The following is a 57,671-nucleotide window of genomic DNA, read 5'->3' on the forward strand; positions in this document are numbered from 1 at the left end:
AGAAAGGACATGGAAACACGTGTTGCCGCTATCAAGACAAAGTTCGGCAGCAGGCTTTTTATCCCAGGTCATCATTATCAAAAAGACGAAGTCATACAATTTGCTGACCAAACAGGCGATTCCCTGCAGCTGGCCCAAATTGCCGAAGAAAATAAAAAAGCGGATTATATTGTTTTTTGCGGCGTACACTTTATGGCTGAGACCGCTGATATGCTGACATGTAAGGAACAAATGGTCATTCTGCCTGATATGAGAGCAGGGTGTTCTATGGCGGACATGGCAGACATGCAGCAGACCAATAGGGCGTGGGAGAAGCTTCAGCATATATTCGGAGATACAATCATACCTTTAACGTATGTGAACTCCACTGCGGAGATCAAGGCTTTCGTCGGTAAGCATGGCGGAGTGACTGTAACTTCTTCAAATGCGAAAAAAGTGCTTGAATGGGCATTTACACAGAAAAAACGAATTTTATTTTTGCCTGATCAGCATTTAGGGAGAAATACGGCTTATGATTTGGGCATTGCGCTTAAGGATATGGCTGTGTGGGATCCGATAAAAGATGAATTGGCGGCTGCATCTGAGCATAAGAATGTGAAAGTGATTTTGTGGAAAGGACATTGCTCCGTCCACGAAAAATTCACCGCGGATAATATCCATGATGTGAGAGAGCGTGATCCTGACATTCGAGTCATTGTGCATCCGGAGTGTTCACATGAAGTTGTGACGCTTAGTGACAACAGCGGATCAACGACATATATTATTGATACAATTAACCACGCCCCGGCGGGAAGCAAGTGGGCAATCGGAACAGAAATGAATCTTGTTCAGCGGATCATTCACGACCATCCTGATAAACAAATCGAATCACTCAACCCTGACATGTGTCCGTGTCTGACAATGAATCGCATTGATTTGCCGCATTTGCTGTGGTCTTTGGAACAAATAGAAAAAGGTAAACCTTCAGGCGTGATCAAGGTGCCAAAAGCCATTCAGCAAGATGCCCTCCTTGCTTTGAATCGAATGCTTTCGATTACGTAAATCAGAAATATTTCCCTTCCTGTATTCATAACTTCTTTATTTCAGACATATGTTGTGAAGAAACACAATATAATGACAGCTGAACTGTTCACGTTTTGCATAGGAGGGGAAAACGTTGAAAATCCACATCGTTCAAAAAGGCGATTCGCTCTTGAAAATAGCTGAAAAGTACGGAGTTGATCTGGAGGAAGTGAAGAAGCTTAATACACAGCTCAGCAATCCAGACTTAATCATGCCTGGAATGAAAATAAAAGTGCCGTCTGAAGGTGTACCGGTCAGAAAAGAGCCGAAAGCGGGAAAAAGTCCGGCGGCAGGGAATGTGAAGCAAGATCATCCATATGCGAAAGAGAAGCCTAAATCCGTTGTCGACGTAGAAGACACAAAGCCGAAAGCAAAGAAGTCTGTGCCGTATGTCCCGCCAATGCCTAATTTGCAGGAAAATGTGTATCCTGAAGCTGATGTGAACGATTATTATGATATGAACCAGCTTTTCCAGCCTTGGTCGCCTCCTAAACCGGAGGAGCCGAAAAAACATCATGACGGAAATATGGATCATGTGTATCACATGCAAAACCAAGACCAATTTCCACAACAGGAGGCTATGAGTAATATGGAAAATGCAAATTATCCGAATATGCCTAATATGCCAAAGGCGCCAGAGGTAGGCGGCATGGAAGAAGAAAACGTTCTTCCCGCAGTTCCGAATATGCCGGCTGTTCTGCCATATTATCACTATCCGGCTCACTTCATGCCGTGTCCCTTGCCATGTCCGGTTCCTGTCTCACCGGTTCTTCCAGGGTCAGGATTATGTTATCCATACTATCCGGCACAGGCTTATCCAATGTACCAGCCTTATGGATATCAGCCAAGTTTTGTATCGCCTCAGTATGATCCGGGTGAATATGAAAACCAGCATCACGGACATTACGGCTCTTACGGAGCGCCTCAATACGCGTCCCCGGCTTATGGCTCTCCGTATGGACATATGCCGCATGGCTCTCATTATGGCTCGCCTCAAGTGATGGGAGCATACCAGCCGGCGGCTCCAGGATACATGCCGTATAAAGACCATGACGATTGCGGTTGTGACGATGATCATCACCACCATCACCATCAGCCACATTACGCCGCACCTGGCTATGCCGGACTCGGAGCTTATGGTACCCCTAATATGCCTTACGGCGGAGTGAATCCGAATCCATATGCTGCCGGAGTTTCTATGCCAATGGCGAATCAGCCCTCTGCAAACCAAATGTTTGGCCGGCCTGAAGAAGAAAATGAGTAATTGTTCGGAACGATGTAAATCGTTCCTTTTTTATTTCGGAGCAGTTAACTGCCAAATGGACAGAACTGACACGCTTAACATACCCCGCACGCGTGCATGATAAAAACGAGCAAACATGCTCAATTCGTCTACGGGGGGTTTTTCCATTGGGTAAAAAAATGACGATCGCAAGCTTGATTCTAATGACAGCGGGCTTAACTGCATGCACAGCAAACGACAATGCTATGAATGATACGCGCAATAACGGCAATACCCGACCAATTGGGTATTATACAAATGAAAATGACGCTGACAGACGGGGAGACGGAGTAGACCACGATGGTCCGGTTTCTGAATTAATGGAGGATCAAAACGGCAATAACCGAAATACCACGAATGTGAATAATCGTGATCGTGTTACTGCGGACGATCGCGTTCCTCTGGCAACTGACGGAACATATAACAACACGAATAACAGTAACATGAACCAAAATGCGGGGAACAACGGGTATGACAACCTAGAAAACCGCAGACTGGCTGCAAAAATTGCCAACCGTGTGAAACAAGTGAAAAACGTCAATGACACACAAGTTATGGTAACGGATGATCGAGTAGTCATCGCAGTAAGAAGTCACTCAGATTTTACAAAGTCTGACAGAGAGAATGTTACAAAAGCGGCACGCAACTATGCGAATGGCCGCGACGTCCAAGTATCTACAGATAAAGTGCTGTTCGAAAGACTTCATAAAATGAACGCCCGCTAGAACGAAAAGGCTGCCGGAAGTGTGATTTCGGCAGCCTTTTTCATTGCATCAGCGAACAATTCCCATTAAAGTGTACATAGAAAATGTAAAAGAAGGTGAAAACATGGCAGGACATTCGAAGTGGAAAAATATCCAAAAAAGAAAAAATGCCCAGGATGCAAAACGCGGGAAAATATTTATGAAGCTTGCGAAAGAAATCTATGTGGCGGCGAAAGAAGGCGGAGCTGATCCTGAAGCAAATTCTGCTTTGCGTTTGGTTATCGAAAAAGCAAAAGGCGCCAATATGCCGAATGAAAATATAGATCGAGCCATTAAAAAAGCGGCGGGAAGCCTAGATGGAAACAGCTATGAAGAAATCACCTATGAAGGCTATGGCCCATCTGGTGTTGCTGTCATGGTTGAATGTGTTACAGATAACAAAAATCGAACGGCATCAAACGTGCGGACAGCATTTAATAAAAATGGCGGAAGTCTTGGAGAAAACGGATGTGTAGCCTTTTTATTTGAACGGAAGGGATTTATTGCAATCGAACGTACAGAACAGAAAATAGATGAAGATGAGCTTATGCTTGATGTACTGGAGGCAGGCGGAGAAGAACTGCAGACGGTAGAAGACCAATATGAGATATTAACAGAGCCTGAGCGCTTTGAAGACGTCAAAGCAGCTATTGAATCGAAGTATCCCATTTCTTCGGCAGAGGTGACCATGATTCCAGCAACCTATACAGATGCCGATGATCAGGCTGCTGAGAAGCTGGAAAAATTAATCGACAGTCTAGAGGATGACGATGATGTCCAAGAAGTGTATACCAATTATCGCCCATAAAAAAACCGGCACGATGTCATATCGGGCCGGTTTTCTGTATATTTAAGAGACACGCTCATTTTCCTGGATATATTCCTTCTCCCAGAAATCAGCGTTTTTGATGCCCAGCGCTTTCGGATCAAATACAGGGTCTAAGCCCTGTTTCTTTTGGCGCTCGTAATCTTTTAAAGCGAGAAGCGCCGGTTTGGCCAGCAGCACAATCGCGATGACGTTCAGCCATACCATAATGCCAAGTCCAGCATCGCCTAATGCCCAAGCAAGTGTAGCAGTTTTCACAGTTCCATAGAACGTCGCGGCTAAAATAACCAGCTTTAAGCCAAGTGTTGCCCATTTGCTTTCTCTGCCTCGGGCTAAATAGACGATATTGGTTTCTGCGATGTAGTAATACGCCATAATCGTTGTAAATGCGAAAAAGAATAAAGCGATAGCCACAAAGCCCGCACCGAATCCGGGGAGAACATTGTCAATGGCCGCTTGAGTGAAACCGGGCCCGGCTTCGACGCCTTTCAGCTGATGAACGATAAAGGAACCATCTGCAGCCTGGGTGTTGTACATGCCCGTAAACAAGATCATAAAAGCTGTAGCGGAACACACAAATAATGTGTCAATATAAACAGAAAATGCCTGAACCAACCCCTGTTTAACCGGATGGGAAACCTCTGCGGCGGCCGCTGGATGGGGGCCTGTTCCCTGGCCGGCTTCGTTTGAGTAGATGCCTCGTTTGACTCCCCAAGAAATCGCCATGCCGATCAGGCCGCCAAAAGCGGAATCCAGAGCAAAAGCGCTTTTGAAAATCAATAAAATGACAGCAGGCAATTCAGAAATATTCATGCTAATAATGATCACAGACAGCAGAATATATCCAATCGCCATAAACGGAACAATCATTTGTGCAGCACTGGCTATTCGTTTGACACCGCCGAAGATGATAAAGCCTAATAATAAAATGAGAATGCAGCCTGTAATGGCAGGAGAGATGCCGAATGCATTTTTGACGCTGGCCGCAATGGAATTAGACTGTACGCCCGGCATCAAAAGGGCCATGGCAATAAGAGCGGCAGCGGCAAATAAGACGGCAAACCACTTAATCCCTAAGCCTTTTTCAATATAATAAGCCGGACCGCCTCGATATTGTCCGCCTTGTTTTACTTTGTAAATTTGAGCAAGCGTTGACTCGACAAAGGCGCTCGCCGCACCGATAAAGGCAATTACCCACATCCATAACACCGCACCGGGTCCGCCGAATGCAATTGCTGTCGCCGCACCTGCAATATTTCCTGTTCCCACTCGCCCGGACAGCGCAATTGATAGTGCTTGAAAAGAAGAAACGCCGGCTTCAGAGCTCTTTCCTTTGAACATCAGAACAATCATTTCTTTCAAATGTCTGACTTGTAAAAAACGGGTCATGATAGAAAAGAGGAACCCAATTCCCAATAAAATATAAATGACGGGGGTGCTCCATAAGACCGCGTTCAAATGGGCAACAAAATCTTCCATCAAACTTCCTCCTCACTTCCACTTCAAAATACACGTATAAAAGAATTTTGGGTTAATCGAACTATTTCTACAACTGATTTGTCACATTATATGACCCGGTAATTAACAATAAGGAGAGGAAGGGAAAAAGAAAAAACGCTGCGAGTGATTACGCTGCGTTTTTCGTATTTCACGACATATCAAGTTCATACTATCTTTACACTTCTTTAAAATTCCCTCAATAAAGCGGTGGTATGATGGAAACAAATAAAGGGTGAGGAGAGACAGAAATGGAGAAAATATATTGTCATTCCAGTGATAAGGGCTCAGAAGCGCTCTACTTAACTGTGAGAGGCTATCGAATTAAGCTGTCGCCTGAACAAATGAAACTGATTTCTGCTCACAGAAAGTAAAATATATGGAAGAAGGCAGCCGCTTTAAGCGGCTGCCTTTTCGATTTAAGAATATTTTCTTTTCCAGTGAGCGACACGCTTTTGAAACCAATCTTTTTTATATAACAATGCGATAATCTCCAGCCAAAAACCCGGAATCTTTTTTGGGAATATCGGTTTTTTGTAGAGTGCATGATACGCTGATTTTAAATCTTCCCACTGGGTGCACGTTTTTGTCTGTTCAAATCTGGCAACATCAATTACCCGCACCGCCCCAGTTTCTGTCAGAATCAGATTGCGCAAATGAATGTCGGACGGATTCAGACCGGCAGCCCGGGCGGTAGAAAGTGCTTCTTCAACCTGCTGAATCTTGTCATCACTGATCGCAATACCTTTCTTCAGGCAGTTATAAAAGGTTTCGCCTTTGATATATTCCATAAGAATAAATGAATCACCAGTTTCGTAAATGTCAGGATAGAAAGCCGATCCGGCCAACTTTTTATAGATCGCGGCTTCTTTGACTGCGGTCGCTTGATGTTCAGGAAAAAATACTTTCAGCGCCATTTTTCGATCGGCTTCTGTGAAGGCAAACACATAGGCGCTTCTTCCCTTGCCGATTAATGTTAGTTCCTCGGATTTTCCTTTCACTTTATCAAATCTGCTGTTCTTGCGGAATATGACTGAATGGGCCAGTGCCTCTGCTTTTGTCACCATTTCATTCACCTTCTTTGCTCTATTTTATGCAGCTGTTTATGGGAAAATCATAAACTGTTCAGGAAAAAGAGCCTAATTCTAGTGTGTCTGGTCTTCGAGAAGAAGAAGGCTGCCTCAATAAGCATGAATCATGATAAAAGAGATATAGAGTGATGATTTCCATTCTTGAAAAGCGCTTACAAATGGGATAGTATTAATTTTAAATAAAGCGCTTTCGTAAATATTTAAGGGGGAACATGCCATGACAAAACAGATTGTGACTGGGATTATCGGTGCGGGGCGCATCGGCAAACTTCATGTTCAAAATATATGCCGGATTCCTCATATAAAAATAAAAGCTGTCTCTGATCTTCAGGCCAGCCATATCAAAAGCTGGGCAGACAGACATCAGATTGAATACATAACGTCTGATTATCGGGATATATTGCATGACCCGGACATTGACGCTGTTTTGATTTGCTCGCCGACAACCCTACATGCTCAAATGATAAGGGAAGCAGCGGAGGCGAAAAAGCATATTTTTTGTGAAAAGCCTGTCAGTTTCTCTTTAGACGAAACAAAGGAAGCGCTTGCATCCGTCCGCAGACACGGGGTTGCACTCCAAGTCGGATTCAATCGTCGTTTTGATCCTCATTTTAAGAAGGTCAAAGCAATTGTTGAAAATGGTGAAATCGGTACGCCTCATTTATTAAAAATCACGTCGCGTGATCCTGAACCCCCGAATATGGATTATGTCCGTACATCAGGCGGCTTGTTTATGGATATGTCAATCCATGATTTTGATATGGCCAGGTATATTATGGGAGACGAAGTGACGGAAGTGTATGCAAAAGGAGCGGCCTTAGTGAATCCTTCTTTTTCAGAGCTGGGCGATATTGATACGGCTGTTATTACACTGACTTTTGAAAACGGTGCTATGGCTGTGATTGACAACAGCCGCCAAGCTGTGTACGGATATGACCAGCGGGTCGAGGTTTTCGGGACAAAAGGTTCCGCAGCGGCGGACAACAGCCGGCCGACGACGGTCGAAGTGTCGACTGCTGATTTTGTGATGAAGGATAAACCGCATTTCTTTTTCCTTGAACGCTATGAAGATGCGTATGAGGAAGAGATTCTTCGATTTGCAGAAGCGATTGGAACAAACCGGGAAACTGTCTGCACTGGCAATGACGGTTTTCAGGCGGAACGGATCGCCAGAGCGGCACAGCAATCGCTTGCTTTTGGCATGCCTGTCAGTATTGAGCATACTGAAAAAGTCGCTTTTTAAAAAAATAGGATTACAATTCACAAAGCTTGGGTATAAAAATTCCATTGATACTTTAGAAAAAAGTAGGCGGTGGAGAAAATGAATCATGCACATGGTAAAGGGAATGTTTTGAACAAAATCGGAATTCCTTCTCACATGGTTTGGGGTTACATTGGCGTTGTCATCTTTATGATTGGGGATGGGCTCGAACAAGGCTGGCTTTCTCCTTTTCTCGTTGATCATGGTCTCAGCATGCAGCAATCCGCATCGTTATTTACCATGTACGGTATTGCTGTCACCATCTCGGCTTGGCTTTCAGGCACATTTGTTCAAACTTGGGGGCCAAGAAAAACGATGACGATCGGTTTGATTGCATTTATCCTTGGTTCAGTCGCTTTTATCGGCTGGGCGATTCCTCATATGCATTACCCGGCTCTCTTAGGCAGCTACGCACTTAGAGGTTTGGGTTATCCGCTGTTTGCATACTCGTTTCTCGTATGGGTATCATACAGCACCTCTCATCAAATTCTCGGAAAAGCCGTTGGCTGGTTTTGGTTTATGTTTACGTGCGGTCTTAACGTACTCGGTCCGTTCTATTCCAGCTATGCAGTTCCGGCCTTTGGAGAAATCCATACACTTTGGAGCGCTTTGCTGTTTGTCTCTGCAGGCGGATTCCTCGCTCTATTTTTAAATAAAGATAAATTTACTCCAGTACAAAAACAAGATCAGCCGAAATGGAAAGAGCTGTCCAAGGCATTTACCATTATGTTCGAAAACCCTAAAGTCGGCATCGGCGGAGTGGTCAAGACGATCAATGCCATAGGACAATTTGGATTTGCGATCTTTCTTCCTACATACTTAGCGCGTTACGGATATTCTGTTTCAGAATGGCTGCAAATATGGGGGACGCTGTTTTTTGTGAATATTGTGTTTAATATTATTTTTGGTGCAGTCGGAGATAAACTCGGCTGGCGCAATACCGTGATGTGGTTTGGCGGTGTCGGATGCGGTATTTTCACGCTGGCGCTTTATTACACGCCTCAGCTCATCGGGCACCAGTATTGGGTGCTGATGATTATCGCCTGCTGCTACGGCGCGTCATTGGCCGGTTACGTGCCATTAAGCGCCCTTTTGCCGACGCTCGCACCTGATAACAAAGGCGCTGCCATGTCAGTGTTGAACCTGGGATCTGGTTTATGTGCATTTATCGCGCCGGGCATCGTAAGTCTTTTCATTGGTCCGCTCGGTGCAGGAGGTGTGATTTGGATATTTGCGGCATTGTATTTTTTCAGCGCTTTTCTGACACAATTCTTGACGATTTCTGAGAAAAGCGAGGATGTATTTACAGAAGAACGGTTTGTCAGGGAAAATATGCAAACAAATTTTGAGAAAACGGTTAAGCAGTAACCTCTTTGGTCAAACTAGTCTTAAACATGGCAAAGAGGTGTAGAGGGTGAAACGATTCAGCACGGCGTATCTTTTACTGGGCATTTTTTGCTCAGCCGCAGCATGTCTAATAGGTGCTCCTCCCCGCCTGTTTGCGGCGGAAGTGGAGCACTATGAACCGCTGCAGGTGCATGTGCAGCTTGAGAAGGTGTATTTGGACGGCGATGTCAGCATCGAGCATAAACGTGAAAAAGTACTTTCAATGGAGGATTTTTGGACGGCTTATGCCGGCTGGACGCTTGTCGAACAAAAAAAGGGATATGTGCTATTCCGAAAGCAAATGGACGATATTTCTCCGCTCAGTAAGGTGAACGGGTATATCGGTGTATCGGATAATGGAGTGATTTCTACTTTTCATGGCCGGCCTGAGTCAGCGAGAGAACCGGTTCAGTCTTTTTTTCAAATTGATTTAGAAAGACTGGAGAGCCATATGCAAAAAAATCTGCTGAAAGGCATACCATTCCGGACAAAAGCGGAGTTTGAGGATGTGATAGAACATATAAAGACATACAGTGGGTAATGTCCGCTGAACGAAGACATGTATTCATGTCTTTTTTTAGTGGAAGAATGAGAGAGAAGCGAACGTATGTTAACTTTTCTATAAGACTTTGGCTGTTTTTATGGTACAATGAAGAACAGTCAAAGAGGTGAATTTGCGTGATCGAATTTGTTAAAGGGACGATTGATTATGTATCTCCCCAATATATTGTGATTGAGAACGGCGGGATTGGCTATCAGATCTTTACGCCGAATCCATTTATATATAAGGAGAGAAACCAAGAAACGATTTTTACGTACCATCATATCAGAGAGGATGCTTTTTCGCTCTATGGGTTTTCAACAAGAGAGGAGAAGGCGCTCTTTACAAAGCTGTTAAATGTGACCGGAATCGGGCCAAAAGGCGCGCTTGCCATTTTGGGCTCAGGTGATCCGGGAGCTGTCATCCAAGCGATTGAAAATGAGGATGAAGCCTTTTTGGTCAAGTTTCCCGGTGTCGGAAAGAAAACCGCTCGCCAGATTATTCTTGACTTAAAAGGAAAGCTTGCCGATGTTGTGCCTGAAATGATTGAAAATCTGTTTAATCATGAAGAAAGACTTGAAAAGCAAACAGCAGAAACGGCTCTCGAAGAAGCGCTTGAGGCCCTTAGGGTTCTCGGATATGCTGAAAAAGAAATCAAAAAGGTGCTTCCTCACTTGAAAGAAGATATTGGGCTCTCAACAGACCAATATGTGAAAAAAGCGTTACAAAAACTATTGAAGTAAGGTGATGTTCATGGATGAACGGCTCGTCTCAAGTGAAGCAGACAACCATGAATCAGTGATAGAGCAAAGCCTAAGGCCGCAAAATTTGGCGCAATATATCGGGCAGCATAAGGTGAAAGAAAATTTGCGCGTCTTTATAGACGCAGCAAAAATGAGACAGGAGACGCTTGACCATGTTCTTCTGTACGGGCCGCCCGGACTCGGGAAAACGACGCTTGCTTCTATCGTTGCCAATGAAATGGGAGTGGAATTGAGGACGACATCAGGGCCGGCGATTGAGAGACCTGGTGATTTGGCTGCCATATTAACGGCGTTGGAGCCGGGAGATGTATTATTTATTGATGAAATACATAGGCTGCACAGATCGATTGAAGAGGTATTATATCCTGCAATGGAAGACTTTTGCCTGGATATTGTGATCGGCAAAGGTCCTTCTGCCCGTTCGGTACGGCTCGATCTTCCACCTTTTACGCTGGTGGGCGCCACTACAAGGGTAGGGCTTTTAACGGCGCCGTTAAGAGATCGTTTCGGTGTCATGTCGCGGCTTGAGTACTATACACAAGAAGAGCTGGCGGACATTGTTACAAGAACAGCTGATGTATTCGATGTTGAGATTGATAAACCGTCTGCCCTTGAAATCGCGAGGAGATCGAGAGGGACACCCCGCGTAGCGAACCGCCTGCTGAGAAGGGTGCGGGATTTCGCCCAGGTGCTGGGTGACAGCCGGATCTCGGAAGGGATTTCGCAAGATGCCTTGGAGCGGCTGCAGGTGGATCGTCTCGGATTGGATCATATTGATCATAAGCTGCTGATGGGCATGATTGAAAAATTTAACGGCGGCCCGGTGGGACTTGATACCATTTCAGCCACGATCGGCGAAGAACCGCATACGATCGAAGACGTATATGAGCCATACCTTCTGCAAATCGGGTTTATCCAAAGAACACCGCGAGGAAGGATTGTGACACCGGCTGTTTATCATCATTTCCAAATGGAGGCTCCTCGATATGACTGAATTCCCTAAGATCATTATGATTCTTGGTGCTGTTTTGCTTATGATCGGAGCAGTTTTGCATTTTGTCGGCAAGATGCCGGGAGATATTTTTGTGAAAAAAGGAAATGTCACGTTTTTCTTCCCGGTTGTCACTTGTATTATCGTAAGTGTGGTATTATCAATTTTGCTTAACCTTTTCGGCAGAATGAAATAACAAAAGACAAGAATAAAGGTGAAAACATCATGAAAGTCGATTTATTTGATTTTGAACTACCGGAACGTTTAATTGCACAAGTGCCGTTGGAGCAGCGCGATGCTTCAAGACTGATGGTGCTTGATAAACATACAGGAGAGCTGACTGACAGCTCGTTTAAACACATTATCAGCTTCTTTAACGAAGGAGACTGTCTAGTATTAAACAATACGCGTGTGCTGCCTGCGAGGTTATTCGGCACAAAAGAGGATACTGGCGGAAAAGTGGAACTTCTTTTACTGAAGCAGGAAGCTGGTGACAGGTGGGAAACCCTTGCCAAACCGGCGAAACGAGTAAAAAAAGGAACCGTTGTCACATTTGGGGACGGAAGATTGAAGGCTGTCTGCACGGAAGAGCTTGAGCATGGCGGCAGAAAAATGGAATTCCAGTATGACGGGATCTTCTACGAGGTGCTTGAATCCCTTGGAGAGATGCCGCTCCCGCCATATATTAAAGAACAGCTTGATGACAGAGAGCGCTACCAAACTGTATATTCTAAAGAAATCGGATCTGCAGCCGCGCCTACAGCAGGTCTTCATTTCACAGAAGAAATTTTGCAGCAATTGAAAGATAAAGGTGTGCAAATTGAGTTCATCACTTTGCACGTAGGTCTTGGAACGTTTCGTCCTGTGAGTGCTGATGACGTTGAAGAGCATAATATGCATGCTGAATTTTATCAAATGTCAGAAGAAACAGCTGCAGCCTTAAACAAGGTAAGGGAAAATGGCGGCCGGATTATTTCCGTCGGCACGACATCGACACGTACGCTTGAAACGATTGCCGGGGAACATGGCGGTCGATTTGAAGCGTCAAGCGGCTGGACATCTATTTTTATTTATCCGGGCTACGAATTTAAAGCCATTGACGGAATGATTACAAACTTCCATTTGCCGAAATCGTCATTGATTATGCTGGTGAGCGCGCTTGCTGGAAGAGAAAACGTTCTGCGGGCTTATCACCATGCGGTGGAAGAGGAATATCGTTTCTTCAGCTTCGGAGACGCGATGCTGATAATTTAAGAACAGGAGGCCTCAAAAGTGGCTGAACAACCAATACGCTATGAATTTATAAAAGAATGCAAACAAACAGGGGCTCGGCTAGGCAAAGTACATACCCCGCACGGCTCCTTTGAAACGCCGGTTTTTATGCCGGTCGGCACACTGGCAACAGTCAAAACGATGGCGCCTGAAGAGCTGAAAGCAATGGATGCGGGCATCATTTTAAGCAACACTTATCACCTATGGCTCCGCCCGGGTCATGATATTGTCAAAGAAGCGGGCGGACTGCATAAATTTATGAACTGGGATCGTGCGATTTTAACAGATTCAGGCGGGTTTCAGGTCTTTTCTTTAAGCAAGTTTCGTAATATAGAGGAAGAGGGCGTTCATTTCCGCAATCACTTAAATGGAGACAAGCTGTTTTTATCTCCGGAAAAAGCAATGGAGATTCAAAACGCACTCGGCTCTGATATTATGATGGCGTTTGACGAATGCCCGCCGTATCCGGCAGAGTATGATTATATGAAGCGATCAGTAGAACGGACAAGCCGCTGGGCGGAACGCTGCCTGAATGCCCACAGCCGTCAGGATGAGCAAGGGCTGTTTGGGATAGTACAAGGCGGAGAATATGAAGATCTGCGCACACAAAGCGCGAAGGACTTGGTCTCTCTTGATTTTCCGGGATATGCTATAGGCGGATTATCTGTCGGTGAACCGAAGGATGTCATGAACCGCGTACTCGAGTTTACGACACCGCTTTTGCCGAAGGATAAACCGAGATATCTGATGGGAGTGGGATCTCCGGACGCGCTGATTGACGGAGCAATCCGCGGAGTCGACATGTTTGACTGTGTGCTGCCTACAAGAATTGCGCGAAACGGCACAGTGTTTACAGCTGAAGGCCGCCTCAATATGAAAAATGCGAAATTTGAAAGAGACTTCCGTCCGATTGATGAAGAGTGTGATTGCTATACATGTAAAAACTACACTCGCGCGTACATCAGACACTTGATCCGCTGCAACGAAACATTTGGCCTGAGATTAACAACTTACCATAACCTTCATTTTCTGTTACACTTAATGGAGCAGGTCAGACAGGCTATTCGTGAGGATCGTCTGGGTGATTTCCGAGAAGAGTTCTTTGAGCGTTACGGCTACAACAAGCCAAATGCGAAAAGCTTCTAAATAAAAATAAATAACAGGTTTATAGAAAGGGGTGAAAATAATGACTGGCACTTTAGGTACATTGATTCCTATTATTTTAATGTTTGCGGTTCTTTACTTCTTGCTGATTCGTCCTCAGCAAAAGCAGCAAAAGGCAGTACGCCATATGCAGCAGGAACTGAAAAAAGGTGATACAGTAGTGACAATCGGGGGATTGCACGGCACTGTGGATTCTATTGACGATAGCAAAGTCGTAATCAAGACTGGTGAAAACACACGTCTTACGTTCGACCGCCGCGCGATCAGAGAAGCTTCTGCTGCAGAATAACAGCAGAAGCTATACATAGCTAACAAAAAAAGAGCGGATGATTCCGCTCTTTTTTATGTGGAAGACCTGTTTCCCTTCAAATTCACGCCGAAAATCCCGCCCAGCATGCATACCCCTAAAAATCCAAGATGGAAGAGCAGCTGTTCCGCTGTAAATGTTTTTCCGAAGCCTAAATACTGAAACAACAAAATAATCAGTGAGAAGCTTAAAGCAGTCAATGCCCCGATCATCCATCCTCTTTCTTTTCCTTTCCCGCCTGAAATGAATCCTCCGATGAATAAGGAAATAAACGATACGGCTGTGATCAGCCAGTTGAATGATGACTCTTCCAGCGATGTTGCCGTCAGTAAAAGTGAAACGGCTAAACTCGTCAGAAGCATAGCTGAGAATATGGCGATTAAGCCGTAAAGAATGCCTTTTCCAACTTGTTTCGTTTCCTCCATAAATGTCTCCTCTCTGCCTGTATTAAAAGGCTTTTGTTCTTTTTGAACAAAGCGCCAGACATGCTGACAGCTCGTCTTTGTAAAAATGTATTCCCTCATTCCGTGAATTAGACGTAAAAGCTTTATGAAATCCTATCGGTTCTTCCTACATAAATTGGTCGTTTTGTTGCAACCTATGATGAGTTGGAGGTGCATGATGGAAGAGCTTTTTACTATTACATTTCGCACAATCATATTGTATTTTGTGATATTGGTTATTTTTCGTTTCATGGGCAAACGGGAGATCGGGGAGCTTAGCATTTTAGATCTCGTTGTCTTTATCATGATGGCAGAAATCGCCGTTTTAGCCATAGAAAACGTAGAGGATCATCTGTTTCACACCATCCTGCCGATGCTCGTATTAATGATCATTCAGGTGACATTCGCCTACTTTTCTTTAAAAAACCGAAAAATCCGCCAGCTGCTTGACGGCAAGCCGACTATCATTATTAAATATGGGGAAATTGACGAAGGCGCCATGAGATCACAACGTTATAATTTTGATGATTTAATGGTTCAGCTCAGAGAAAACAGTATCGACAGAGTAGCTGATGTATCATTTGCCATTTTAGAGCCGTCGGGCAAATTGACCGTTATAAAGAAAGAAAACAGCGGTGAGCATCGGCAACTTGAAATGCCGCTCATTATAGATGGCTCGATTCATACAGAAAATCTGTCCAGAATTGACAAAGATGAACAATGGCTGTTTGAAACATTAAAAAAACATGGATATGCAAATCCTTCAGACATTTCGTTTTGCTCATTTACTGACGGTGAGTTATTTATTGATGAAAAGGATGGGAGCCGCACGTAACCTTTAGCGAGCGATCAGACGTCCGATAATAGGAATGCGGCGAAGCTCATCTTTTTTTATTAAACGGAAAGCGAGCAGAAGGATGATATAGATGGCGGCGCTTATTGTAATCCACCCGGCGACATTCACTGCCTCGGACGCCCCAAAGCTTACATATTGTTTGATGGCAGAGCTGATGAATCCGCAAATCACTATAACAGTGAAACTAAGCGCATACTCTTTCATTTTAATGCTGATCGGCAGTACCTTGCTTACGGTTGCCGCGTGCAAAAGCGTGACGAGCACCATACCTGTTACAATGGCCAGCGATGCGCCCATAATGCCGAGAGACGGTCTTGTGGCAAGGACAAAAATAAGACCTGTTTTGACAAGCGCTCCAATTAAACTGTTCATCATCGCAGCACCGGCCAAATTAAGCGCCTGCAGGACCGCCTGAAGAGGACCTTGAAAATAATATAGGAGAAAAAACGGAGCCATCACTTTTATGAATACAGCTGCGCCTGAAGAGCCATACATTACCCTCATCAGCTCGTCCGCAAAGACGTATAAAATGACAACTGAAATGCCTCCGCTGAGCAGGCAGAGCCGCATGGCCTGTTCCAAACGGTATTCCACCACCTGCAATTTTTTCTGCTCCATCCCTTCACTGATCGCAGGAACAAGTGCGGTCGACAAAGAATATGTAATAAAGCTGGGCAGAGTCAGTAGCGTCATGGCAAAGCCGGTCAGTTCCCCGTATTGCTTTGTGGCGGCGACCGTCGCGACACCGGCGATGGCAAGGCTTTGAGCAACGACAATCGGCTCGAAAAACCAAGAGAGATTGCCGATAAAGCGGCTCCCGGTCGTTGGAAGGGATACGCTCATTAATTGGGTAAAGGTTTGTTTTCCATTTTTAATCGACTGGAAAAAATGCTTTCTGATTTTAATGGTCTTTTTATACTTAAAGCAAACGAATAAATACAGAAGTGATGCCAGCTCTCCTGCGACCGAGGAAAGCATTGCCCCTGCTGCGGCATATTCAATTCCGTAAGGAAGAAAAATTGTCGTACAGGCAGCGACGAGTGAAATGCGGACAACCTGTTCAAGGACTTGAGACATGGCAAGCGGGTTCATATTCTGTTTTCCTTGAAAGTACCCCCTCAATACACTTGAGATAGCAATAATCGGCACAACCGGCGTAATGGCCAGAAGAGGATACAATGTTCTCTTGTCTGTCAGCATCGTTTCAGCCATAACAGGGGCAAAAAACAGAAACAGCGGTGTAAAGATCAGACTGAGCACTCCTGTGATGGTCAGAGACATGACTAAAATATTTTTTGTTTTTTTGTGGTCGCCGCGTGCGCTTGCTTCTGCGACAAGCTTACTGATCGCGACCGGCAGACCGAATTGAGTTAATGTAGTGGCTAAAAAGAAGGTCGGAGCTGCCATCATGTAAAGCCCGACTCCTTCTTCGCCGATAAACCGGGCAATAACCACCCGGTTGACAAACCCGAGCATTCTTGTCACCATCCCTGCTGCGATAAGGATAAGAGTGCCCCTTAAAAACGTCTGTTTCGCCATTTTTACCCCCTGCCTTCTCAAACTACCTGTAATCATATACAATAAGATATGCGTATATATCGTCCAAGCATGACAAGTCTTCTTGAAAAACAATAAAAAAAGGAGCGTGGAATCGTGGAGAAGCATCCCGCGGATCTATATAAGGACCACGTCAGGCCGTTTCTTTACAGCAAACTGGAAGAGTTTAAGATTCTCGGGTATGATGATGTTGAGCTCGAAAGTTTGTGGTCATTCTTAAAAGATAAGAAGTGGAAAAAGAAAACGGAGCTGCACATTTATGAAATGACGAGTGATATTTTATCAGTGAAAATTGGCGAATTTATGAACTATGCAACTGTTGAGTCATTCAAAACGTCTAGTTGGCTAGGCAGTGAAGAAGCACAGGAAGCATTGGATGAACTGCTGAGATAGCAGATTGATTCGCACAGGTTTAAGGGAGGATATACATAATGAAAAAAGGACGCTTGATTGCGTTTTTCCTTTTCGTTTTATTGATCGGCACAGGCTTGGGTTACTTTACAAAGCCTGCCGCGAACAATATTACATTAGGATTGGATTTGCAAGGCGGATTTGAGGTGCTGTATGATGTACAGCCCGTAAAAAAAGGTGACAAAATCACAAAAGATGTTCTGGTCAGCACAGTAGAGGCGCTGAACCGCAGAGCCAATGTTCTCGGTGTAAGTGAACCGAACATTCAAATTGAAGGAAATAACCGGATTCGCGTTCAGCTCGCTGGTGTGACAAACCAAAACAGAGCGCGTGAAATTTTGGCTACTGAAGCCCAGCTTTCCTTCAGAGATACGAATGATAAAGAATTGTTGAACGGCTCTGATCTCGTCGAAAATGGCGCCAAACAAACCTATGACCCTAAAACAAATGAACCGATTGTCAGTATTAAATTAAAAGACGCTGATAAATTTGGCGAAGTGACCAAACAGGTCATGAAGATGGCGCCGAACAACCAGCTTGTCATTTGGCTCGATTACGAAAAAGGAGACTCTTTTAAGAAAGAAGTTCAAAAAGAGCATCCTAAATATGTATCCGCTCCGAACGTTAGTCAGGAATTAAACACAAAAGACGTTACAATTGAAGGGCATTTTACCGTTCAAAAGGCGAAAGATTTAGCCAACATTTTAAATGCCGGCGCGCTTCCTGTGAAACTGACTGAAAAATATTCAACTTCAGTAGGTGCACAATTCGGCCAGCAGGCGCTCCATGATACGGTGTTAGCTGGTATTGTCGGTGTCGCAATTATTTTCTTATTTATGCTTTTCTATTACCGCCTGCCAGGATTTATTGCGGTGATTACGCTATCGGTTTATATCTACATTACGCTGCAGGTCTTTGACTGGATGAATGCGGTACTCACACTTCCGGGAATTGCCGCTCTCATTTTAGGTGTCGGGATGGCTGTTGACGCCAATATCATCACCTATGAACGGATTAAAGAGGAGCTTAAGTTAGGAAAGTCGGTCCGCTCCGCCTTCCGTTCAGGAAACAGACGATCATTTGCGACGATTTTTGACGCGAATATTACAACGATTATTGCAGCCGTTGTACTCTTCATTTTCGGGACAAGCTCTGTAAAAGGGTTTGCTACAATGCTGATTCTGTCGATTTTGACAAGCTTTATCACTGCCGTTTTCTTATCAAGATTTCTCCTTGCACTCCTCGTGGAAAGCAGATGGCTTGATCGGAAAAAAGGCTGGTTCGGCGTCAATAAGAAACATATTATGAATATCCAGGATACGGATGAAAATACAGAACCGCATACGCCGTTCCGAAAATGGGATTTCACGAGCAAACGCAAATATTTCTTTGTTTTCTCCAGTGCAGTCACGATTGCCGGGATTATTATCCTGCTTGTCTTTAAGCTCAATCTTGGCATTGACTTTGCAAGCGGCGCCCGGATAGAAGTGCAGAGCGACCATAAGCTGACGACAGAGCAGGTAGAGAAGGATTTTGCATCACTTGGCATGGACCCAGATACAGTTGTCCTTTCTGGGGACAAGAGCAATATCGGTGTTGCCCGTTTTGTTGGTGTCCCAGATAAAGAAACCATTGCCGACGTAAAAACGTATTTCAAAGACAAATACGGATCAGAACCAAATGTCAGCACAGTTTCACCGACGGTCGGTAAAGAGCTGGCAAGAAATGCGCTGTACGCACTTGCTATCGCTTCTATTGGCATCATCATTTACGTTTCGGTCCGATTCGAATACAAAATGGCGATAGCAGCAATCGCTTCACTGCTTTATGATGCTTTCTTTATCATCGCGTTTTTCAGCATTACAAGGCTTGAGGTAGATGTTACCTTCATCGCCGCCATCCTGACGATTGTCGGGTATTCGATTAACGATACAATCGTTACATTTGATAGGGTTCGGGAGCATATGAAAAAGCGCAAGCCGAAAACATTTGCCGACCTGAATCACATTGTAAATCTAAGCCTGCAGCAAACCTTTACACGTTCAATTAACACTGTGTTAACGGTCGTGATTGTTGTAGTGACTTTGCTCATCTTTGGAGCATCTTCGATTACAAACTTCTCAATTGCTTTATTGGTCGGGCTGTTAACAGGCGTTTATTCCTCTCTCTACATTGCCGCTCAAATTTGGCTTGTATGGAAAGGCAAAGAACTGAAAAAAGAAAAGGCGCAATAAAATTGTCGGGCTGTCCTTTGCAGGGCAGCCTGTTTTTTAAGTTTCATTGAACTTAAAATAGACATTTGTTATAATGACATACGCTTACATTTACACATATAAATGGTGTTGAGATTGTTTATGACTGGTTTTCAGATATGTAGGAGGGTTTATAAATGAGGATCCGCGAATCGGAGCTGCCGGGCATAGGGCATAAAGTTGAAATCATGACGAGAAATCGGGATAAAATGTCAATTGTCATTCATCATGACGGCCGAAGAGAGCTGTACTATTTTGACGAAAATGATCATGAAGAATGTGTTGCCTCCGTGCAGTTTGATGACGTTGAAGCAAGACAAGTCTCTGCCATTCTCGGCGGAATGGCATATAAACCGAAAGCATTAGAACGGGTCGAGTCAGCGCTGGATGATCTAATCATAGAGTGGTGTAAAGCAGAGGCGGGAGCGCCTGCCGTTCATCATACAATTGGTGATTTGGACGCGAGGCGAGAATATCATGTGACAGTCATCGCGATTATAAAGAAGAGTCAGGATAAACAACTGAACCCGGGATCTGAAACAGTCATTGATGAAGGTGATACACTTGTCATTTCCGGTGAGAGTAATGGACTGAAGAGGCTGATTCGGGAAAAATTTACTGCGAATGGGGCTTAACCTCGTGTTAAGCCATGTTTACATCCAGTCTTGATAGGGAAAGTTACCTCAATAAAAAGTTTGGGGGAAAGAGAATGAATAAACAATGGACCATTATTTTTGCACTTATATTCACTTTAATTGTCGCTATTTTTGCAGTCATTAATGTAAGATCCGTAGAAGTTGATTACCTGTTTGGCAGGTCGGAGTGGCCGCTTATCCTAGTTATTATAGGGTCAGTTTTAATGGGCGCGCTGATCGTATTTTCTGCCGGTGTTTTTCAGGTGATGAAATTAAAGCGGGAAATAAAAGCGTTGCGGAAAGAAAATAAAGCTGCTCAAGGAACGGTACATAACCAAGAGGATACGCTGCATACTGATCTGAACGACACACAGGATGCATCAGCTGAACTTGAGAAAAAAGACTAGTTTTTGAATAATATTTGAAACCCCTCAGTCTGCTCTAGTATAATAGGGTGGTTGAGGGGTGAATTTATGTTAGCGTCAAAAATGCGATGGGAAATCCAGCGACCAGATCAGGATAAGATCAAATCACTCACAGAACAATTGCATATAACACCTCTTGTTGCGTCCCTGCTTGTAAAAAGAGGCTTTGATACGGCAGAAAGCGCAAAGCTGTTTTTACATACAAAGGAAGCCGATTTTTATGATCCTTTCGAAATGAAGGGCATGAAAGAAGCGGCAGATCGAATAAAACAGGCGATTTCACAACAAGAACAGATTATGATATATGGCGATTATGATGCCGATGGAGTTACCAGTACGTCAGTGATGCTTCATACGCTGCAAAAGCTGTCGGCTCAAGTTGATTTTTATATACCTGACCGCTTTAAAGAAGGATATGGCCCTAATGAACAGGCGTTTCGTTTGATTAAAGAACGGGGCTTCTCTCTGGTTATAACGGTTGATACAGGAATTGCCGCTGTGCATGAAGCGAAGGTGGCAAGGGAACTCGGACTGGATGTTATTATTACGGATCACCATGAGCCGGGACCAGAGCTTCCGGATGCCCACGCGATCGTCCACCCGAAGCAATCTGGCTGCACATATCCGTTTAAAGAGCTTGCCGGGGTTGGGGTCGCGTTTAAGCTTGCCCATGCTTTATTAGGGGAACTGCCGGATGAATTGCTTGATTTGGCGGCAATCGGCACCATTGCCGATCTTGTCCCGCTGCACGATGAAAACAGATTAATTGCAACACTGGGACTTGAAAGGCTTCGCCGGACGAATCGGCTGGGCTTAAAAGAGCTGGTCAAGCTGTCGGGCGGAGACATCGGAGAAGCGAACGAAGAAACAGTAGGGTTCCAGATAGCGCCGAGGCTGAATGCCGTCGGAAGAATCGAGCAGGCGGATCCCGCTGTTCATTTGCTCATGTCAGAGGATTTGTTTGAAGCGGCAGAGCTTGCTGCTGGTATTGATGAGCTGAACAAAGAGCGCCAAAAAATGGTTAGCAAGATGACGGATGAAGCGATTGAAATGGTTGAACAGCAAGGTCTCGACCAAACTGCAATCGTTGTCGCTAAAGCCGGATGGAATCCAGGAGTCGTCGGGATTGTGGCTTCAAAGCTTGTTGACCGTTTCTACCGTCCGGCTGTTGTGCTTGGCATTGATGAAGAAAAAGGAATCGCCAAAGGCTCGGCCCGAAGCATCAGAGGCTTTAATTTATTCGAGAGCCTTTCTGAATGCAGAGATATTCTTCCTCATTTCGGCGGCCATCCAATGGCGGCGGGAATGACGCTAAATACTGAAGATGTGCCGGATTTACGAGATAGGCTGAATGAAATAGCGAACAACACGCTTACGGAAGAAGATTTTATTCCTGTGCAGGAAGTAGATCTCGTCTGCGGTTTGGAGGACATTACAGTTGAAAGCATCACAGAGATGAACCTGCTGTCCCCCTTTGGCATGCTGAACCCAAAACCGCACGTTCTCGTAGAAAACGCTGTGCTGGAAGATATCCGCAAAATAGGCGCTAATAAAAATCATGTGAAAATGACGATCAGAAACGAGTCATCTCAACTTGATTGCGTCGGCTTTAATAAAGGTGAGCTTGAAGAAGGCATCGTCCGCGGATCAAGAATTTCAATTGTCGGCGAGATGTCTATTAACGAATGGAATAATAGAAAAAAACCGCAGCTAATGATTAAGGATGCCGCGGTTTCTGAATGGCAGCTGTTTGACTTAAGGGGAAAACGGATGTGGGAAGACACAGTTTCCGCCCTTCCATCTGCCAAACGGACCATTGTCTCTTTCAAAGAAGACTCAACAGCACTTCTTCAGACTGAAGATCTTCGCCGCGATGTGCATGTCATCAGCTCAGAAGATCAAGCGAAGGCATTAGACCTTGATGGTGCGTTTACTGTATTGCTGGATCCGCCGCCTTCATTGGACATGCTTGCACGTTTGCTGGAAAACAAGGCACCGGAGCGGATATATTTTATTTTTCTCAATCAAGAGGACCACTTTTTATCGACATTTCCCGCAAGAGACCACTTTAAATGGTATTATGCGTTCTTGCTGAAAAGAGGCACTTTTGACGTGAAAAAACACGGCTCAGAGCTTGCAAGGCATAAAGGCTGGTCCATTGAGACAATCAATTTCATGACAAAGGTGTTTTTTGATCTAGGTTTTGTTAAAATAGAGAATGGTGTGCTGTCTGTGGTCACCGGAGTAAAGAAACGAGATTTAACAGACTCACAAACATATCAGGCGAAGCAGCAGCTGATGGAATTGGATCAAAAGCTGAATTATTCTTCTGCTGAAGAGCTGAAGGAATGGCTGAATAAGCTGATGAAACATGATTCAGAGGCTTATGAAAGTACGAGGAGGACATAAAACAGATGGATTTAAAACAATACGTAACAATTGTACCGGATTACCCGAAAGAGGGCGTGCAATTTAAAGATATTACGACACTGATGGATAAAGGCGACGTATACCGCTATGCCACAGACCAAATTGTTGAATACGCGAAAGAAAAACAAATTGATTTGGTCGTAGGCCCTGAAGCGCGCGGCTTTATTATCGGCTGTCCCGTTGCTTACGCGCTTGGCGTAGGTTTTGCTCCGGTCCGCAAAGAAGGCAAATTGCCTCGTGAAGTGATCAAAGTGGACTACGGCTTGGAATATGGAAAAGACGTATTAACGATCCACAAAGATGCGATTCAACCAGGTCAGCGTGTGCTAATTACAGATGACTTGCTTGCGACAGGCGGCACAATTGAAGCAACAATCAAACTTGTTGAAGAACTTGGCGGCGTTGTTGCTGGTATCGCTTTCTTAATCGAGCTTTCTTACCTTGACGGCAGAAAGAAGCTTGAAAATTATGATATGCTAACGTTAATGAAATACTAAAGATAATCGCATAACGAAAAAAGCACTCCATGTTAGGGTGCTTTTTTCCTATTGTTTTGCGTTTATTTTATATAATATCGGCTATTTGAGCTTCTGCTCTTTACATCTTTCGTTTTTTTCTTGATAATAAACTACAATACAGTTTACATTCTAAAAAAGGTGATTCCATGGCGAACGAACAAGTATTGACTGCCGAGCAAGTTATTGATAAAGCGCGCAGCTATCTATCTGGTGAGCATATCGCATTTGTCGAGAAAGCATATCTGTATGCTGAGGATGCTCATCGCGAGCAATACCGCAAATCGGGCGAACCATATATTATTCATCCGATTCAGGTTGCGGGAATTCTCGTTGATCTTGAGATGGACCCTTCCACAATCGCGGGCGGATTTCTGCACGATGTGGTGGAAGATACAGATGTGACGCTCGATGACCTGAAAGAAGCATTTTCCGAAGAAGTGGCAATGCTTGTTGACGGTGTAACAAAGCTCGGTAAAATTAAATATAAATCACAAGAGGAACAGCAGGCGGAAAATCATCGCAAAATGTTTGTCGCTATGGCTCAAGATATCAGGGTCATACTGATCAAGCTGGCGGATCGTCTTCACAATATGCGGACGCTAAAGCATCTCCCTCAGCAAAAACAGCGGAGAATTTCCAATGAAACGCTGGAAATTTTTGCTCCTTTGGCGCATCGTCTCGGGATATCAAAGATTAAGTGGGAACTGGAAGATACAGCGCTCCGTTATTTGAATCCTCAGCAATATTACAGAATTGTCAACCTCATGAAGAAAAAACGCGCAGAACGTGAGCTTTATGTCGATGAGGTTGTCAATGAAGTGAAGAAACGTGTCGAAGAAGTGAATATCAAGGCTGACTTTTCGGGACGTCCAAAACATATTTACAGCATCTATCGAAAAATGGTGCTGCAAAATAAGCAATTTAACGAAATTTACGATTTATTGGCTGTCCGCATTCTTGTGAATAGCATAAAGGACTGCTACGCGGTGCTCGGCATCATTCACACATGCTGGAAGCCTATGCCCGGCAGATTCAAAGATTATATCGCAATGCCGAAGCCGAATATGTATCAATCGCTTCATACAACGGTTATCGGGCCTAAAGGTGATCCGCTGGAAGTGCAGATCCGCACCTTTGAAATGCATGAAATTGCGGAATACGGGGTTGCGGCCCACTGGGCTTATAAAGAGGGGAAAGCGGCCAATGAGAGCGCAACCTTTGAGAAAAAGCTATCTTGGTTCCGTGAAATTTTAGAATTCCAAAATGAATCAACAGATGCAGAAGAATTTATGGAATCGCTCAAAATCGATTTGTTTTCTGATATGGTGTATGTCTTTACGCCGAAAGGAGATGTAATCGAGCTTCCGTCCGGCTCCGTTCCGATTGATTTTTCTTACCGAATTCACTCGGAAATCGGCAATAAAACAATTGGTGCTAAAGTAAACGGAAAAATGGTTACGCTTGATCATAAGCTTCGGACAGGTGATATCGTTGAAATTCTCACCTCTAAGCACTCCTACGGTCCGAGCCAGGATTGGGTGAAGCTTGCCCAAACCTCCCAGGCAAAGCATAAAATCCGTCAATTCTTCAAGAAACAGCGGCGCGAAGAAAACGTTGAAAAAGGCCGCGAGCTTGTAGAGAAAGAAATTAAAAACCTTGATTTTGAAGTAAAGGATGTCTTAACGCCTGAGAATATTCAAAAGGTTGCTGACAAGTTTAATTTCTCAAATGAAGAGGATATGTACGCAGCGGTCGGATATAACGGCATTACAGCCTTACAGGTGGCAAACCGCCTGACGGAAAAAGAGAGAAAGCAGCGCGACCAGGAAGAACAGGAAAAAAGCGTGCAGGAAGTCAATGCGGAGCCTAAGCCATACCCGCAGGGCCGAAAACGGGAAGCGGGCGTTCGCGTCAAGGGAATCGACAATCTTCTTGTCCGTTTGTCAAAATGCTGCAATCCTGTACCGGGTGACGACATTGTTGGATTTATTACAAAGGGAAGAGGGGTTTCGGTCCATCGTGAAGACTGTCCGAACGTCAAAACGAATGAAGCTCAAGAGCGGCTGATTCCGGTAGAGTGGGAGCATGAGTCACAGGTTCAAAAGCGTAAGGAATACAACGTTGAGATAGAGATTCTTGGGTATGACCGCCGCGGATTGCTAAACGAGGTGCTTCAGGCAGTGAATGAAACGAAAACAAATATTTCATCTGTCTCTGGCAAATCGGATCGCAATAAAGTGGCTACCATTCATATGGCCATTTTTATTCAGAACATCAATCACTTGCACAAAGTCGTCGAGCGTATTAAACAGATAAGAGATATCTATTCTGTGCGCCGCGTTATGAACTAAAGGGGTTAGAACATGAGACTAGTTGTTCAGAGAGTAACAGATGCAAGCGTTACAGTGGATGAAAAGGTCGTCGGCCAAATTGGACAAGGCATCATGGTGCTGGTTGGCATCACTCACGAGGATACAGAAGAGGATGCAGCTTATTTAGCTGATAAAGTGGTTCATCTCCGTATTTTCGATGACAGTGAAGGGAAAATGAATCTGTCTCTTTTAGATATAGGAGGGGAGATTTTATCTGTCTCTCAATTTACGCTATACGGAGATACGAAAAAAGGGCGCCGTCCAAACTACATGAACGCCGCCAAACCTGATAAAGCATTAGGCCTTTATGAAAAATGGAACGATCTGCTTCGTGAAAAAGGAATCAAAGTGGAGACCGGAACGTTTGGAGCGATGATGGATGTTCAGCTTACAAACTCTGGACCGGTCACACTCATCATGGATTCAAAATAAAAAAGCTGCCAAAAGGCAGCTTTTTTTATTGGAAGTATTTCTCTAGTCCGCTTTCGATCCCATCTGTTACTTTTTCTTGGTATGAATTGCTATGTACAATCGCTTCTTCCTGCGGATGGCTTACATATCCCAGCTCATAGAGCATAGCGGGCTGTCTGTTTTCCCGGAGCACATAATAATCTCCGAATAACACACCGCGGTCAGGAATAGAAGAACGCTTTACCACTTCAGAGTGAACGGCGGATGCCAGTTTCTGATCTTTGGCAGGACTGTAGTAATAAGCGGTGCTGCCTCTCGTGGAAGTATCCGCATAGCTGTCAAAGTGAATGCTGATAAAGGCGTCGGCGTTGCGATAGTGCGACGTAGAGACTCGTGACTGCAGGCTGACAAAGGTATCATCCTGGCGTGTCACATACACATTGGCCCCAGCGGATCTGAGTTTGCTTGCGAGCCGTTTTGCCGTTTTGATTGTCAGGTTTTTCTCGAATTTACCTGAATAACCGATCGTTCCGCTGTCTTTTCCGCCGTGCCCCGGATCAACAATAATCGTTTTATTGTTTAGAGAACCGTTTCCAGACGGGGAATCAGATGCAGGAGGTTCGCCTGCTTCTTCTGCGCTTTTAGACGTTTGAACCACCCAATTGGCTACATAACCAGCCTGCCCGTTATCGAGCTTAATTTGATACCAGCTGCCTTTAGAACCTGTAATGGTGAATGAATCGCCTTTGGCAGCACGTTCAACGATTGAAGCGGATGTTGATGCATCACTTCTTACATTCGTTCCTCCGTATACAATATAGGCTTTTTTAGCGGAGGTTGAACGGCCGGCATTTGCCGAACTTTCCGCTGGATCAGAATTAGTTAAAAGGTAATGGCTTGCAACCCAGCCTTTCAGCCCATTCGCCTCAATATGAGCCCAGCCATTTTTTTCATTGAGAACTGTCACTTTCATTCCGCGATCCAGTTTCGTTATAATCGCTGCATCATGTGAGGCGGAGGCTCTCACATTCAGTGCAGAAACACCGACTTTGCCCGCTGAAGCACCGACAGTATTGTTTTGATGACCTACATTAGATGCTGAACTGCTGTGATTTGACGTGACATATTCGGATGACACCCATCCTGTAGCATTTTGATAGGATATCTTGGTCCAGCCGGAACCTTTCTCAAGGACAGACGCCTGGCTGCCTTGCGGGAATTTGCCGATGACCTTGTAGGAAGTGCCCGGGCCTGTTCGCATCCTTAGATCGGGGTCTGTTGATGTCACAGTATCACTGCTTTTTGAAGAGTTTGTGCCGGCTTGGTCTTTCTTTGCAATAAGCCAGGAGACCACCCACCCCTTTTTTCCGGAGCCAAGCTGAATCTGCACCCAGTCTCCGTCTTCCTTTAAAATTGGGTAATGCTCGCCTTTTTTCACTTTCGCTGTAATACCGTAGCTAAGTCCAGGGCCGCTTCTGACATTCATGTCATCTGTTGCGATAACCGCTTCTCCCTGTGCGGCTGTAACGTCGGAAAAAGTCGGGAACAGGGTCCCGGCAAAAATAATACATACAATAAGAACAACGTATTTCTTGCTCATTATGCCCTCCTTTCTGATGATCAATAAAAAGCATTCTTGCTTAATATCGTAAAGTCCTTTCTGATTTTTAAATAAAAATAAAATGATTTGTTTATACTAGGCGTAAATACAATCAAAAAGGTGTGCAAATCATGAAATATCATCCAAAAATGGGACGTGCATTTCACGACGGTGAAGCAAATCTGCATTACAGCGATCACGCAGATCCCGATACGATCGGTTATCTTACTGAAACAGCATCTGAGTTCGGCCTTATGTCCAAAGAAGCAGCAATGAGGAAAAACAACCGGAATAAAGCTTGACAGAGAACCCCAATCCCATTATTATAATAGAAATTGAGTACATAGCAAGTGATGAAAAATTTGAACCAATAATGGAGAAGAGTAGGTCAGATTGCATGGCTAGAGAGGAACCGCCCTAGGCTGAAAGCGGATCCCATTGCGTCTTTCTCGAAACAACACTCCGGAGGTTTCCTGCTGAACGCGTTCATTCCGTCATTAGGCAGTGAACGTGAACCTGCGTTAAAGGATCGAGCGGGAATATGAACATATTCCAACTAGGGTGGCACCACGGGTATAACTCTCGTCCCTACTATAAATTTATAGTAGGGGCGGGAGTTTTTTTTGTTTTCATCATGAACGATAATTGTAATTGACATAAGGAGGTCTTCATATGGGATATAACATTCCAAGAGGAACACAGGATATTCTGCCTGGAGAATCAGATCGCTGGCAGTTTGTTGAACAAATTATGAGAGACACTTGCCGCACTTATCAATATAAAGAAATCCGCACACCGATTTTTGAGCATACGGAGCTGTTTGCCAGAGGCGTCGGAGAATCGACGGATATCGTACAAAAAGAAATGTATACCTTTCAAGACCGTAAAGGCAGAAGCCTGACGCTTCGTCCAGAAGGAACAGCAGCGGCGGTACGCGCTTTTAATGAAAATAAGCTGTTTGCGAATCCTGTTCAGCCGACAAAACTTTATTATGTCGGACCGATGTTCCGGTATGAACGTCCGCAAACAGGCCGCTACCGCCAGTTTTATCAGTTTGGAATTGAAGCGATTGGCTCGAAAGATCCTGCAATCGATGCCGAGGTAATGGCGCTTGCCATGAGTATTTATCAAAAAGCAGGCTTGCAAAATGTTAAGCTTGTCATCAACAGTCTCGGCGATCAAGAAAGCCGCAAAAGCTACAGAGAAGCACTCGTCAAGCATTTTGAGCCTCGCATTGAAGAGTTTTGTTCAGACTGCCAGTCACGGCTGCACACAAACCCGCTCAGAATCTTGGATTGCAAAAAAGACCGTGATCATGAGCTCATGAAATCGGCACCTTCGATTCTGACATACTTAAATGAAGAATCAGCCGCTTATTTTGAAAAAGTGAAGCAATATTTAAACGACCTTGGCATTACGTATGAAATTGATCCTAACCTTGTAAGAGGGCTGGATTATTACAACCACACTGCGTTTGAGATCATGAGCAATGCGGAGGGCTTTGGCGCCATTACGACACTTGCCGGCGGCGGACGCTACGACGGACTTGTCGAGCAAATCGGCGGACCTGAAGCGCCGGGCATCGGATTTGCGATGAGCATTGAACGCCTGCTTGCGGCAATTGATGCTGAAAAAAGAGAACTGCCTGTTGATCGGGGAATCGACTGTTATATCGTCACACTCGGCGAAAAAGCGAAGGATTATTCTGTTTCCTTAGTGTACAAGCTTAGAGAAGCAGGTATTTCCAGTGAAATCGATTATGAAAATAAGAAAATGAAAGGCCAGTTTAAAGCAGCTGACCGCCTGAAGGCCAGATTTATTGCAATTTTGGGTGAGGATGAGCTTACTCAAAATAAAATCAATGTTAAAGATGCACAAACGGGTGAACAGATTGAAGTGGCACTTGATGAATTGATACATGTGATGAAGGCAAACCAAAAGGGATAAGGAGTGGAATATATTGTTTGGAAGAACCTATTATTGCGGTGATATAACTGAAAAAGCAATCGGCGAATCTGTAACGCTGAAGGGCTGGGTCCAAAAAAGACGCGACCTCGGCGGATTGATTTTTATTGACTTGCGTGACCGTACGGGGATTGTTCAAGTTGTGTTTAATCCGGATGTGTCAAAAGAGGCGCTTGCTGTTGCGGAAGGCATCAGAAACGAATATGTGCTTGATATTCAGGGGAAAGTAGTAGCGCGTCAAGAAGGCACAGTCAATGCGAATTTGAAAACAGGCGCGATCGAAATTCACGCTGATGGAGTGACTGTTTTAAATGCTGCAAAGACACCTCCGTTTGCCATTTCTGATCAAGCGGAAGACGTATCAGAGGATGTCCGTTTAAAATACCGTTACTTAGATTTGCGCAGACCGGCTATGTTTCAAACGATGCAGCTGCGCCACAATGTGACGAAAGCGGCTCGAGGCTTCTTAGATGAAAATGGCTTTCTTGATATCGAAACGCCGATTTTAACAGGGAGCACACCTGAGGGCGCGCGTGATTACTTGGTGCCAAGCCGTGTGCATGAAGGCGAATTCTATGCATTGCCTCAGTCTCCGCAGCTTTTTAAACAGCTTCTGATGGTATCTGGCATTGAACGCTATTATCAGATTGCCCGCTGTTTCAGAGATGAAGACTTGCGTGCGGACCGCCAGCCTGAGTTTACACAAATTGATATTGAAATGTCCTTTATGAGCCAAGAAGACATTATGTCATTGGCTGAGAATATGATGGCAAAGATCATGCGTGAAACAAAAGGTGTCGAACTTACGCTTCCTCTTCCTAGAATGACGTATGACGAAGCAATGAACAAATACGGATCTGATAAACCTGATACGCGTTTTGACATGCTTTTGACAGATGTATCTGACATTGTGAAGGATACAGAGTTTAAAGTATTCTCGTCGGCTGTAGAAAACGGCGGCGTGGTAAAAGCCATCAATGTAAAAGGCGGAGCAGGTGATTACTCTAGAAAAGACATCGACGCTCTTGGCGTTTTTGCTGCAAACTACGGCGCAAAAGGACTTGCTTGGGTAAAAGTTGAGGCAGACGGAGTGAAAGGCCCGATCGCCAAGTTCTTTGATGAAGAAAAGCAATCTAAACTGATTGAAGCACTTGGTGCTGCTGAAGGTGATTTGCTGCTGTTCGGAGCGGATACATTTGAAACTGTAGCTGCATCACTTGGCGCTCTGCGCTTAAAGCTTGGGAAAGAACGCGGACTGATAGATGAAAACCTGTTCAATTTCTTATGGGTGATCGACTGGCCGCTCTTAGAGCATGATCAGGAGGAAGGCCGTTTTTACGCAGCCCATCATCCGTTTACAATGCCTGTCCGCGAAGACCTTGAATTGATTGAAACAGCGCCTGAAGAGATGAAAGCACAAGCCTATGACCTCGTTTTAAACGGCTATGAGCTTGGCGGCGGTTCGATTCGTATTTTCGAAAAAGACATTCAGGAAAAAATGTTTACACTTCTTGGCTTCTCAAAAGAAGAAGCGGCTGAACAGTTCGGATTTTTACTGGAAGCATTTGAATATGGCGCTCCTCCGCACGGCGGAATCGCGCTTGGCTTAGACCGTCTCGTTATGCTTCTTGCGGGACGCTCAAACCTAAGAGATACGATCGCCTTCCCGAAAACAGCAAGCGCGAGCTGCTTAATGACAGAAGCGCCAGGAGAAGTAAGCGATGCTCAGCTTGATGAGCTTCATCTTTCTATTAAGAAAAAAGTAAAGAACTGAATGAGCAGTTCGATTCTTGAAAATCAAAATCGTCTGTGATATGATTTTGACAAGTTAAATAAAGTCCTGATGTGTTAGTTGTACACCTAGTTTTGACCGAACATTTTTTTGATTTGGGAGCCCGCATTTTTAAATGGCGTACACGCCTCTTTTCATTCGGTAAAGAGGACTTACAAGATTTAAAAGAGGGCACCCACCTGCTGAGAGCGGGTTCAAAACAAAGGGAAGCTGCAACGGCACTATTGGGACTTTATTTTTGTGTGCAGAAAAAACGGCTGCTTTCAGATCAGCCGTTTAATAGATGAAACCAGAATACGAATGTGGAGTGAGGTTCTTGTTACACCAGTTTTCACGCAATGAATTAGCTATCGGAAAAGAAGGCCTTGAAACGCTGAAACACAGCACGGTCGCTGTGCTTGGGGTCGGCGGAGTCGGGTCATTTGCTGCGGAAGCTCTCGCACGGTCAGGCGTCGGCCGCATTTTGCTTGTCGACAAAGATGATGTGGATATTACAAATGTAAACCGCCAGCTTCACGCGATGCTTTCAACAGTCGGGCAGCCGAAAGTTGATTTAATGAAAGCGCGGATCGCAGACATTAATCCAGAGTGTGAAGTGATCTCGTTAAAAATGTTTTATACAGAAGAAACGTATGAGCAATTCTTTGAATATAACTTAGACTACGTGATTGACGCGTCAGACACGATTCATTACAAAATCCATTTAATGAAAGAATGTTTGAGGCGTGATATTCCGCTCATCTCCAGTATGGGTGCCGCAAATAAAACCGACCCGACACGCTTCCAAATCGCTGATATTTCAAAAACGCACACTGATCCAATTGCGAAGGTCGTCCGTACGCGATTACGCAAAGAAGGCATCAAAAAGGGCGTTCAAGTGATTTTCTCTGACGAAAGCCCAATTGTCATTCGAGAAGACGTCAGAAAAGAAGTGGGAAATGACGAAGCGGAAATCCGCAAAGCAAAAATGCCGCCATCCTCTAATGCTTTTGTGCCGTCAGTTGCCGGTTTGATTATGGGCGGACATGTTGTCATGGATCTTTTGAAAGACATTGAAATCAAACGCGTTAAGGATAAATAACGCATAAAAGCAGCCTTGACTATAGTCAAGGCTGCTTTTTATTTTCTTTTCATTAATTTGTCGTATACCTGCTTCAAAGCAGACTCGAACTTGCCTGTCTGTTTTGGCTTGTAATATTGCTTGTACTTTAAAGGGTCAGGGAGGTATTGCTGTTCGACCCATCCGCTGTCGTAATTGTGCGGGTATTTATAGTCGATTCCTCTTCCTAATTCCTGTGCTCCTTTATAATGTGCGTCTTTTAAGTGCTTCGGAACATCGCCGATTTTTCCTGCTCTAATATCTGCAAGCGCCTCATCGATTGCCAAGATGGCTGAGTTTGATTTTGGCGAGAGACAAAGTTCAATGACTGCGTTGGCCAGCGGGATTCGCGCTTCGGGAAATCCGACTCGCTCAGCAGTCTGAACAGCGTGCAGCACTCTTGGGCCGGCTTGCGGGCTTGCTAGGCCGATATCTTCATAGGCAATGACGAGCAGCCGTCTCGCGATGCTTTCCATATCACCGGCTTCAATTAATCTTGCCAAATAGTGAAGAGCGGCATTGGCATCAGATCCGCGAATCGATTTTTGAAAAGCGGACAATACATCATAATGGGCATCACCATCTTTATCGTGAGAAAAGCTCTTTTTCTGCAAACATTGCTCTGCGGTTTCCAATGTAATGTGAATGACCCCGTCGTAAGACTCCTTCGTTGACAATACGGCCAGCTCAAGCGCATTTAAAGCGGAACGGACATCGCCTCCGCATCCACGGGCAAGATGCTCCATCGCCTGATCATCAACGGATACAGAATATGTGCCAAGGCCCCTGTGCTCGTCTTGGAGCGCCCTTTCCAAAGCTTGTTTAATCAGATCTGGGGTTAACGGTTTAAGCTCAAAGATCTGTGTCCGGCTTCTGATCGCCGGATTAATGGCATGGTACGGGTTAGCTGTAGTTGCCCCGATTAAAATGATCATTCCATTTTCTAAATAGGGCAAAAGAAAATCTTGTTTTCCTTTATCCAGCCTGTGAACTTCATCTAGAATCAAAATCACCTGGCCTGACATTTTCGCTTCTTGTGCTACGATTTCCATATCTTTTTTATTGTTAATGACAGCATTCAGCTTTCGAAAAGCAATACTTGTCGAACCAGCGATTGCTGTTGCGATTGATGTTTTTCCAATTCCGGGCGGCCCGTACAAAATCATGGATGACAAATGCTTCGCCTGAACCATTCTGCCGATCATTTTATCTTCAGCCACAAGATGCTGCTGGCCGATAATATCCTCTAATTTTGTCGGACGCATCCGATATGCTAATGGCTTCATCGTCATCTCTCCTTACATACTTACAGGTTAACGGAAAAACAGGCAATAGAAAAGGGAGAAGGCCTGTTTCCGCCTGCCTCAATGAAAATTCGCTGAAGGTGTGTTATAATAACAGTTGGTCTTTTAGATATTAAACGGACGAATCATACAGAAATCACCATTATAAATGTGGAATATCATGAAATAACAGAGGTGTTCATGTTGAAAATATCAACTAAAGGAAGATACGGGCTCACGATTATGATCGAGCTTGCAAAAAAGCATGGTGAAGGCCCGACTTCATTAAAAAGCATCGCACAGACGAATAATTTGTCCGAGCATTATTTGGAACAGCTGGTATCACCGCTCCGAAATGCCGGTTTAGTAAAAAGCATCAGAGGCGCATACGGCGGATATGTATTAGGCAGTGAGCCGGCTTCCATTACGGCGGGAGATATTATCCGTGTACTCGAAGGGCCGATCAGCCCTGTAGAAGTATTGGAAGACGAGGAGCCTGCCAAGCGTGAGCTCTGGATTCGCATCCGGGACGCTGTGAAAGAGGTTTTAGACAGTACAACATTAGAGGATCTTGCAAGTTACACAGACGGAGAGCAAGAAGCTTATATGTTCTATATTTAGATCAGAGGTGTAAACACAATGGAACGGATTTATTTAGATCATGCCGCCACGTCTCCGATGGATGAGCGTGTGCTGGAAAAAATGATACCGCATTTCTCCGGCAATTTCGGCAATCCATCCAGCATTCATTCATTTGGTAGAGAATCTCGGAAATGGGTGGACGAAGCAAGAGCGCAGATCGCTTCAGAAATCGGAGCGGCAGAGCAGGAGATCATATTTACAAGCGGGGGCACGGAAGCCGATAACTTGGCTATTATGGGAACCGCTCTTCAAAGAAAAGATCTGGGCAGACATATTATCACGACAAAAATTGAACATCATGCTGTGCTTCACACATGTGAAAAACTTGAGGAAGACGGCTTTGAAGTCACATATCTGGATGTTGGCCAAAATGGAAGAGTCAGTGCAAAACAGGTGAAAGAAGCACTGCGTGATGATACAATCCTTGTGACAGTGATGTATGGAAATAATGAAGTCGGGACAGTGCAGCCGATCGATGAAATCGGTGAGCTGCTGAAGGAACATCAGGCTTATTTTCATACCGATGCTGTTCAGGCATTCGGGCTGCTGCCAATTGATGTGAAAACCAGCCATATTGATCTTCTGTCTGTTTCTGGGCACAAGCTCAACGGGCCTAAAGGGACAGGCTTTTTATATGCAAGTAAAGATGTAAAGCTCTCCCCGCTTTTATTCGGAGGAGAGCAAGAAAGGAAACGCCGTGCCGGAACAGAAAATGTTCCCGGCATTGTCGGGCTGAAAGAAGCGATCAAGCTGTCAAGTGAAGAACGGGATGAAAAAAACGAGAAGTATCAATCGTTTAAAACCATCATTGCCGACACGCTTGAAAATGCCGATGTGGCATTCGAGATTAACGGGGACAAAGAACACAGTTTGCCTCATGTTCTGAATCTTTATTTCCCTGGTATTTCAGTGGAAGCGCTGCTGGTGAATCTTGATATGGCAGGAGTTGCTGTCTCAAGCGGATCAGCGTGTACGGCCGGTTCAGTCTTGCCGTCTCATGTTCTGACTGCCATGTTCGGAGAAGAAAGTGACCGGCTGACGTCGTCAATTCGGATCAGCTTCGGCCTCGGCAATACGGCTGAGGAAGTGAAAACCGCTGCCAAACATGTGGCTGATGTTGTAAAACGGCTGACACAATAAGGCGGCTTAGCTATTGGAGTGAATGAAATGGAAAAACGGCCGGAGGATACAAGAGTCGTCGTCGGCATGTCCGGCGGAGTGGACTCCTCTGTGACAGCCCTGCTGTTAAAAGAACAGGGCTATGATGTAATCGGAATCTTTATGAAAAACTGGGATGATACGGACGAAAATGGTTTTTGCACGGCGACAGAGGATTATGAAGATGTAATCCGCGTCTGCAATCAAATCGGAATTCCGTACTATGCCGTTAATTTTGAAAAGCAATACTATGAGAAGGTATTTCAATACTTTCTTGATGAATATACAGCAGGCAGAACACCGAACCCGGATGTGCTGTGCAATAAAGAAATTAAATTCAAGGCATTTTTGGAGCATGCCCTGTCACTTGGCGCCGACTATATAGCGACTGGCCACTATGCAAGAGTGGACAGAAGCGGCGGTAAGGTCAGAATGCTGCGCGGCATTGATGAAAACAAGGACCAAACGTATTTCTTGAATCAGCTGACAGAAGAGACGCTGAGCAGAGTTATGTTCCCGATCGGCGAGCTTCAAAAAAGCCGTGTGCGTGAGCTGGCCAAAGAAGCAGATCTTGCTACAGCGACGAAAAAAGACAGTACGGGCATCTGTTTTATCGGCGAACGCAACTTCAAAACGTTTCTCAGCGAATATCTCCCTGCACAGCCGGGCGATATGATGACGATGGACGGCGAAGTAAAAGGACGCCACGACGGATTGATGTACTACACAATCGGACAGCGGCACGGCCTTGGCATCGGCGGAAGCGGCGAGCCGTGGTTTGCGGTTGGTAAAGATCTTGAAAAGAACATTCTTTACGTGGATCAAGGGTTCCACAACCCGCTTCTTTATTCCGACAAAATCACAGCAACAAATATCAGCTGGGTTCGTCCGGACATCATGAAGGGCGAAGAGTTGTCCTGCACGGCTAAATTCCGTTACCGTCAAGAAGATCATAAAGTAACGGTGCGCATGACAGGTGAAGACGAAGCAGAAGTCATCTTTGATGGACAAGTCCGCGCTGTAACGCCGGGACAAGCTGTTGTGTTCTACGATGGCGAAGAATGCCTTGGCGGCGGAACAATTGATGATGTGTACAAAGACGGGACAAAATTGTGGTACGTATAAAAGATGAAAAACCTCAACACAGAGTTGGGGTTTTTTAATGAAAGGAAGATGGTCAGTGGATTTTAATCAACTCGGTATAGAGGCGATGCAGGAAGGCGATTACGAGAAAGCGGCTGAGGCATTTACAAAAGCCATTGAAGAAAATAAAGAAGACGCGATTCCCTATATCAACTTTGCTAACTTGCTTTCATCAGTCAATGAGCTGGAACGTGCGCTTGCGTTTTATGATAAAGCGCTTGAATTAGACAATAGCGCAGCCACTGCTTATTACGGTGCAGGAAATGTCTATGTGGTAAAAGAAATGTACAAAGAAGCGAAAGATATGTTTGAAAAAGCGCTTCGTGCCGGAATGGAAAACGGCGACCTTTTTTACATGCTCGGCACGGTTCTTGTCAAGCTCGAACAGCCTAAGCTTGCATTGCCATATTTACAAAGAGCGGTCGAGCTGAATGAAAATGATACGGAGGCGCGCTTTCAATTCGGGATGTGCTTAGCGAACGAGGAAATGCTGGACGAAGCGCTCAGCCAATTCGCAGCTGTAACAGAACAGGATCCTGGGCACGCTGATGCATTTTACAATGCCGGCGTTGCTTATGCTTATAAAGAAAATCGAGACAAAGCACTGGAAATGCTGGACAGGGCGATCGACATCCAGCCAGACCATATGCTTGCGCTTCATGCTAAAAAACTGATCGATCCATCATAACAGGCACAGGAGGAGGGACAGCTCGTGCAGCAGCATCCGGATCAGCTTAAACTGGAGGAAGAGCCCTATTTAAAAGGCACAGTCAATACAGTCATCTATCATAATGACACCAATTTATATACGGTTCTGAAAGTAAAAGTCATAGAGACCTCCGAAGCGATTGAAGAAAAAGCCGTATCTGTGACGGGCTACTTCCCTGCGCTTCAAGAAGAAGAGACATACACGTTTTACGGAAAGATCGTAACCCATCCAAAATTTGGGCTTCAATTTCAAGCGGAGCATTTCAGAAAGGAGATCCCGACAACTAAGGAAGGCATCATTCACTATTTATCGAGTGATTTGTTCGAGGGAATCGGCAAAAAAACAGCCGAAGAAATTGTAAAAAAGCTGGGCGACAGTGCCATTAATAAAATTTTGGCTGACGCTTCAGTGCTTTATGATGTACCGAGGCTGTCAAAAAAGAAAGCTGATACACTAGCCGGCGCCTTGCAGAGGCATCAGGGGCTGGAGCAAATTATGATTTCCTTGAATCAGTTTGGCTTCGGTCCTCAGCTGTCGATGAAAATCTATCAGGCCTATGAATCCGAGACGCTTGAAAAAATTCAGGAAAACCCATATCAGCTTGTGAAGGATGTAGAAGGCATCGGATTTGGGAAAGCGGATGAGCTTGGCGGCAGAATGGGGCTTTCTGGGAATCATCCTGAGCGGATAAAAGCCGCCATTTTGTATACGCTTGAAACAACTTGTCTGTCGGAGGGGCATACGTACATAGAAACGGAGCAACTGATCATTGATACACAATCTCTGCTAAACCAGTCAGCAAGGGAAGGACAGCGTATTACAGAAATGGATGCCGCTAACGCAATTATTGCCCTTGGAGAAAATAAAGACATTATCATAGAGGATGGCCGCTGTTATTTCCCATCGCTGTTTTACGCAGAACAAAACGTTGCAAAGCGTGTACAGCATATCGCAAGCCAAACCGAATATGATGATCAGTTTCCTGAATCAGAATTTCTGCTCGCTTTAGGAGAACTGGAAGAACGGATGAACGTTCAGTATGCCCCAAGCCAGAAGGAAGCGATTCAAAAAGCTCTTTCCTCCCCGATGCTTCTTTTAACGGGAGGCCCGGGAACAGGGAAAACGACGGTCATCAGAGGAATTGTTGAACTGTACGGAGAGCTTCACGGTGTGTCACTGGACCCGTCAGCTTATAAAAAGGATGAAGCTTTTCCGGTTGTATTGGCCGCGCCGACAGGAAGAGCGGCGAAACGGATGAGTGAATCAACAGGCCTTCCGGCAGTCACGATTCACAGGCTGCTTGGCTGGAACGGCGCTGAAGGCTTTACACATACAGAGGACCAGCCGATCGAAGGAAAGCTGTTAATTATCGATGAAGCCAGCATGCTTGATATTTGGCTGGCAAATCATTTATTCAAGGCGATCCCTGAGCATATTCAAATCATCATTGTCGGAGATGAAGATCAGCTGCCCTCTGTCGGTCCGGGCCAAGTGCTTAGAGACCTTTTGGCATCACAGGTGATTCCGACTGTGAGACTAACAGACATCTACCGGCAGGCGGAGGGATCATCAATCGTTGAGCTTGCCCACGAGATGAAAAATGGGTTGCTTCCGAATAATTTGACTGCCCCCACGAAGGACCGCTCTTTTATCCGCTGCGGAGGCTCGCAAATTAAAGAAGTAGTTGAGAAGGTTGTCGCCAATGCATTGAAAAAAGGGTATACAGCAAGAGATATTCAGGTTCTCGCTCCGATGTACAGAGGAAAAGCCGGCATCAATGAGCTGAATGTGCTGCTTCAGGACATTTTAAATCCTCCTAAAGAAAAACGGAGAGAATTAAAGTTCGGAGATGTGGTCTACAGAACCGGGGATAAAATTTTGCAGCTTGTCAATCAACCGGAGAACAATGTGTTCAACGGGGATATCGGCGAAATTACGTCGATATTTTACGCGAAGGAAAATACAGAAAAAGAAGACATGGCTGTCGTTTCTTTTGACGGGCATGAAATGACGTTTACGAAAAAAGATTTTAACCAGTTTACCCATGCGTATTGCTGCTCGATTCATAAATCGCAAGGAAGTGAATTTCCGATTGTGGTTTTGCCTGTTGTGAAAGGCTACTATAGAATGCTCAGAAGAAACCTCCTATATACCGCGATTACAAGGGCGAAGAAATTTCTCATTTTATGCGGAGAAGAGGAGGCGCTCGAGTGGGGCGTGAAAAATAATGACGCGACTGTCAGACAGACGTCCTTGAGAAACAGGCTGTCATTACAGGCGGAGGAAATGGACGCCGAGCTCGAAGCTTTGCAAAAAGAGCTCCCGTTCAGCGTCCACGACGCCAATATAGGAATGGAAGGCATAACGCCATTTGATTTTATGAAAGAAGAACAGCTGTAAAAAACTCCCGTGTCAGCGGGAGTTTTTTCATTGTATGAGTCCAAGGCGCAAAGCAAAACCTAAGCCTGTTCAACAAAAGGTGGTAGATCACACTTTGAGAACATGCCATGAAGTAGAAGGATTCTCAGTATACTCAGAACGAACTTCTTGTTATCTTGGGACAATTTCCGATATTTGTTTTTCGTTGAAAGGAGATTGTCTCGGATTTATTCTTGCACAAAAACGATTTTTGCATCATCATCATGTGCTTTTGCGCGCGTGTGATATTTCTTGCATACTTGATGACCGCATATTAGCTTCTGTCAGTTCTGATCAGCTTCTGCCCATTCCGAAATCATGCTTCACGTACGAGCAGATGAAAATGAAGCTCGTGAAATCGGAGCAGGGGGATGTATTGGGGATGCTGGAAGATGTATACTTTTGTTTGGACAGGGGCATAATCGTAGCATATGAACTCTCGGATGGTTTCTTTTCTGATCTGGCGGGAAGCAAGCGCCAAATCCAAAGAGCGGATTCGCTTGTCGAGGTGAGAAAAGACGAGATCGTCCTGAACGGATAGAGGTGTGAAGTATGCTTATATGCCCGAACTGCAAAAGTAAAGATATCGGAAAAATCGGCGTGAACCAATATTATTGCTGGAGCTGTTTTATTGAACTGACAGTGGCGAAAGGGAAGATTGCAACTCATCAGGTGGAAGAAGACGGAACGTTAAGCAGCTTGGATGATTTGTTTTCTGAGGATGAACGCAGCATCAATTTTTAATGATGGAAGGAGATGCGCAGGATGAATCGGACGATGACTTCACTTTTGGCAATGGGAGCAGGAGCTCTCGTGTACCGAATGGCGACTCAATCTGACATGCTGAATAATCGAAGCATGAAGCGGATGAGAAGAAAAATAACAAAAATGTTTTAATGCGAAAAAGGATACTCTCAGGAGAGTATCCTTTTTGTTGTAGGAGAAAGAATAATTCGCCCCGTTCCTCAAATGATATAGAAGAGGTGAGAGCAGATGCTTCAAAAACCGGTGCGGATTTTGTTGTGGGCGGCCATTTGTTTGCTGATTCTATTAATCGTTTACGTTTTTTTGATGTTAGATATGTTATGGTCGCCTTTTTGGCTTGTCATAAAAACGATCTTTATTCCTTTGGTAATTTCCATTTTTATTTCTTATTTATTGCTGCCGGTGACAGAGTGGCTGCACGGCAAAGGATTGCCGAGGACTTTGAGCATCCTTATTATTTATATTCTTTTTTTTGGCGGGATTGGCTGGGCGCTGTATAAAGGAGTGCCTGTTTTAATTGTACAGCTGACGGATTTATCAGAAAATATACCTATGTTTGCCGAAACATATAATGGGCTTCTTCTTCATGTACATAACCATACGGATGACTGGCCTGACGGCATGCATCATCGGATAGATAAAATGATCCGCCAGACAGAGGCGTTTTTTGCCGGGACAATCGAAGGTGCGATCAGCGGAATTCGCAACGTGCTTGATTATTTCTTGATTGCGGCAACCATTCCTTTTCTCGTATTTTATATAGTAAAGGATATTGAGCTGATGAAAAAGACAGTATGGTATTTGACTCCGAAATCGTGGAGAAAACGGGGCAGCGCCTTCTTGCGGGATGTGGATGACTCCCTTGGCGATTACATTCGCGGCCAGCTTCTCGTCTGCTTGATTCTCGGCGTGATTGCAGGCATTACCTTCTGGATATTCGGGCTTCCGTATCCGCTGATTTTAGGTCTTATTTCTGGAATAACGAATGTCATCCCGTATTTTGGACCTTTCATTGGAGCTGTTCCTGCGCTTTTAATTGCCATGACCATCTCGGTAAAGGCTGTTCTTGTCGTGGTGATGACAGTGTTTATTCTGCAGTTTATGGAGGGAAACATCCTCAGTCCGTTCATTGTCGGCAGGAGTCTTAAAATGCATCCTGTCGTCATTATGCTTGCGCTGCTTGCCGGAGGAGAGCTTGCCGGCATCATCGGAATGATACTGGCTGTTCCGGCGGCGGCTGTTTTAAAAGTGATGATGATCCATTTTTTGCGGATGAGGACGGAGCATTGACATTGGCGTGCAGCTTGTCTATAATTTCTCGTAGAATACATACGAATCTCGAGTGACGGATCTGAGTACACCGAAGCCCTGTTAAAGAGAGAAGCTCCGCAAGCTGAAAGGAGCTTTAGCAGAAGATCGGAGGAAGCTAATCCTGAGTGCAGTTAATCACTGCCGCACATCCCTGCGTTACAGGGTAAAAGGTGACGGGCGAATGATCATGCCCGTAATCAGGGTGGTACCGCGAGCAAGCTCTCGTCCCTGTGTAAACGCGTGGTTTGCATAGGGGGAGGGCTTTTTTGCTGTCACTGAAGAGAATTTCGATTTTTATAGAGGAGGACATATAATGAAACACTTAACTTCTGCGGAAGTGCGTCAAATGTTTTTGGATTTCTTTAAAGAAAAAGGACATGCGGTCGAGCCCAGCGCGTCATTAGTGCCTCATGAGGATCCTTCCCTGCTTTGGATCAACAGCGGGGTTGCGACGCTGAAAAAATATTTTGACGGCCGAGTCGTTCCGGAAAATCCAAGAATCGTAAACGCTCAAAAAGCGATCAGAACAAATGATATAGAAAATGTAGGGAAAACTGCGCGCCATCATACATTTTTTGAAATGCTCGGAAACTTTTCCATCGGTGATTATTTCAAAGAAGAAGCCATTACATGGGCTTGGGAATTTTTAACGAGTGACAAGTGGATCGGCTTCGATGAGGAGCTTCTTTCTGTTACCGTTCACCCTGAAGATGAAGAGGCATATGAGTTCTGGGCGAAAAAAATTGGCATTCCTGAAGAAAGAATCATCCGTCTTGAAGGGAATTTCTGGGATATTGGTGAAGGTCCGAGCGGCCCGAATACTGAAATTTTCTACGATCGCGGTGAAGCATACGGCAATGATCCAGAAGATCCGGAGCTTTACCCTGGCGGAGAAAACGACCGTTACTTGGAAGTGTGGAACCTTGTGTTCTCTGAGTTCAACCATAACCCTGACGGCACATATACACCGCTTCCGAAGAAAAATATTGATACGGGCATGGGACTTGAAAGAATGGTATCTGTCATCCAAAATGTTCCGACAAACTTTGATACTGATTTGTTTGTTCCGATTATCAAAGCGACAGAAACCATTTCTGGTGAAGCTTATGGTGAAGATAATGTAAAAGACACTGCGTTTAAAGTGATTGCCGACCATATCAGAACGGTTGCCTTTGCTGTCAGTGACGGAGCGCTTCCGTCAAATGAAGGCCGCGGCTATGTATTAAGACGCTTATTGCGCCGTGCTGTGCGTTATGCCAAAACAATCAACATCCACCGTCCGTTCATGTACGATTTAGTGCCGGTTGTCGCTGAAATCATGGCTGATTTCTATCCTGAAGTCAAAGAGAAAGCAGATTTCATTGCAAAAGTGATCAAAACCGAGGAAGAGCGCTTCCATGAAACCCTTAATGAAGGGCTTGCCATCCTGTCAGAAATGATCAAAAAGGAAAAAGACAAGGGCAGCAGCGTGATTTCAGGTGCTGACGTGTTTAAACTTTACGATACGTACGGATTCCCGGTCGAGCTGACTGAAGAATACGCGGAAGACGAGAACATGACGGTTGACCATCAAGGGTTTGAAGAAGAAATGAATCAGCAGCGTGAACGCGCAAGAAACGCTCGTCAGGATGTCGGCAGCATGCAGGTGCAGGGCGGCGCATTACGCGATGTTACCGATGAAAGCACATTTGTCGGATACGCTCAAACAAAAGCTGAGGCCAATGTCATTGTGCTTCTTCAGGACGGCCAATTCATTGAAGAGGCGCATGAAGGAGAAAGTGTTCAAATCATTCTTGATGAAACTCCGTTCTATGCAGAAAGCGGCGGCCAGATCGGCGATAAAGGCTATCTCCGCAGCGAACAGGCAGTCGTAAGAATTAAAGATGTGCAAAAAGCGCCGAACGGCCAGCATGTGCATGAAGGTATTGTTGAGAGCGGTTCTGTTCAAAAAGGCCTTCATGTAACTGCTGAAGTTGAAGACCATATGAGAAGCGGCGTCATTAAAAACCATACAGCAACACATTTATTACACCAAGCGCTAAAAGATGTACTGGGAGCGCATGTCAATCAGGCAGGATCTCTTGTGACAGAAAACCGTCTTCGTTTTGACTTCTCGCATTTTGGCCAAGTGACAACAGAAGAACTTGAACAAATTGAAAGAATCGTCAACGAAAAGATCTGGGCAAGCATCCCGGTCAGCATTGACCTGAAGCCGATCTCTGAGGCAAAAGAAATGGGCGCGATGGCTCTGTTCGGAGAAAAATACGGCGATATTGTCCGTGTCGTTCAAGTCGGAGAGTACAGCTTAGAGCTGTGCGGCGGCTGCCACGTCAGAAATACAGCGGAAATCGGCCTGTTTAAAATCGTTTCTGAATCTGGAATCGGTGCGGGAACAAGACGGATTGAAGCTGTAACCGGACAAGGCGCTTATGTCGAAATGAACAGCCAAATTTCAGTGTTAAAACAGACTGCTGACGAGCTGAAAACAAATATCAAAGAAGTGCCGAAACGGGTTGCGGCTCTGCAGGCTGAACTTAAAGACGCACAAAGAGAAAACGAATCTCTTCTAGCAAAACTCGGCAATGTGGAAGCAGGCGCGATCCTTTCACAAGTAAAAGACGTTGACGGCGTCAGTGTGCTCGCGGAAAAAGTAAATGCAAAAGACATGAACCACCTCCGTACAATGGTGGATGAGCTGAAAGCAAAGCTTGGCTCTGCGGTGATTGTGCTGGGCGCGGTGCAAAATGATAAAGTCAATATCTCTGCCGGTGTAACAAAGGATCTCATTGAGAAGGGCCTTCATGCCGGCAAGCTCGTGAAGCAAGCTGCGGAAGTTTGCGGCGGAGGCGGCGGAGGCCGTCCGGATATGGCGCAGGCAGGCGGCAAGCAGCCGGAAAAATTAGAAGAAGCTCTTGCTTCTGTAGAAGATTGGGTGAAATCCGTTTTATAATTTGCCCATGTAGTGTAGAATGATGGTAAGATTAGGATCCAGGCTGAACTTTGCCTGCGAATTTGGGAAAGAGGTGCAAAACGGTGAGCTCGTTTGATAAAACGATGAAATTTAATTTCTCCGATGATTCTGCTGAGACTAATGTAAATGAGGTGCTGATTACAGTATATGACGCGCTTCAGGAAAAGGGCTACAATCCAATCAATCAGATTGTCGGATACTTGCTGTCAGGTGATCCCGCTTATATTCCTAGGCATCGTGACGCTCGCAATTTAATTCGCAAACTCGAAAGAGACGAATTAATCGAGGAATTGGTAAAGTCTTATTTAGAACAGCATAAAGAGGCGTAAACAAAACATGAGAATATTAGGACTCGATTTAGGAACCAAAACACTCGGTGTTGCTCTGAGCGATGAAATGGGCTGGACTGCTCAAGGCATTGAGACCATTAAGATTAATGAAGCGGAAGGCGATTATGGTTTATCCCGTTTATCTGAACTGATAAAGGACGATACTATAGATAAAATCGTGCTCGGCTTTCCGAAGAACATGAACGGAACAGTCGGCCCGAGAGGCGAAGCCAGCCAAACATTTGCGAAAGTGCTTGAAACAACGTACAATGTTCCTGTTGTGTTGTGGGACGAGCGTCTTACCACAATGGCGGCTGAGAAAATGCTGATTGCAGCTGATGTCAGCAGGCAAAAACGAAAAAAAGTCATTGATAAAATGGCGGCTGTTTTGATTTTGCAAGGATATCTTGACAGCTTAAATTAAAGCCAGAGGTGAAGAAAATGGAACACGGCGAAAATAATATTACAATTGTTGACGAACAAGGAAATGAACAGCTTTGCGAAGTGCTGTTTACATTTGAAAACGAAGAGTTTGGCAAGTCATATGTGCTGTACTACCCAATGGAAGCAAAAAATGACGACGAAGTAGAAATTCTTGCTTCCAGTTTCACGCCAAACGAAAACGGTGAAAATGGTGAGTTATTCCCGATCGAAACTGACGAAGAATGGGATATGATCGAAGAAACATTGAACACGTTCTTAGCAGACGAAGACGAAGAATAAAATACCGCGTCAAACAACGAAAGCCGGAGCTGAATTGCTCCGGCTTTTTTCTGCTTTATGAAGACGTCTATCCCCCTTTTTTTGTAATAAATTGCCGAACTACAATGAATCATGTAGTATAAGAGCTGATGGGAGGAGACCTAATGTATATCAATCAGCAAAAAAAATCATTTTTTACGAAAAAAAGAATTATACTGTCTTCCATTATTGTGCTGCTTCTCATCATTGGCGGGGCATTTTTATATGGGAAGTCATTGCTTGAACCTGTAGAAAAAGACAGTAAAACGACAGTTAACATTAACATTCCGAGCGGTTCGTCTGTTTCGGCTATCGCATCGATATTAAAGAAAAACGACGTTATAAAAAGCGAGAAAGCTTTTCAGTATTATGTGAAGTATAAAGGTGCTTCCGGGTTTCAGGCGGGATACTACCATCTGAATAAAGGAATGGATTTGGATGCCATTATTCATAAGCTGACAAGCGGTGCTACAAGCTACGCTTTTCAAATTACGGTGACTGAGGGAGCACAGCTGACACAAATTGCGGACGCTATCGCTGAGGAAACAAAATACTCTAAAAAGCAAATCTTAGCTAAACTGGACGATAAAACATTTATCAATCAACTGAAGAAAGAATTCCCGGACACTGTGACAAACGATGTGTTCAATAAAAACGTGAAACACCCGCTGGAAGGGTACTTATTCCCGGCTACATATCCTTTTAACGATCCAGACACATCACTTGAAGATATGATCACGGCCATGATCAAACAGACAAACGCTCATGTCGAAACTGTCAAACCAGAAATGAAGAAAAATAAACTTTCTGTGCATAAGCTGCTGACAATGGCTTCTTTGATTGAGGCAGAAGCCACTGAAAAAGCCGATCGCCATAAAATTGCAAGCGTCTTTTATAACCGCTTGAAAGAGAAAATGCCGCTTCAAACAGATCCGACTGTGCTGTATGCGGCAGGCAAGCATAAAAATCGGGTGCTTTATAAGGATCTGGAAATCGATTCACCGTACAACACGTATAAAAACACAGGACTGACTCCAGGACCGATTGCCAACGCCGGCATTTCGTCATGGGAAGCGGCGCTGCATCCAGATCAAACAGACTATCTGTACTTCTTAGCTAAATCAAATGGTGAGGTCGTATTTACAAAAACGCTAAAAGAGCATAATAAAGCAAAAGAAAAATACATTTCCTCAAAAAGCGAGAAATAAAAGGAGAGCAAAAAGCTCTCCTTTTATTCGCTTTCCGCAAGGTTTTATGATAAAATATATCGGGTTGTTTACCGATGTATCATGATATATTCAGAGAGTGTCCTGCGCAAAAGACTGGGGCACTCCTTTTTAGAAAACGGGAGGCTGTTTGTCGTGACGGACCGCTATGAACAAATAAATGACTATATAGAAGCCTTATTGAAGCCTCGGCCGGAAAACGTGAAAAAACTTGAAGCATATGCAGAAGAACATCATGTCCCGATCATGGAAAAAGCGGGTATGGAGGTGCTGCTTCAAATTTTAGCTGTAAAACAGCCGAAAAAAATATTAGAAATCGGAACGGCCATTGGTTATTCCGCCATTCGAATGGCACTGGAGCTGTCATCTGCTGACATATATACAATTGAACGCAATGAGAAGCGGCATGAAGAAGCGGTAAACAATATCAAGGAGTTTCAGCTTGATGGGCGAATTCATGTTTTTTATGGAGATGCGCTTGAATTAGCCGGCGCCGTTCAAGTAACCGCGCCTTATGATGTTATTTTTATTGACGCTGCAAAAGGTCAGTATCAAAACTTTTTTCATTTATATGAACCGATGCTTTCACCGGACGGGATGATTATAACAGACAACGTGCTGTTTAAAGGTCTGGTGGCACAGGATTACAGCAAAATAGAACCGAAAAGAAGGCGCAGACTGATAACAAAAATTGATGAATATAATCACTGGCTGATGAATCATCCGGATTATCAAACTGCGATTATTCCTGTCGGGGACGGACTTGCGATTAGTAAAAAGAAGAGGTGAACGTCATGAAAAAACCAGAGCTCTTAGTAACGCCGACGAGTACAGCAGACATTTTACCGCTGATACAGGCGGGGGCAACTGCGTTTTTAGTTGGGGAACAGAGATATGGCTTGAGATTAGCCGGAGAATTTTCTCGTGAAGATGTAACAAAAGCTGTAGAGATTGCTCACAAAGAAGGGGCAAAGGTATACGTTGCTGTAAATGCCATTTTCCATAACGATAAAGTGAGCGAGCTTGGCGAATATCTGGCTTTCTTAGCGGAAACCGGTGTCGATGCCGCGGTATTCGGTGATCCTGCTGTGCTTATGGCTGCCCGTGAATCTGCGCCTGACCTGAAGCTTCATTGGAGCACAGAGACAACAGGCACCAACTACTATACATGCAACTACTGGGGGCGTAAAGGCGCGGCGCGTTCTGTGCTTGCCAGAGAGTTAAACATGGACAGCATTGTGGAGATTAAAGAAAACGCTGAAGTTGAGATTGAAATCCATGTGCATGGCATGACGTGCATGTTCCAATCAAAGCGTTCTTTGATTGGAAACTATTTTGAATATCAAGGAAAAGTCATGAATCTTGAAGGAAAGAAAAAAGAATCGGGTATGTTTTTGCACGATAAAGAACGTGATAACAAATATCCGATTTTCGAAGATGAAAACGGCACGCACATCATGAGTCCGAACGATGTGTGCATCATTGATGAGCTAGAAGACTTAATAGATGCAGGCATTGATTCTTTCAAAATCGACGGTGTCTTGAAAACGCCTGAATACCTAATAGAAGTCACCAAAATGTACAGAGAAGCCATTGATCTGTGTGCGGAAAACCGTGACGAATACGAAGAGAAAAAAGAAGACTGGGTAGAACGCATTGAAAGCATCCAGCCAGTTAACAGAAAAATCGATACCGGATTCTTCTTCAAAGAAACGGTTTATTAATCAAAAGGAGGTTAAGCTATGACTGCCGTAAATGATAAAATATCTACAATCGTCAATGGTAAGCGTGTGATTACGAAAAAGCCCGAGCTTCTCGCACCCGCGGGCAATCTTGAAAAGCTGAAAATTGCTGTTCATTACGGAGCAGATGCGGTCTTTATCGGAGGACAGGAATATGGGCTCCGTTCAAATGCCGATAACTTTACGATCGAAGAAATTGCAGAAGGCGTGGAATTCGCGAAACAATATGGCGCGAAGATCTACGTAACGACAAATATTTTCGCTCATAATGAAAACATGGACGGGCTTGAAGACTATTTAAAAGCGCTTGGAGATGCCAACGTTGCCGGCATCATTGTGGCAGATCCGCTGATTATCGAAACATGCCGCAGAGTGGCGCCGAATGTTGAGGTTCACTTGAGCACACAGCAGTCTCTTTCGAACTGGAAGGCTGTCCAGTTCTGGAAGGAAGAAGGTCTTGACCGCGTCGTGCTGGCACGTGAAACAAGCGGTCTGGAAATCAAAGAAATGAAAGAAAAAGTAGATATTGAAATCGAATCCTTTATTCATGGCGCGATGTGTATCGCATATTCCGGCCGCTGCGTGCTGAGCAATCACATGACAGCACGGGATTCCAATCGCGGAGGCTGCTGCCAGTCATGCCGCTGGGATTATGACCTCTATCAAACAGACGGTGCCAACGCCGTTGCTTTGTATGATGAAGAAGATGCACCATTTGCGATGAGCCCGAAGGATTTGAAGCTGATTGAATCCATTCCGAAAATGATCGAAATGGGCATCGACAGCTTAAAGATTGAAGGACGCATGAAATCAATTCATTATATAGCAACAGTTGTTAGTGTATACCGTAAAGTTATTGATGCTTATTGCGCTGATCCAGAAAACTTTGTGATTCAAAAAGAATGGCTTGAAGAGCTTGATAAGTGTGCCAATCGTGACACTGCGACAGCTTTCTTTGAAGGAACGCCAGGCTATGAAGAGCAAATGTTTGGCGAGCACGCCAAAAAAACGACGTTTGATTTTGTCGGCTTAGTGCTCAATTATGATGAAGACACACAAATGGTCACGCTTCAGCAGCGCAATTTCTTCAAAAAAGGCGACGAAGTGGAATTTTTCGGTCCTGAAATTGAAAACTTTACACATACAATCGAAACCATTTGGGACGAAGACGGAAATGAGCTTGATGCTGCCCGCCATCCCCTGCAAATTGTCAAATTCAAACTAGACAAAAAGATTTATCCGAGCAACATGATGAGAAAGGGGAAGTAATAGCCCATGGGTAAGAGTCCAGTAGTCATTGGAATCGCGGGAGGTTCCGGTTCAGGAAAAACGAGTGTCACACGTTCCATTTATGAACAATTTAAGGGGCACTCGATTTTAATGATCCAGCAAGACCTTTATTATAAAGACCAAAGTCATCTTCCATTTGAAGAAAGACTGAACACAAACTATGATCATCCGCTTGCGTTTGATAATGACTATTTAATTGAGCATATTCAGGATCTGTTGAATTACCGCCCGATCGAAAAGCCGATTTACGATTATAAGCTTCACACACGTTCAGAAGAAACGATTCATGTAGAGCCAAAGGATGTTATTATCCTTGAAGGTATACTAGTTCTTGAAGACAAAAGACTCCGTGATCTGATGGATATCAAGCTTTACGTTGATACAGACGCTGACTTGCGTATCATCAGACGGATTATGAGAGACATTAATGAGCGCGGCCGCTCTATTGATTCTGTCATTGAACAATACGTGTCCGTTGTCCGTCCGATGCATAACCAATTTGTCGAGCCGACGAAACGATACGCGGATATTATTATTCCAGAAGGCGGACAAAATCACGTCGCAATTGATCTAATGGTCACGAAAATCCAAACCATTCTTGAACAAAATGCGATTTTGTAATACCATAGCATAGACATAAATAACTCTGACCATATTATGTATAGGCAGGAAGGGGATGTGTGAATTCCCTTCTTTCCCTGTTTATAAGCGCAAAATATTTGCAGTAAGACAAGATTCAGTTTAAGATAAACAGTACCTATATGGGAGAGAAGAACGAGGACTGCCCTGTGTTCTCATTCTTGTATTTTTAGTTTATGCTCTCATACATAATCGAAGATGGTGAGGGACAACCAGAAGGAGTGAAGGGACATGGCACAAGAAAAAGTTTTTCCTATGACTGAAGAAGGAAAACAAAAACTTGAACAAGAATTAGAATATTTGAAAACGGTTAAACGAAAAGAAGTAGTAGAACGCATCAAAATCGCAAGAAGTTTCGGGGATCTTTCCGAGAACTCTGAATACGATTCAGCGAAAGAAGAGCAGGCATTTGTAGAGGGTCGTGTCACAACTCTTGAAAATATGATCCGCAATGCGAAAATCATTGAAGATGATGGCGGATCTAACGTTGTCGGTTTAGGTAAAACGGTCACTTTCGTGGAACTGCCTGACGGTGACGAAGAATCATATACAATCGTGGGAAGCGCTGAAGCTGATCCGTTTGAAGGAAAAATTTCAAACGATTCACCGATTGCCAAAAGCCTGCTGGGCAAAAAAGTTGAAGATGAAGTCACAGTTCAAACACCGGGCGGAGAAATGCTCGTGAAAATTGTGAAAATTTCCTAACATCCGTTTAGCAAAGAAGCACCTCGTCCACAATGTGGGGGAGGTGCTTTTTTATGAAGATATCGAAACGAATGAAGCTGGCAGTCATTGCTTTTTTGGTTGTGTTTTTTCTTCTTCTGTTGCGGCTGGCGGAAATCCAGCTGTTTTTCACCGAATCATTTTCTAAAAAGAAAATCAATTTGATTCAAGAAAGTGTGAAACAGCGGACAGAGGAGGTGCTCATTTCTGACGGAAGAGGATCCTTTTTAGATCGAAACGGACAAGCGCTGACAGGCAAAAGTGAGCCTGCAGTTGTGTTGTTTCCTTTTCTGCTGACCCAGGATTGGCCGATCGAAAAAGTTGCGAATATCCTCGGTATGTCTGAGGATCAATTGCATAAGACACTAGTAAAGGCAAAGAAACCGGTCATTTTGCAACAAAGGAAAATCAAAACACTTTCAAAACAATCTATTACAAAAATCAATTCTTTGAAATATCCCGGGATTTACGGCGTATATATGGAGAATGAAGACAAGCCCAGCCTTGCTTCACATACGATCGGGAGCACAAATCAAGATCCGGTGCTTCTCCGCAGAAAATATCCTGATAAGAAGAACCTTCCGATCACAACAAAAATCGGAACAACTGGTTTAGAACGGTCATTTGATGAGTTTTTGCTTCCGGAACAAGACACAAAGCTTTTATATCATGTAGACGGAAAAGGAAACCCTTTGTTTGGCATGGACGTCAAATATACAGCTGAAGCCAATACTTTTTATCCGCTCCAGATTAAAACAACAATTGATCAAAACATTCAAAAAGCGATAGAGAAGGTATTGAATAAACAGGGGCTGAAAAAAGGCGGAGCTGTGCTGCTGGACATCGAAAATAGCAGTGTTTTGGGGATTGTGAGCAAACCTGATGCAGATGTCTCACAGCAAAATACGCTTCAACATTATATGCTGACGCCAATCTATCCCGGTTCTGTTTTTAAAACAGTCATTGCCGCAGCTGCGATTGAAAATAATGCGGTGAAGCCTAGCCAAACCTTTAATTGCAATGTAAACCTGTACGGGGAACCGGGCGACAACAAAGGGACCTTGTCTTTTGATGAAAGTTTTGCCCAAAGCTGTAATTACACATTTACGAGTCTTGCAGAACAATTAATGGAAAAAGACAGCTCAGTTATTGAAGACATGTCTGAAAAGCTGTCTCTCACGGATCGGGCAGGCTGGGAAGGAAAACTGTATCACGAAACAGATTTCCGTCAATTGTATAACGAAAAAAGCGGCGAGATTTGGGGGGATGAAAAGGACAAATCAGTTAAGAAAGCCATTGCGCAAACAGCGATCGGGCAGAAAAATGTAAAGGTAACGCCGCTCGAAGTAGCCAATATGATGGCGACAATTGCTCGTGGCGGAGAAAAGCGGCAGGTGAAAATCGCTGAACAAATTGAGTATAAAAACGGCACAACACTGGTTGCGTTTAAAGATCAGAAGCTCAAAGGAGAAACAATAGACAAATATACAGCACAGCAGCTCCAAAAAATGCTGCGGCGGGTGGTAGAATCTCCTTCTGGGACGGGCAGAAGGTTTCAGGATCTTCCGTATACTGTAGCAGGAAAGTCAGGGACAGCCCAGACAGGCAAGCTCTCAAAAGAGAAAGAAACGCTCTATGAAAAATGGTTTGCCGGATATTTCCCCGCAGAGAAGCCGAAATACGCTCTTGTCGTTTTACACATGGATACACTAGGGGATAAGGCTCTGACAAATTCGGTATTTTATGATATTGTTAAAAAAGTACACGAAATTGAAATCAATCAGAAATAGAACAACTTCTCAGTACATGGTAAAATATATGCTGAGCCAAGAGGGATAAAGGAGTGCAGAATTATTGAGCAATAATCAATCTCGTTATGAAAATCGTGATAAGCGCAGGAAAGCTAATTTAGTGCTTAACATTTTAATTGCAATCGTATCTATTCTAATCGTCGTAGTAGCAGCGAATCTTTTCATTAACAGTCCTTCCAGCAAAGATGTCAGCAAGGACTCTGAAACAGCGCAAAAACAGGAATCTCCGGCTTCAGGCAAGACTGAAAAGAAATCGGACGAAGATATAAAAGACAACAAGAAAGATCCATCTGACAGCGAAAAGGATTCTGAGAAGTCTTCTGACGACTCAGAAGACTCCAAAAAAGATGATGCTTCTAAACATGATGATTCAGATGACCCGCTTAAAGATGCAAAAGTAACAGATGGCGGCTCATCAAGCGATGTGGAAAAAACGTATGAAAACTCTGACTGGAAAGCGGTCGGAACTGAGCAGAAGGGCGAGCACGTCGCGACGTATGACTCAAGCTCAAAAGACTGGGCTGAGATGCTGAAAGCCATGTCATATGCAACAGGTGTTTCAACAGATCATATGACAGTGCTCTGGCTCGGAAATAACGGCAGCCCTCAGGACGCTAAAGGCAAGATTTTAGACAAGACGACTGGTGATAAATATCAGGTCACCATTACATGGGTTGATGAAAAAGGCTGGAAGCCGACAAAAGTAGAGAAATTAAAATAACAAAAGCAGCCGGGCTGAGAACCGGCTGCTTTTGTTTTAAGCCTCAGCTGCGAAATGAACGACCGCGCTGTATAATATTCTTTCGTCTGCCACAGCAGTTTGGTGTGAAACAGATTTCACCCGGAGCATGATAGCTTTATTGTTTTCAATTTGAGTATTGATTTTCTTTTCAAGCTCCTGCAATGAAGCCGCTTCGAAAAACTCCACTTTGTCTTTTATCAGATCCAATTGAAAATTCATATTTCGGCCCTCCAGCTTTCACAAGTCATATGAAGTATAAGCTTTTTTCCGGGCAAAACGCAACATAGATGGCATAAAATGCACAAGATGTTTTAGTATCTGCTTTCTGGAAGATGTGGTAAGATAGGAACTGTTCCATCATTAATTCATAGTATACTTATAGGAATTATAAAATATGGAGTGTGATAATTATGGGACGTGAATTTATCCCTCTCTTTGAAGATTGGGCCGCAACTTATGATCAAACAGTACAAGGTTTTGATATTCAGTATAAAGAAGCGTTCAGAGGCTATGATAGTATCCTTGATGTCATTGTCCGCAGGTCTGGAACACATGTGTTAGAATTTGGCCCGGGGACGGGGAATTTGACAGTGAAGCTGCTGGAGGCGGGCAAAGCTGTATTTGGAATCGAACCGTCTCCTGCAATGCGTAAATTAGCTTCTGATAAGCTTTCGGACAGGGCGGAAATCGTGGACGGAGACTTCCTGACATTTCCTGATCCGCCATTTCAGGCTGACACAATTGTCAGTTCATATGCTTTTCATCATTTGACCGACGAAGAAAAGCGGGCTGCCATAAAGCAATATGGCAAATACCTTCGCTTGCATGATAAAATAGTGTTTGCCGATACCGTCTTTGAAGATGTGCCAGCGTATCAACAGGCGATTGATAAAGCTCGTTCTCAAGGGTTCTATCAGCTGGCAGATGATTTAGAGACGGAGCATTATCCTACATTGGATGCATTGAAAGAGATGTTTATAGCTGAAAGTTTTGCAGTCCAATTCACTCAGCATAACGACTTCGTGTGGATAATGGAGGCGATCAAACGGTAAAGTGAAGGGAATGTGAATAGATGAAACTAGCAGTCATCGGAGCAATGGAAGAGGAAGTTACGATCTTAAGAAGCAAACTTAAAAATGCAAAAACAGAAACAATCGCACACTGTGAATTTACAACAGGAGAATATGAAGGAACTGAAGTGATTCTTTTAAAATCAGGAATTGGAAAAGTAAATGCTGCCATCAGCACAACGCTTTTGCTTGACCGATATAAACCTGATTATGTGATTAACACAGGCTCAGCGGGCGGATTTCATCATACACTGAATGTAGGGGATGTCGTCATTTCAACTGACGTTCGCCACCATGACGTGGATGTAACGGCCTTTGACTATGAATATGGCCAGGTTCCGGGGCTTCCGGCTGCTTATGAGGCAGACGAAAAGCTGATCGGCATCACTGAAGAAGCGGTTTCTGAACTTGACGGCATTCAGGCTGCAAAAGGAACGATTGCAACAGGCGATTCTTTTATGAACGATCCGAAGCGGGTTGAAGATGTGCGTGCGAAATTTTCTGATCTGTACGCGGTTGAAATGGAGGCTGCGGCAGTGGCTCAAGTGTGCCATCAATTTAAAACGCCGTTTGTCGTCATCAGAGCGTTATCTGATATCGCAGGAAAAGAATCACATGTATCATTTGACCAATTTTTAGAGCAGGCGGCTGTCAATTCCACAGAGCTTGTGTTAAAAGTGATCAAACGAATTCATTAAAACGGGGGGAGCGTTCTCCTCCGTTTTCCCTAAAAACAACCTCTATCAAGGAGGAGGACATATATGACTGTTATTACCGACATTACGGAGCTGATTGGAAATACACCCCTTCTCCGCTTGAAGAACTTTGATGTTCCAAAAGGCGTCACAGTGTATGCCAAGCTTGAAATGATGAATCCCGGCGGGAGCATCAAAGACAGACTGGGCGATATGCTGATCCGTGACGCGTTGGAATCGGGCAAGGTGAAGCCAGGCGGCGTAATTATCGAAGCTACGGCAGGAAATACAGGGATTGGCCTTGCGCTGAGTGCCAGAAAACATGGGTTGCAAGCGATTTTTTGTGTCCCAGAGCATTTCAGTACAGAAAAACAGCAAATTATGCAGGCGCTTGGCGCATCAATCATTCATACGCCGCGTCAAGACGGAATGCAGGGAGCCATTCAAAAAGCCATTCAGCTGGAGACTGAAATTGACAATTCTTATTGCGTTTTGCAATTTAAAAACCAAGTAAATCCATCGACTTACTATAAGACGCTTGGACCTGAAATTTGGGAAGCGCTTGACGGCAATATTCATACGTTCGTTGCAGGGGCGGGATCAGGAGGCACATTTGCAGGAACTGCTTCCTTCTTAAAGGAAAAAAATCCAGCAGTCAAAACGGTCATTGTCGAACCAGAGGGGTCTATTTTAAATGGAGGAGAGCCATACGCCCACAAAACAGAAGGCATCGGAATGGAGTTCATTCCTGATTATATGAATAAGAGCCATTTTGATGAGATTTACACCGTAACAGATGAGAATGCGTTCAGGCTTGTAAAAGAAGCAGCGGAACAAGAAGGTCTGCTGATCGGAAGCTCATCAGGTGCAGCGCTTTATGCAGCATTAGAGGAAGCGAAAAAAGCCTCAGCAGGAACAAATATAGTCACGGTATTGCCTGACAGCAGCGATCGATATATCAGTAAACACATATACGAAGGAGGCATCTGATATGAAGAAAAAAACTTTGATGATTCACGGGGGAATCACAGGTGATGAGAAAACAGGTGCAGTGTCTGTGCCTATTTATCAAGTTAGCACGTACAAGCAGCCGAAAGCAGGGCAGCATACCGGCTATGAGTATTCCAGAACGGCGAATCCGACAAGGTCTGCTCTCGAAACGCTTGTGACAGAGCTGGAAGGCGGGGAAGCGAGTTATGCGTTCAGTTCTGGAATGGCTGCCATTACCGCGGTCATGATGCTGTTTAACAGCGGGGATCATGTCGTGTTGACTGATGATGTGTACGGCGGAACATACCGCGTGATGACAA

General features: G+C 44.5%; 59 protein-coding genes, 1 other RNA gene and 1 other annotated feature (2 of these 61 cut by a window edge). Of the genes, 53 read left to right on the forward strand and 7 right to left on the reverse strand.

Annotated features, from left to right (window positions below; translation table 11 throughout):
- From nadA to BTW01_RS06720, 4 genes are all read left to right on the forward strand, one after another.
- Positions 1 to 1,041, forward strand: partial view of a quinolinate synthase NadA gene (gene nadA, locus BTW01_RS06705; RefSeq protein ID WP_162102246.1) — the 3' portion only. The gene continues 66 nt to the left of window position 1, outside the view; 1,041 of the gene's 1,107 nt are visible here — the last part of the coding sequence; its start codon lies beyond the left edge, outside the window; its stop codon occupies positions 1,039 to 1,041.
- A 115-nt stretch (positions 1,042 to 1,156) separates the two neighbouring features.
- Positions 1,157 to 2,326, forward strand: a complete 1,170-nt coding sequence (gene safA / locus BTW01_RS06710) for a spore coat assembly protein SafA (RefSeq protein WP_162102247.1) — start codon at positions 1,157 to 1,159, stop codon at positions 2,324 to 2,326.
- Between the two features lie 146 nt (positions 2,327 to 2,472).
- Positions 2,473 to 3,069: a YhcN/YlaJ family sporulation lipoprotein gene (locus BTW01_RS06715; RefSeq protein ID WP_162102248.1), complete on the forward strand. Its 597-nt coding sequence runs from the start codon at positions 2,473 to 2,475 to the stop codon at positions 3,067 to 3,069.
- Between the two features lie 103 nt (positions 3,070 to 3,172).
- A complete protein-coding gene (locus tag BTW01_RS06720) occupies positions 3,173 to 3,895 on the forward strand; it encodes a YebC/PmpR family DNA-binding transcriptional regulator (RefSeq protein ID WP_162102249.1) in 723 nt (240 codons plus the stop codon).
- A 42-nt stretch (positions 3,896 to 3,937) separates the two neighbouring features.
- Here the strand turns inward: BTW01_RS06720 and BTW01_RS06725 are convergent, their stop codons facing one another.
- Positions 3,938 to 5,392 carry an alanine/glycine:cation symporter family protein gene (locus tag BTW01_RS06725; protein ID WP_162102250.1) on the reverse strand — a complete coding sequence of 485 codons (1,455 nt, stop codon included), beginning with the start codon at positions 5,390 to 5,392 and terminating at the stop codon, positions 3,938 to 3,940.
- Between the two features lie 269 nt (positions 5,393 to 5,661).
- Between BTW01_RS06725 and BTW01_RS06730 the strand changes: the two genes are divergently transcribed.
- Positions 5,662 to 5,784 (forward strand): hypothetical protein, encoded by a 123-nt coding sequence (locus BTW01_RS06730; RefSeq protein WP_162102251.1) that lies wholly within the window; start codon positions 5,662 to 5,664, stop codon positions 5,782 to 5,784.
- A gap of 45 nt (positions 5,785 to 5,829) precedes the next feature.
- On the opposite strand, the gene BTW01_RS06735 is transcribed toward BTW01_RS06730, so the two are convergent.
- Positions 5,830 to 6,477 (reverse strand): phosphotransferase, encoded by a 648-nt coding sequence (locus BTW01_RS06735; protein ID WP_162102252.1) that lies wholly within the window; start codon positions 6,475 to 6,477, stop codon positions 5,830 to 5,832.
- Positions 6,478 to 6,718: 241 nt separating this feature from the next.
- Here BTW01_RS06735 and iolG point away from each other — a divergent pair, with 241 nt between their 5' ends.
- From iolG to yajC, 9 genes are all read left to right on the forward strand, one after another.
- Positions 6,719 to 7,744 (forward strand): inositol 2-dehydrogenase, encoded by a 1,026-nt coding sequence (gene iolG, locus BTW01_RS06740; protein ID WP_162102253.1) that lies wholly within the window; start codon positions 6,719 to 6,721, stop codon positions 7,742 to 7,744.
- A 78-nt stretch (positions 7,745 to 7,822) separates the two neighbouring features.
- Complete coding sequence (locus BTW01_RS06745) at positions 7,823 to 9,130, forward strand: MFS transporter (protein ID WP_162102254.1); 1,308 nt, start codon at positions 7,823 to 7,825, stop codon at positions 9,128 to 9,130.
- A 46-nt stretch (positions 9,131 to 9,176) separates the two neighbouring features.
- Entirely contained in the window at positions 9,177 to 9,689 is a 513-nt protein-coding gene (locus tag BTW01_RS06750; RefSeq protein ID WP_162102255.1) for an intercompartmental signaling factor BofC, read from the forward strand.
- A gap of 137 nt (positions 9,690 to 9,826) precedes the next feature.
- Entirely contained in the window at positions 9,827 to 10,432 is a 606-nt protein-coding gene (ruvA, locus tag BTW01_RS06755; RefSeq protein WP_162102256.1) for a Holliday junction branch migration protein RuvA, read from the forward strand.
- A 10-nt stretch (positions 10,433 to 10,442) separates the two neighbouring features.
- Entirely contained in the window at positions 10,443 to 11,447 is a 1,005-nt protein-coding gene (gene ruvB / locus BTW01_RS06760) for a Holliday junction branch migration DNA helicase RuvB (protein ID WP_162102257.1), read from the forward strand.
- Positions 11,440 to 11,640 (forward strand): DUF2905 domain-containing protein, encoded by a 201-nt coding sequence (locus BTW01_RS06765; RefSeq protein ID WP_162102258.1) that lies wholly within the window; start codon positions 11,440 to 11,442, stop codon positions 11,638 to 11,640. The genes ruvB and BTW01_RS06765 overlap by 8 nt, the downstream gene beginning before the upstream one ends.
- 29 nt (positions 11,641 to 11,669) lie before the next feature.
- The gene (queA, locus tag BTW01_RS06770) at positions 11,670 to 12,698 is read left to right on the forward strand and encodes a tRNA preQ1(34) S-adenosylmethionine ribosyltransferase-isomerase QueA (protein WP_162102259.1); all 1,029 of its coding nucleotides are present in this window, start codon (positions 11,670 to 11,672) and stop codon (positions 12,696 to 12,698) included.
- 18 nt (positions 12,699 to 12,716) lie between these two features.
- The gene (tgt, locus tag BTW01_RS06775; protein ID WP_162102260.1) at positions 12,717 to 13,862 is read left to right on the forward strand and encodes a tRNA guanosine(34) transglycosylase Tgt; all 1,146 of its coding nucleotides are present in this window, start codon (positions 12,717 to 12,719) and stop codon (positions 13,860 to 13,862) included.
- A 40-nt stretch (positions 13,863 to 13,902) separates the two neighbouring features.
- Positions 13,903 to 14,169 carry a preprotein translocase subunit YajC gene (gene yajC, locus BTW01_RS06780; RefSeq protein WP_162102261.1) on the forward strand — a complete coding sequence of 89 codons (267 nt, stop codon included), beginning with the start codon at positions 13,903 to 13,905 and terminating at the stop codon, positions 14,167 to 14,169.
- A 53-nt stretch (positions 14,170 to 14,222) separates the two neighbouring features.
- On the opposite strand, the gene BTW01_RS06785 is transcribed toward yajC, so the two are convergent.
- On the reverse strand, positions 14,223 to 14,612 hold the full coding sequence (locus BTW01_RS06785; RefSeq protein ID WP_202923592.1) for a TIGR04086 family membrane protein: 390 nt from the start codon (positions 14,610 to 14,612) through the stop codon (positions 14,223 to 14,225).
- 196 nt (positions 14,613 to 14,808) lie between these two features.
- Between BTW01_RS06785 and BTW01_RS06790 the strand changes: the two genes are divergently transcribed.
- The gene (locus BTW01_RS06790; RefSeq protein WP_162102263.1) at positions 14,809 to 15,465 is read left to right on the forward strand and encodes a DUF421 domain-containing protein; all 657 of its coding nucleotides are present in this window, start codon (positions 14,809 to 14,811) and stop codon (positions 15,463 to 15,465) included.
- A 3-nt stretch (positions 15,466 to 15,468) separates the two neighbouring features.
- Here BTW01_RS06790 and spoVB read toward each other — a convergent pair whose 3' ends face one another.
- Positions 15,469 to 17,025 (reverse strand): stage V sporulation protein B, encoded by a 1,557-nt coding sequence (gene spoVB, locus BTW01_RS06795; protein WP_162102264.1) that lies wholly within the window; start codon positions 17,023 to 17,025, stop codon positions 15,469 to 15,471.
- A 114-nt stretch (positions 17,026 to 17,139) separates the two neighbouring features.
- Between spoVB and BTW01_RS06800 the strand changes: the two genes are divergently transcribed.
- From BTW01_RS06800 to dtd, 8 genes are all read left to right on the forward strand, one after another.
- Complete coding sequence (locus BTW01_RS06800; RefSeq protein WP_162102265.1) at positions 17,140 to 17,436, forward strand: post-transcriptional regulator; 297 nt, start codon at positions 17,140 to 17,142, stop codon at positions 17,434 to 17,436.
- A gap of 38 nt (positions 17,437 to 17,474) precedes the next feature.
- Positions 17,475 to 19,688: a protein translocase subunit SecDF gene (secDF, locus tag BTW01_RS06805; protein WP_162102266.1), complete on the forward strand. Its 2,214-nt coding sequence runs from the start codon at positions 17,475 to 17,477 to the stop codon at positions 19,686 to 19,688.
- A 155-nt stretch (positions 19,689 to 19,843) separates the two neighbouring features.
- A complete protein-coding gene (locus tag BTW01_RS06810) occupies positions 19,844 to 20,341 on the forward strand; it encodes a cation:proton antiporter regulatory subunit (protein ID WP_162102267.1) in 498 nt (165 codons plus the stop codon).
- Positions 20,342 to 20,415: 74 nt separating this feature from the next.
- Positions 20,416 to 20,748, forward strand: a complete 333-nt coding sequence (locus BTW01_RS06815; RefSeq protein WP_162102268.1) for a LapA family protein — start codon at positions 20,416 to 20,418, stop codon at positions 20,746 to 20,748.
- A 66-nt stretch (positions 20,749 to 20,814) separates the two neighbouring features.
- The gene (gene recJ / locus BTW01_RS06820; protein ID WP_162102269.1) at positions 20,815 to 23,175 is read left to right on the forward strand and encodes a single-stranded-DNA-specific exonuclease RecJ; all 2,361 of its coding nucleotides are present in this window, start codon (positions 20,815 to 20,817) and stop codon (positions 23,173 to 23,175) included.
- Between the two features lie 5 nt (positions 23,176 to 23,180).
- Entirely contained in the window at positions 23,181 to 23,693 is a 513-nt protein-coding gene (locus tag BTW01_RS06825; RefSeq protein ID WP_162102270.1) for an adenine phosphoribosyltransferase, read from the forward strand.
- A 167-nt stretch (positions 23,694 to 23,860) separates the two neighbouring features.
- Entirely contained in the window at positions 23,861 to 26,065 is a 2,205-nt protein-coding gene (relA, locus tag BTW01_RS06830; RefSeq protein ID WP_162102271.1) for a GTP diphosphokinase, read from the forward strand.
- Between the two features lie 12 nt (positions 26,066 to 26,077).
- Positions 26,078 to 26,518, forward strand: coding sequence for a D-aminoacyl-tRNA deacylase (gene dtd / locus BTW01_RS06835; protein ID WP_162102272.1), 441 nt, complete (start codon positions 26,078 to 26,080; stop codon positions 26,516 to 26,518).
- A gap of 25 nt (positions 26,519 to 26,543) precedes the next feature.
- Here dtd and BTW01_RS06840 read toward each other — a convergent pair whose 3' ends face one another.
- Positions 26,544 to 28,097, reverse strand: coding sequence for an SH3 domain-containing protein (locus BTW01_RS06840; RefSeq protein WP_162102273.1), 1,554 nt, complete (start codon positions 28,095 to 28,097; stop codon positions 26,544 to 26,546).
- Between the two features lie 131 nt (positions 28,098 to 28,228).
- Between BTW01_RS06840 and BTW01_RS06845 the strand changes: the two genes are divergently transcribed.
- From BTW01_RS06845 to BTW01_RS06865, 5 genes are all read left to right on the forward strand, one after another.
- Entirely contained in the window at positions 28,229 to 28,399 is a 171-nt protein-coding gene (locus BTW01_RS06845; RefSeq protein WP_162102274.1) for a YrzK family protein, read from the forward strand.
- Positions 28,400 to 28,458: 59 nt separating this feature from the next.
- Positions 28,459 to 28,690, forward strand: a binding site (T-box leader).
- A 79-nt stretch (positions 28,691 to 28,769) separates the two neighbouring features.
- Positions 28,770 to 30,044, forward strand: a complete 1,275-nt coding sequence (hisS, locus tag BTW01_RS06850) for a histidine--tRNA ligase (RefSeq protein ID WP_162102275.1) — start codon at positions 28,770 to 28,772, stop codon at positions 30,042 to 30,044.
- Positions 30,045 to 30,057: 13 nt separating this feature from the next.
- A complete protein-coding gene (gene aspS, locus BTW01_RS06855) occupies positions 30,058 to 31,836 on the forward strand; it encodes an aspartate--tRNA ligase (RefSeq protein WP_162102276.1) in 1,779 nt (592 codons plus the stop codon).
- A gap of 60 nt (positions 31,837 to 31,896) precedes the next feature.
- A non-coding RNA gene (gene ssrS, locus BTW01_RS06860) (6S RNA) lies at positions 31,897 to 32,089 on the forward strand.
- Positions 32,090 to 32,170: 81 nt separating this feature from the next.
- Entirely contained in the window at positions 32,171 to 32,935 is a 765-nt protein-coding gene (locus BTW01_RS06865) for a tRNA threonylcarbamoyladenosine dehydratase (protein WP_162102277.1), read from the forward strand.
- 38 nt (positions 32,936 to 32,973) lie between these two features.
- Here the strand turns inward: BTW01_RS06865 and BTW01_RS06870 are convergent, their stop codons facing one another.
- Positions 32,974 to 34,239 (reverse strand): replication-associated recombination protein A, encoded by a 1,266-nt coding sequence (locus BTW01_RS06870; protein ID WP_162102278.1) that lies wholly within the window; start codon positions 34,237 to 34,239, stop codon positions 32,974 to 32,976.
- A gap of 201 nt (positions 34,240 to 34,440) precedes the next feature.
- On the opposite strand from BTW01_RS06870, the gene cymR reads away from it, so the two are divergent.
- The 21 genes from cymR (at position 34,441) to BTW01_RS06975 (ending at position 54,575) form a co-directional block, all read left to right on the forward strand.
- Positions 34,441 to 34,857 (forward strand): cysteine metabolism transcriptional regulator CymR, encoded by a 417-nt coding sequence (gene cymR / locus BTW01_RS06875; RefSeq protein WP_162102279.1) that lies wholly within the window; start codon positions 34,441 to 34,443, stop codon positions 34,855 to 34,857.
- Between the two features lie 18 nt (positions 34,858 to 34,875).
- Entirely contained in the window at positions 34,876 to 36,018 is a 1,143-nt protein-coding gene (locus tag BTW01_RS06880) for a cysteine desulfurase family protein (protein WP_162102280.1), read from the forward strand.
- A gap of 27 nt (positions 36,019 to 36,045) precedes the next feature.
- On the forward strand, positions 36,046 to 37,161 hold the full coding sequence (mnmA, locus tag BTW01_RS06885) for a tRNA 2-thiouridine(34) synthase MnmA (protein ID WP_162102281.1): 1,116 nt from the start codon (positions 36,046 to 36,048) through the stop codon (positions 37,159 to 37,161).
- An 85-nt stretch (positions 37,162 to 37,246) separates the two neighbouring features.
- Positions 37,247 to 37,867, forward strand: a complete 621-nt coding sequence (locus BTW01_RS06890) for a tetratricopeptide repeat protein (RefSeq protein WP_238391405.1) — start codon at positions 37,247 to 37,249, stop codon at positions 37,865 to 37,867.
- A 24-nt stretch (positions 37,868 to 37,891) separates the two neighbouring features.
- Positions 37,892 to 40,288: an ATP-dependent RecD-like DNA helicase gene (locus BTW01_RS06895; protein WP_162102283.1), complete on the forward strand. Its 2,397-nt coding sequence runs from the start codon at positions 37,892 to 37,894 to the stop codon at positions 40,286 to 40,288.
- 34 nt (positions 40,289 to 40,322) lie between these two features.
- A complete protein-coding gene (locus tag BTW01_RS06900; protein ID WP_162102284.1) occupies positions 40,323 to 40,847 on the forward strand; it encodes a PRC-barrel domain-containing protein in 525 nt (174 codons plus the stop codon).
- Between the two features lie 11 nt (positions 40,848 to 40,858).
- On the forward strand, positions 40,859 to 41,050 hold the full coding sequence (locus BTW01_RS06905) for a hypothetical protein (protein ID WP_087992266.1): 192 nt from the start codon (positions 40,859 to 40,861) through the stop codon (positions 41,048 to 41,050).
- A 21-nt stretch (positions 41,051 to 41,071) separates the two neighbouring features.
- Positions 41,072 to 41,203 carry a YrzQ family protein gene (locus BTW01_RS06910; RefSeq protein ID WP_162102285.1) on the forward strand — a complete coding sequence of 44 codons (132 nt, stop codon included), beginning with the start codon at positions 41,072 to 41,074 and terminating at the stop codon, positions 41,201 to 41,203.
- 96 nt (positions 41,204 to 41,299) lie between these two features.
- Positions 41,300 to 42,361, forward strand: a complete 1,062-nt coding sequence (locus tag BTW01_RS06915) for an AI-2E family transporter (protein WP_162102286.1) — start codon at positions 41,300 to 41,302, stop codon at positions 42,359 to 42,361.
- Between the two features lie 334 nt (positions 42,362 to 42,695).
- Positions 42,696 to 45,332 (forward strand): alanine--tRNA ligase, encoded by a 2,637-nt coding sequence (alaS, locus tag BTW01_RS06920; protein WP_162102287.1) that lies wholly within the window; start codon positions 42,696 to 42,698, stop codon positions 45,330 to 45,332.
- Between the two features lie 83 nt (positions 45,333 to 45,415).
- Positions 45,416 to 45,682, forward strand: a complete 267-nt coding sequence (locus tag BTW01_RS06925) for an IreB family regulatory phosphoprotein (RefSeq protein ID WP_003225903.1) — start codon at positions 45,416 to 45,418, stop codon at positions 45,680 to 45,682.
- 7 nt (positions 45,683 to 45,689) lie between these two features.
- Entirely contained in the window at positions 45,690 to 46,106 is a 417-nt protein-coding gene (ruvX, locus tag BTW01_RS06930; protein ID WP_162102288.1) for a Holliday junction resolvase RuvX, read from the forward strand.
- A 17-nt stretch (positions 46,107 to 46,123) separates the two neighbouring features.
- A complete protein-coding gene (locus BTW01_RS06935; RefSeq protein ID WP_162102289.1) occupies positions 46,124 to 46,405 on the forward strand; it encodes a DUF1292 domain-containing protein in 282 nt (93 codons plus the stop codon).
- Positions 46,406 to 46,548: 143 nt separating this feature from the next.
- Positions 46,549 to 47,631: an endolytic transglycosylase MltG gene (gene mltG / locus BTW01_RS06940; protein ID WP_162102290.1), complete on the forward strand. Its 1,083-nt coding sequence runs from the start codon at positions 46,549 to 46,551 to the stop codon at positions 47,629 to 47,631.
- Positions 47,632 to 47,784: 153 nt separating this feature from the next.
- The gene (locus BTW01_RS06945) at positions 47,785 to 48,438 is read left to right on the forward strand and encodes an O-methyltransferase (protein WP_162102291.1); all 654 of its coding nucleotides are present in this window, start codon (positions 47,785 to 47,787) and stop codon (positions 48,436 to 48,438) included.
- 5 nt (positions 48,439 to 48,443) lie between these two features.
- Complete coding sequence (locus tag BTW01_RS06950; protein WP_162102292.1) at positions 48,444 to 49,373, forward strand: peptidase U32 family protein; 930 nt, start codon at positions 48,444 to 48,446, stop codon at positions 49,371 to 49,373.
- Between the two features lie 18 nt (positions 49,374 to 49,391).
- Complete coding sequence (locus BTW01_RS06955; RefSeq protein ID WP_162102293.1) at positions 49,392 to 50,660, forward strand: peptidase U32 family protein; 1,269 nt, start codon at positions 49,392 to 49,394, stop codon at positions 50,658 to 50,660.
- A gap of 6 nt (positions 50,661 to 50,666) precedes the next feature.
- Positions 50,667 to 51,302 (forward strand): uridine kinase, encoded by a 636-nt coding sequence (gene udk, locus BTW01_RS06960; RefSeq protein WP_162102294.1) that lies wholly within the window; start codon positions 50,667 to 50,669, stop codon positions 51,300 to 51,302.
- Positions 51,303 to 51,551: 249 nt separating this feature from the next.
- Entirely contained in the window at positions 51,552 to 52,025 is a 474-nt protein-coding gene (gene greA / locus BTW01_RS06965; RefSeq protein WP_162102295.1) for a transcription elongation factor GreA, read from the forward strand.
- A gap of 53 nt (positions 52,026 to 52,078) precedes the next feature.
- Entirely contained in the window at positions 52,079 to 53,833 is a 1,755-nt protein-coding gene (locus BTW01_RS06970) for a peptidoglycan D,D-transpeptidase FtsI family protein (protein WP_162102296.1), read from the forward strand.
- 64 nt (positions 53,834 to 53,897) lie between these two features.
- A complete protein-coding gene (locus BTW01_RS06975; protein ID WP_162102297.1) occupies positions 53,898 to 54,575 on the forward strand; it encodes a YrrS family protein in 678 nt (225 codons plus the stop codon).
- 36 nt (positions 54,576 to 54,611) lie between these two features.
- On the opposite strand, the gene BTW01_RS06980 is transcribed toward BTW01_RS06975, so the two are convergent.
- The gene (locus BTW01_RS06980) at positions 54,612 to 54,815 is read right to left on the reverse strand and encodes a YrzA family protein (protein ID WP_010327860.1); all 204 of its coding nucleotides are present in this window, start codon (positions 54,813 to 54,815) and stop codon (positions 54,612 to 54,614) included.
- A 191-nt stretch (positions 54,816 to 55,006) separates the two neighbouring features.
- On the opposite strand from BTW01_RS06980, the gene BTW01_RS06985 reads away from it, so the two are divergent.
- The 4 genes from BTW01_RS06985 to BTW01_RS07000 all read left to right on the forward strand — a co-directional run.
- A complete protein-coding gene (locus BTW01_RS06985) occupies positions 55,007 to 55,648 on the forward strand; it encodes a class I SAM-dependent methyltransferase (protein ID WP_162102298.1) in 642 nt (213 codons plus the stop codon).
- A gap of 20 nt (positions 55,649 to 55,668) precedes the next feature.
- Complete coding sequence (gene mtnN, locus BTW01_RS06990) at positions 55,669 to 56,364, forward strand: 5'-methylthioadenosine/S-adenosylhomocysteine nucleosidase (protein ID WP_162102299.1); 696 nt, start codon at positions 55,669 to 55,671, stop codon at positions 56,362 to 56,364.
- Between the two features lie 63 nt (positions 56,365 to 56,427).
- Complete coding sequence (locus BTW01_RS06995; protein WP_162102300.1) at positions 56,428 to 57,351, forward strand: O-acetylserine dependent cystathionine beta-synthase; 924 nt, start codon at positions 56,428 to 56,430, stop codon at positions 57,349 to 57,351.
- Between the two features lies 1 nt (position 57,352).
- Positions 57,353 to 57,671 carry the beginning of a bifunctional cystathionine gamma-lyase/homocysteine desulfhydrase gene (locus BTW01_RS07000; protein ID WP_162102301.1) on the forward strand. The gene runs 821 nt beyond the window's last position, so the window shows 319 of its 1,140 coding nt (coding positions 1-319); it begins with the start codon at positions 57,353 to 57,355; its stop codon lies off the right edge, out of view.

It is taken from the genome of Bacillus sp. SKDU12 (genome assembly GCF_010093085.1).
In the GTDB taxonomy this organism is placed as follows: Bacteria; Bacillota; Bacilli; order Bacillales; family Bacillaceae; genus Bacillus; species Bacillus mexicanus.

Coding starts and splice junctions, on each gene's coding strand:
- BTW01_RS06735 (WP_162102252.1), bottom strand. CDS start 6,477: ATGGTGACAAAAGCAGAGGCACTGGCCCATTCAGTCATATTCCGCAAG.
- BTW01_RS06725 (WP_162102250.1), bottom strand. CDS start 5,392: ATGGAAGATTTTGTTGCCCATTTGAACGCGGTCTTATGGAGCACCCCC.
- recJ (WP_162102269.1), top strand. CDS start 20,815: ATGTTAGCGTCAAAAATGCGATGGGAAATCCAGCGACCAGATCAGGAT.
- BTW01_RS06900 (WP_162102284.1), top strand. CDS start 40,323: ATGAGTCCAAGGCGCAAAGCAAAACCTAAGCCTGTTCAACAAAAGGTG.
- secDF (WP_162102266.1), top strand. CDS start 17,475: ATGAAAAAAGGACGCTTGATTGCGTTTTTCCTTTTCGTTTTATTGATC.
- mltG (WP_162102290.1), top strand. CDS start 46,549: ATGTATATCAATCAGCAAAAAAAATCATTTTTTACGAAAAAAAGAATT.
- BTW01_RS06870 (WP_162102278.1), bottom strand. CDS start 34,239: ATGAAGCCATTAGCATATCGGATGCGTCCGACAAAATTAGAGGATATT.
- BTW01_RS06825 (WP_162102270.1), top strand. CDS start 23,181: ATGGATTTAAAACAATACGTAACAATTGTACCGGATTACCCGAAAGAG.
- BTW01_RS06905 (WP_087992266.1), top strand. CDS start 40,859: ATGCTTATATGCCCGAACTGCAAAAGTAAAGATATCGGAAAAATCGGC.
- BTW01_RS06995 (WP_162102300.1), top strand. CDS start 56,428: ATGACTGTTATTACCGACATTACGGAGCTGATTGGAAATACACCCCTT.
- BTW01_RS06890 (WP_238391405.1), top strand. CDS start 37,247: ATGCAGGAAGGCGATTACGAGAAAGCGGCTGAGGCATTTACAAAAGCC.
- BTW01_RS06765 (WP_162102258.1), top strand. CDS start 11,440: ATGACTGAATTCCCTAAGATCATTATGATTCTTGGTGCTGTTTTGCTT.
- greA (WP_162102295.1), top strand. CDS start 51,552: ATGGCACAAGAAAAAGTTTTTCCTATGACTGAAGAAGGAAAACAAAAA.
- BTW01_RS06840 (WP_162102273.1), bottom strand. CDS start 28,097: ATGAGCAAGAAATACGTTGTTCTTATTGTATGTATTATTTTTGCCGGG.
- yajC (WP_162102261.1), top strand. CDS start 13,903: ATGACTGGCACTTTAGGTACATTGATTCCTATTATTTTAATGTTTGCG.
- ruvB (WP_162102257.1), top strand. CDS start 10,443: ATGGATGAACGGCTCGTCTCAAGTGAAGCAGACAACCATGAATCAGTG.
- hisS (WP_162102275.1), top strand. CDS start 28,770: ATGGGATATAACATTCCAAGAGGAACACAGGATATTCTGCCTGGAGAA.
- mtnN (WP_162102299.1), top strand. CDS start 55,669: ATGAAACTAGCAGTCATCGGAGCAATGGAAGAGGAAGTTACGATCTTA.
- BTW01_RS06910 (WP_162102285.1), top strand. CDS start 41,072: ATGAATCGGACGATGACTTCACTTTTGGCAATGGGAGCAGGAGCTCTC.
- BTW01_RS06950 (WP_162102292.1), top strand. CDS start 48,444: ATGAAAAAACCAGAGCTCTTAGTAACGCCGACGAGTACAGCAGACATT.
- BTW01_RS06815 (WP_162102268.1), top strand. CDS start 20,416: ATGAATAAACAATGGACCATTATTTTTGCACTTATATTCACTTTAATT.
- BTW01_RS06980 (WP_010327860.1), bottom strand. CDS start 54,815: ATGAATTTTCAATTGGATCTGATAAAAGACAAAGTGGAGTTTTTCGAA.
- alaS (WP_162102287.1), top strand. CDS start 42,696: ATGAAACACTTAACTTCTGCGGAAGTGCGTCAAATGTTTTTGGATTTC.
- BTW01_RS06730 (WP_162102251.1), top strand. CDS start 5,662: ATGGAGAAAATATATTGTCATTCCAGTGATAAGGGCTCAGAAGCGCTC.
- BTW01_RS06935 (WP_162102289.1), top strand. CDS start 46,124: ATGGAACACGGCGAAAATAATATTACAATTGTTGACGAACAAGGAAAT.
- BTW01_RS06810 (WP_162102267.1), top strand. CDS start 19,844: ATGAGGATCCGCGAATCGGAGCTGCCGGGCATAGGGCATAAAGTTGAA.
- BTW01_RS06790 (WP_162102263.1), top strand. CDS start 14,809: ATGGAAGAGCTTTTTACTATTACATTTCGCACAATCATATTGTATTTT.
- BTW01_RS06785 (WP_202923592.1), bottom strand. CDS start 14,612: ATGGAGGAAACGAAACAAGTTGGAAAAGGCATTCTTTACGGCTTAATC.
- BTW01_RS06880 (WP_162102280.1), top strand. CDS start 34,876: ATGGAACGGATTTATTTAGATCATGCCGCCACGTCTCCGATGGATGAG.
- relA (WP_162102271.1), top strand. CDS start 23,861: ATGGCGAACGAACAAGTATTGACTGCCGAGCAAGTTATTGATAAAGCG.
- spoVB (WP_162102264.1), bottom strand. CDS start 17,025: ATGGCGAAACAGACGTTTTTAAGGGGCACTCTTATCCTTATCGCAGCA.
- BTW01_RS06970 (WP_162102296.1), top strand. CDS start 52,079: ATGAAGATATCGAAACGAATGAAGCTGGCAGTCATTGCTTTTTTGGTT.
- BTW01_RS06955 (WP_162102293.1), top strand. CDS start 49,392: ATGACTGCCGTAAATGATAAAATATCTACAATCGTCAATGGTAAGCGT.
- ruvX (WP_162102288.1), top strand. CDS start 45,690: ATGAGAATATTAGGACTCGATTTAGGAACCAAAACACTCGGTGTTGCT.
- BTW01_RS06915 (WP_162102286.1), top strand. CDS start 41,300: ATGCTTCAAAAACCGGTGCGGATTTTGTTGTGGGCGGCCATTTGTTTG.
- mnmA (WP_162102281.1), top strand. CDS start 36,046: ATGGAAAAACGGCCGGAGGATACAAGAGTCGTCGTCGGCATGTCCGGC.
- udk (WP_162102294.1), top strand. CDS start 50,667: ATGGGTAAGAGTCCAGTAGTCATTGGAATCGCGGGAGGTTCCGGTTCA.
- BTW01_RS06745 (WP_162102254.1), top strand. CDS start 7,823: ATGAATCATGCACATGGTAAAGGGAATGTTTTGAACAAAATCGGAATT.
- queA (WP_162102259.1), top strand. CDS start 11,670: ATGAAAGTCGATTTATTTGATTTTGAACTACCGGAACGTTTAATTGCA.
- iolG (WP_162102253.1), top strand. CDS start 6,719: ATGACAAAACAGATTGTGACTGGGATTATCGGTGCGGGGCGCATCGGC.
- BTW01_RS06720 (WP_162102249.1), top strand. CDS start 3,173: ATGGCAGGACATTCGAAGTGGAAAAATATCCAAAAAAGAAAAAATGCC.
- dtd (WP_162102272.1), top strand. CDS start 26,078: ATGAGACTAGTTGTTCAGAGAGTAACAGATGCAAGCGTTACAGTGGAT.
- BTW01_RS06985 (WP_162102298.1), top strand. CDS start 55,007: ATGGGACGTGAATTTATCCCTCTCTTTGAAGATTGGGCCGCAACTTAT.
- BTW01_RS06845 (WP_162102274.1), top strand. CDS start 28,229: ATGAAATATCATCCAAAAATGGGACGTGCATTTCACGACGGTGAAGCA.